The organism is Streptomyces sp. JLBG701 (assembly GCF_058544905.1).
This window is the reverse complement of the sequence record NZ_CM178588.1, coordinates 2,715,568-2,771,758: the sequence shown is the minus strand read 5'-3', so window position 1 is coordinate 2,771,758 and position 56,191 is coordinate 2,715,568. Positions and strand designations below refer to the sequence as shown.

Genomic DNA, 56,191 nt, shown 5'->3' with positions numbered 1-56,191 from the left:
CGGCACCGCGACGGGTGGTGCTGAACGGGCGGGTCGTCGGGTAGCCGGGTGCCGAACGGCCCTGTCCGTCGCGACCCTCCGGTTCGACACTGAGAGGTGTCACCCGTGGCGTAGGAGGCAGCGATGCTCGTGTCGGCGATGTTGCTCGTGGGTGCCCTTGTCCTCGGGCTCCTGGCTGTTCTGATCGTCGTCGTGCTCGGGCTGCGGGCGGGCTCCCCGCGGGTCCTGGACGGCATGCGCCGGTTCAACCGCGCCGTCTTCAACCCGATGCAGATGAAATCCGCGGGCACGTCGGGCGCGTACGCCTCCGTGGTCCGGCATCGCGGCCGGAAGTCGGGCAGGGCCTACGAGACCCCCGTCGTGGTCGTGGCGACCGACGACGGGTTCGTTATCGCCCTGCCCTATGACCTGCGCTCGGACTGGACGAAGAACGTGCTGGCCGCCGGGGGCGCCACCATCGTCCACGAAGGGCACAGCCATCAGGTCGACAGGCCCGAGATCATCTCCATGAAGGAGGGGCAACACCACTTCTCCGCCAAGGAGCAGCGGGCGCATGAACGATTCGGAGTGGGGAACTGCCTGAGAGTCCGGCGAGTTGACGCGGCGTAACCGGTCGCCGCTGCCGGGCGTTACACACGCCGTCTTCCGCGTCGGCGCGTCAACCTGAGCGTTCGCACTGAGCGAGGTGCTGGGGCTGGGGTGACTTCGGGGAACACCCGTGCCTGGTGAATCGAAAACGTTCACGGAAAACCCACGATGGGGTGAAGTGGCGGTGGATCGCCCCCCGTTCACTCTCCGTGCGTAATTCTTGGCGGGTCCCAGGCAAGTCTCCCTTTAGGGGTCCCCACCTTGAATGGCATCAACTTCCGTATGCCCGCACGCCGTTTGGCCACTGTCGTGGCGGCCACGGCTCTGGCCGCCGGTCCCGCGGCCCTGGCCGGCGCGGGCTCCGCGCACGCGACCACCGACGAGGGCCGGGCGAGCGCCGTCGTGCTGCGTACCGGGCTCAACGTGTCCCTGCTCAACAAGACCGTGAACGTCCCCCTCGCGGTCTCCCTCAACGAGGTCCAGGCGCCGCAGAGCGCCGAGAAGACCACGCTCACCGCCAAGTTGGACGGCGTCGACGGCGGACAGCCCTTCAGCGTCCTCGGCGCGGAAGTGGCGTCGGCGAAGGCGACCGTGACCGCCGACAAGGCCGAGGCGACCACGAACATCGCCCACGCCAAGCTCCACCTCCCGGGCCTGCCGCTCCTGTCGCTCATCGAGGTCGGCGCGGTCACCTCGAAGGCGAGCTGCGAGGCCGGTAAGACCCCGGCCGCCTCGTCGAACCTGGTGGGCCCCGTGACGGTGCTCGGCAAGAAGGTCACGGTGACCGCCGGCGGCACGACCGACGTCCAGGTGCCCGGCGTCGGCGAGGTGCGCCTCGACCTGTCGAAGACCGAGACCACGTCCCGTACGGCGGCCGCCACCGCCCTCGAACTCAAGGTCTCCGTCAACCCGTTGGAGCTGAACGTCGCCGAGGTGGAGGGCACCCTGACCCTGGCCAAGGCGACCTGCGAGGCACCGCAGGGGGCGGCGGCTTCGGATCCGTCCGCGGACCCCAGCGCAGACCCGACGGCGGACTCGACCGCGACCCCGGCGTCCGGCGTGCAGGCCCAAGGCGGCGCGGACGAGGCGGGGTTGGCCGAGACCGGCGGCAGCTCGACGACCCCGTACCTCGCCGCCGGAGCGGTCGCCCTGCTCGCGGCGGGCGCGGGAGCGGTGGCCCTGTCGCGCCGCCGCCGGAGCTGACCTGCCGGCAAGCGTTCTCACCGTTGACCCACGTTCGGCGCACGCCGCGGACGTGGGTCGACGTCATTTCCGGCCCCGAGATCCTCCTCCTGGATGGGCCGGATCACCCTCGCCCACAAGGGCGACGTCCTCGCCGACAAGGACGCCCACTCCACCTCGCCCCCACCCGCTACACCGACTGGCTCTCCTGACTGAACGGGTCGCGCTACTGCGACCCCGTCGCCCGCTCCAGCGCCACGAGGAAGGAGTTCGCCGTCGCCCGGTCCCGTACCGCCAGCCGCAGCCACTCCTCGCCCAGCCCCGGGAACGTGTCCCCGCGCCGCACAGCGAACCCGAGCTCGCGCAGCTCCCGGCGCACGGTGGCGGCCCGAGGCAGCCGTACGAGGACGAAGGAGGCCTCGGCGGGCTCGACGACCCGCAGCCCGCGCGAGGCCAACTCCTTGAGCCCGGCGACGAGATGGGCCCGGTCGGCGGCGATGCGGTGCGCGGCGTGCGCGGCCTCCGCGAGCGCCTGGGGCTCCACACAGGCCTCGGTCGCGGCGAGCGCGGGCGTGGACACCGGCCACAGCGGCTGGGCCCGCTCCAGTTCCGCGATCGTCTCGGGGGACGCGAGCACGTACCCGATCCGCAGCCCGGCCAGCCCCCACGTCTTCGTCAGGCTGCGCAGTACGACGAGCCCGGGCACGTCGGTCCGCCCGGCCAGCGCCTCCCGCTCACCCGGCACCGCGTCCATGAACGCCTCGTCGACCACCAACGTCCGCCCGGGACGGGCGAGTTGTGCGATGGTGTCGGCCGGGTGCAGCACCGACGTCGGATTCGTCGGATTGCCGATCACCACCAGGTCGGCGTCCTCGGGAACGGCCGCCGGATCCAGCCGGAAACCGTCCTCCTCCCGCAACAGCACCCGGTCGACCGTGTGCCCGGCGTCCCGCAGCGCGGCCTCCGGCTCGGTGAACTGCGGGTGCACGACGACCGGCTGACGGACCTTCAGGGCACGCGCGAGCAGCACGAAGGCCTCGGCGGCACCCGCGGTCAGCAGCACCCGCTCCACACCGAGCCCGTGCCGCGCCGCCACCGCAGCCCGCGCCACCCGCCCGTCCGGATAGGCGGCGAGGCCGGTCAGCGACCCGGCGATCCGCTCCCGCAGCCAGGCCGGGGGAGTGTCGGCGCGGACGTTCACGGCGAGGTCGACCAGCGTCGAGCCGTCGTCACGCACCTCGGAGTCCCCGTGGTGCCGCAGGTCGTGCGCCTCAGTGGGCATGGGTGTGAGCGCCATGGTGGTGGTGTCCGTGGTGGTGGCCGTCATCGTCAGGATGGAAGTGCGGCTGTTGCGGCAGCCCCACCTTGTCCTCGAAGCCGGGCAGTGCGATCCGGTACACGCACGAGTCGCAGTTCATCCGCAGATCGCCCTTCACGGCCTCCCGGTACCGCTCCATCACCAGGTCCAGCAGCTCAGGCTCCGGCCCGATGACATCCGCGCACCGCACCTCGACCTCCGGATGCGCGGCCGCCCACCCCTCCGTCTGCTGCCGCACCCGGTCCGGCAGGATGCCCGTGAAGAGGAAGTACGGGAGTACGACGATCCGCCGCGCCCCCAGCTTCACGCACCGGTCGAGCCCGCTCGGCACGTCCGGAGCCGCCAGCGACACGAACGCCGTCTCCACGCCCGCGTAACCGCGCCCCTCCCACAGCAGCCGCGCCGCCTTGAGCACCTCGGCGTTGGCGTCCGGATCGGTCGACCCCCGGCCCACAAGGAGCACGGTCACATCGGCCCGGTCGGCAGGCGTGCGCGCCCCACCGCCGAGTGCCTCGTCCAACCGCCGCTCAAGCACCGACAGCAGCGAGGGGTGCGGGCCCAGCGGACGCCCGTACGTGTACGAGATCCCGGGGTGCCGCTCCTTCTCCCTGGCCAGCGCCGCCGGGATGTCCCCCTTGGCGTGACCGGCGGACACCAGCATCAGCGGTACGGCGGCGAAACGCCGTACGCCCTGGTCCACCAGCTCGGTCACCGCGTCGCCGAGCGGCGGCGGGGACAGCTCGATGAAGCCGCCCGCGACGGGCAGTTCGGGGTGCCGGGCCCCCAACTCCCGGACGAAGTCACGGAACGCCTCGGCTCCGGCCTCGTCCCGGGTGCCGTGGCCGGCGATGAGCAGGGCGGGCGGCGGGGTGGTCAAGATTTCTCCTCAGTGGAAACGGGGTGGTACAGCAGGGCGTTGAGCGCGGCGGAGGCGACCGCCGAACCGCCCTTCTCGGACACGTTGCTCACGGCGGGCAGTCCGCTCTCGCGCAACGCGGCCTTGGACTCGACCGCGCCGACGAAGCCGACGGGCAGGCCGATGACGAGTACGGGGGAGGCGTCCAGGGTCAGCAACTCCTCCAGGGCGGTCGGAGCGTTGCCGATCACCCAGAGGGCGCCAGGACCGACCTGCTCGTAGGCGAGGCGTATCGCGTGTGCCGAACGGGTCAGCCCGGGACCGGACTTGGCGTTCCGGAGCCGGCAGACGGTCTCCCGCCGGGTGATACCGGCGGCGACCATCTCCACGTCCACGACAACGGGCGCACCGCCGTGCAGAGCAGCGTGCGCCTTCTCCAACTCGCCCTCGTCCATGACGAGATCGCTCGCGTAGTCGAGATCGGCGGCGGAGTGGACGACCCGCTCCACCACCGCCCGGGTCAGCGGCGGGAAGTGCGAGGTGTCCAGGCGGGCGCGCAGCCGCCGGTAGGACTCCACCTCGATCGGGTGGACCACACGGTTCACTTGGCGCCCTCCTCGGATGCCTGCCAGCGGTAGCCGCGCGGCGTCACCATGCGCCCCGCGATGTCCCGGGTCGCCGTGTTGCCCACGGTCACGACCGTCATCATGTCGACCGTCGCCGGGTCCAGGGAGGCCAGTGTCGTGAGCCGACTGGACTCGTCCGACCGCGACGCGTTCCGTACGACCCCGACCGGCGTCGTCGGCTCCCGGTGCTCCGCGAGGATCCCGAGCGCCTTCGGCAACTGCCAGTCGCGGCCCCGGCTGCGCGGGTTGTAGAAGGTCACGACGATGTCCGCCTCCGCCGCGGCCCGCACCCGCCGCTCGATGACCTCCCAGGGAGTGTGCAGGTCGGACAGGCTGATCGACACGTGGTCGTGCCCGAGCGGCGCACCGAGGATCGCGGCGGCGGCCAGGGCGGCGGTGACACCCGGCACCCCGACCACGTCGATGTCGTCGGACGCCTCGGCGAGCGCCGGCGAGGCCATCGCGTAGACCCCCGCGTCCCCGCTCCCGATCAGCGCGACGGCCTGCCCACGCATGGCCTCCGCGACGGCGGTCCGAGCCCGCTCCTCCTCCGCGCCGAGCCCCGACTCCAGGACCCGGGTACCCGGCCGCAGCAGATCGCGGATCTGATCGACGTACTGATCGAGCCCGACGAGCACGGAGGCACGCCGCAACTCCGCCTTCGCGCGCGGCGTCAGCAGGTCCCGGGCACCGGGCCCGAGCCCGACGACCGCGAGCCGCCCGCGCGCGGGACGTCGTACGACGGCACAGGTCGCCATGGCCGGCAGCCCGTCCGCCCGCTCCGACTTCCGCTTGGGGACGAGGAGTTCACCTCCGCCGACGAGCGCGGCGGCCTCCGCGACGGAGGGGGTGCCTACGGCGGCGAGGGGCGCGTCGGACGGGTTGGGCACCTCGACCGACGCCAACTCCTCGGCGGAGTAGGTGATCAGGGGCACGCCCAGGCGCCGAGCCGCCTCCACGATGCCGGGCTCCGCGGCCTTGGCGTCCACGGTGGCGAGTTCGGCGATGCTACGGCCGGACAGTCCCGCATCCCGCACCGCGTCCTCGATCAGCCCGAGCACCTCGTCGACGGGCGCGTCCTTCGAGGCGCCGACGCCCACGACGAGGGAGGGCGGGCGGAGGACGACCTCGTGCTCGGTCGGCTCGACCGCACGATCGGTGAGCCGGATGGTGTACGACCCCTGCGGCGCGACCGGCAACGGAGGCAGCGGCCACGCCAACTCGGCGTCGAGAGCGACGGGTTCGCCGTCCAGCAGCGCCCGCGACACCGCGGCGACGGCACCCTCCACGGGCAACCCGAGCGTGTCCAGCCCTGCCAGCCCGACGGAGTCCGTCGCGGTCGTCACGACTGGCTCGGCGTCGAGCAACTCACCCACTTCCCGGGCGAGTTCATTCGCCCCGCCGCCATGCCCGCCGACCAGCGAGACGGCGAACCGCCCGCCCTCGTCGACGCACACCACACCCGGGTCGGACGCCTTGTCGGCGAGCAGCGGGGCCACCAGCCGTACGACCGCCCCCGTCGCCAGGAAACACACGAGCTGCTCGCACTCCGCGAACGCGGCCCGTACGGCGTCCCCGACGGAACCCTCGTACACGCGCGTCCGTTCCGGCCACGCCGCGGCCAGCCGGTCCCGCGCAGCCGCGCCCGCCGAGGTGGCGGAAATGAGGCCGATCACTGAGCAACTCCCTTGATGTCGATGCTGATGTCGATGTCGGTAGGTGCCGCGGGACGCGTGCCCCACAGCAGAAAAACGGGATTGGTGGCCGCGAGCCGGGTCACGTCACCCGGCAGCGGTGCCAGCCGCGACGACTGCAACAGCACCCCGTCGCAGCCGAACCCGGCGGCGGTGAGCGCCTCGCGCACCGCCGGTACCCGGTCGAGGGCGGCCATGGCGACGACGACGTTCCGCCGGGCCCGCCGTGCGCACGCGGTGACGATGGCGGGCAGTTCGCGCCCGCCACCGCCGATGAACACGGAGTCGGGGTCGTCGAGGTCGGACAGCACGGTCGGCGCCGCCCCGTGCACGACGCGCACATCGACGCCGTGCGCGTCGGCGTTGGCGCGTATCCGTTCCACCCCGTCCCGGGTCTTCTCGATCGCGGTGACGGCGGCGCCGAGCCGCGCGCACTCGACGGCCACGGATCCGGAGCCCGCGCCGACATCCCAGACCAGGTCCCCGAGGCGCGGCCCGAGCCGGGCCAGGGCCAGGGCCCGCACCTCGAACTTGGTGATCATCGAGTCGCGGTGGGCGAACTCGCCCTCGTCCAGGGCCCATCCGGCGGGAACGGGCGACGCCCCGGCGACGGTACGGACCGGACCGAGCACCCGCGTCTCGTCGAGGCACAGCACCACGCTCACCCCACCGCCGTTCCAGTCCCGGGCCGCGGCCTCGGCCGGGGTGACCCGCTCGACGCGTTCGTGCTCGGGATCGCCGAGCGCGGAGGCGACGACGAGGACACGCTCGCGAGACTCGTAGGCGAGGGCGGCGCCCAGCTCGGCGGGCCCGGAGCCGGGCCCGGTCAGCACAGCGACCTTGGGATGCGCACGACAGACGTTGACGGCCGTACGAAGATCCCGCCCGTGTGCGCTGACGACGACGGCGTCGTCCCACGTCAGCCCGAGCCGCGCGAACGCGGTCGCGACGGAGGAGACGCCGGGCCGGACGTCCAGCAGCCCGGCCCCGAACCGCTCGGCCAACGCCCGCACGATCCCGAAGAACCCGGGGTCCCCGGAGGCCAGCACGACCACGGGGCTCTGCTTGTCGAGATGCCGTTCGATGACGTCCAACGCCAGTGCCAGCGGACCAAGGACGACCTGCTCCGCGTCCGCCGGCACAGCCGCGGCGGCCAGGTGCCGACGCCCGCCCACGACAAGCCGCGCGCCGGCCAGCACCTCGGCCGGAGTCGGCGCCCCCGTCCCCGTACCGACGACGGTGATCACGTACTCGCCCCTCGCGCACGCAGGGCCTTGCGGGCCTCCGGGTCGGCCTTGCGATAACCGTGGAAGTGACCGGGGTGGTAGAGGTGCGAACGCGTGCCGGACGCGTCGAGGGCCGGGCCGACGAGGAAGAGGGTGTGCTTCCAGAGCTTGTGCTCCTTGACCGTCTCCTCCAGCGTCTCGATCGTGCACCGCACGACCAGCTCCTCGGGCCAGGTGGCCTGATAGGCGACGACGACGGGCGTGGAGGTCGGATAGCCGCCCTCCAGCAGCTCCCGCACCAACTGCCCGCTGCGGGCGGCCGACAGGAAGATCGCCATGGTCGTACCGTGCTTGGCGAACTCCCGCACCTCCTCACCGGGCGGCATCGGCGTCTTGCCGCCGCCGAGCCGGGTGAGAACGACGGACTGCGCGACCTCGGGAATCGTCAACTCACGCTGGGCGAGGGCGGCGACGGCGGAGAAGGCGGAGACACCGGGCACGACCTCGGTCTCGACGCCGAGCGCGGCACACCGATCGAGCTGCTCCTGGGTCCCACCCCAGAGGGCAGGGTCGCCGGAATGAATACGAGCGACGCGCAACCCCTCCGCCACGGCCCGCTCATAGACGGCGACGACGTCTTCGAGAGACATGGTCGCCGAGTCGAGGATCTCCGCGCCCTCGCGCGCGTGGTCGAGGACCTCCGCCTGCACCAGGCTGGCCGCCCAGATCACGACATCGGCCTCGGCGATGGCACGCGCGGCACGGAACGTCAGCAAGTCGGCGGCGCCGGGGCCGGCACCGACGAAGGTCACCTTGCCGGTGGGGGCATCGGCCATGGGAGGGGTCCTCTCGTACGGAACTACGGGTATTACGGGTTACTGCGCGGGTCTATTGCTGATGGATCGCTGATCAGAACTGCTGTGCGCCGGGCGAGGACGCGGGGTCGCGAACGTGCGGAAACGGGCCTTGATCGGATAGCAAGGGCACATGGCGGTCTTCGTCGCGCTCGGCGCGTTCCTCATGACGCTCGCCGGCGGCTGGACGGCACTGCGCGTGACCGACCGCCGCCATCTGGTCCTGGGCCTGGCCGGCGGCCTGATGCTGGGCGTGGTCGGCCTGGACCTGCTGCCGGAGGCGCTGGACGCGGCGGGCAGGGAGATCTTCGGCGTGCCGGCCGCACTGCTGCTGTTCGTGACGGGCTTCCTGCTCGCCCATTTGGTGGAACGCCTGCTCGCCGCGCGCCAGGCGGCCCACGGCGCCGACGAGCACAACGGCAGAGCGCCCGAGGTGGGCCTCACAGCGGCCGCGGCGATGGTCGGTCACAGTGCCATGGACGGCGTGGCGATCGGCGCGGCGTTCCAGGTGGGCGGCGGCATGGGCACGGCGGTCGCGCTGGCGGTCGTCGCCCACGACTTCGCCGACGGCTTCAACACGTACACCATCACGAGCCTGTACGGGAACGCCCGCCGCAAGGCGATCGCGATGCTGCTGGCGGATGCGGCGGCCCCGGTGGTGGGCGCGGCCTCCACCCTCTTCTTCACCATCCCGGAGCAGCTGCTCGGCGGCTATCTCGGCCTCTTCGCCGGGGTGCTCCTCTACCTCGCCGCGGCCGAGATCCTCCCCGAGGCCCACCACCATCACCCCGCCCGCTCGACCCTTCTGTGCACGGCCGCGGGAGTGGGCTTCATCTGGCTGGTGGTGGGTATCGCAAGCTGAACCCCCAAGTGCCCCATGCGGCCGGCTCACAGTTTCCCGCCCCGCCCGCCGTCACGCCGAGCGGGCGCGATGAGAGTGGAGAGATAGGGCAGAGGCGCACCGTCGAGCTCGGCGGCAGACCGGATGGACTCGTCCGGCAGCCCCAGCGCGGACCCCCACACGGCGTCGTCGATCCGCCCGGTCTCCCGCAACGCCTCGGCGACCTCCCGGGCCTGCCGCCCGAACTTGTAGGCGACGACGGTCCCGGGCCCGTTCAGCGCATCCTTCAACACCTCGGCACCCGCGGTAACGGGCACGAGGGTGAGAGGCTCGGTCCCCTCCGTCAGCACGGCCCCGGACCGGGCGGCGAGATCCTGCATGGCGGTGATCCCGGGCACGGTCTCGACGACAACCCCAGGCACCAACTCACTGATGGTCAGGGCGAGATAGGTGAAGGTGGAGTACACATTGGGATCACCAATGGTGGCGAAGGCGACAACCCGATCCTGCCCACGCAGAAGCTCGGCCACCCGCTCCCCGGCGGCATCCCAGGCAGCCTCCCGCCGCGCACGATCGGTCCGCTCATTGAGCGCGAACACGACCCGCAGAACCTTCTCTTCGCCCACGTAATGCAGGACGGTGGCCTCGGCCCGCCCCCGCTCACCCACATCTGTTCCATCAGACGCAGCCATGACAGGTACGACGACGACATCGGCGGCGCGCAGAGCGTTGACGCCCTTGACGGTCACCAGCTCGGGGTCGCCGGGCCCCACCCCGACTCCGATCAACCTGCTGCTGCTCATGACGTCCGGCACCTCTCCACGAACCGACTGGCGACACCGGGCACCGACGCCCAGTGCGTGTGCAGATAACTCGCGTGCACACCTTGTTGTACGAAACCTTCGACCCGCCGGTGAGGGGCGCGCACCCCCCAAGCAGGAGCCGCCCCCGAGCCCGGCTCCACGACTGTCCGATGAAACTCGTGCCCGCGCATCCGCGTCCCCGCCCCGGCAAGCACACTGTCACTGACGGCCACGGCGTCCCGATACCCGAGCGTGAGCCGCGAGTCCATCCGCGCGGAGGCATCGAGCACCCCACACATGGGCTGCCCGTCGAGCTCCCGACAGAGATACAGCAGCCCTGCACACTCGGCGGCGACGGCCCCACCGCTGAGCGCGAACGCGGCGACGGCCTTACGCAAGGGTTCATTGGCGGACAGTTCGGACGCGTACACCTCGGGGAACCCGCCACCGATGACCAACCCGTCTGTTCCCTCGGGCAGTCGCTCATCGCGCAGAGGGTCAAAGACGACGACCTCGGCACCAGCGGCGGAGAGCAGTTCGGTGTGCTCGGCATAGGAGAACGTGAACGCAGCCCCTCCGGCCACGGCGACTCTCTTCAGCCCGTCCGGCGTTCGAGGACGACTCTGCCGTCCCGATCCCCCACCCACCCGCTGGGGGCGCACTTCTCGATGCCGGTCGGTGTCTTCAGCCCGTCCGGCGTTTGAGGACGCTCCCGCCGTCCCGATCCCGCACCCACCCGCTGGGGGCGCACTCCTCAGCGTCGGCCCCGCATCCTCCAGCCCGTCCGGCGTTTGAGGACGAGGCCCTTCGGGCCGACAGCGGGGGTCTGGGGGCGCAGCCCCCAGGGACGGGACGGGAAGGGGCGGCGGGGGCGAAGAAGCCAGGACCTCGGCCGCATCCCAAGCCGCACAGGACAACGCACCCGCCCCCCGGGCAAGCGCAACCAGCCCCTCCAGATCGCACCCGGAACTCACCTGCGCGGCCATCGCGGCAACGGCCTCGACAGCCGAATCCCGCCGCTCGGCAACAGGCACCAGCCCCAAATGCCGAGACGGTGTATCCACCTGCGGAACCCGCCGAAGCACCCCCAACACAGGCACCCCCACCGCTTCCAACGCCTCCCGCAACAACTCCTCATGCCGATCGGAAGCGACCTTGTTCAGAATCACGCCCCCGACCCACACCTCCGGATCCCACGAAACGAACCCGTGCACCAGAGCCGCCACAGACCGCGACTGCGAAGACGCGTCGACGACAAGCACCACGGGCGCCCGCAACAGCTTGGCCACATGGGCGGTGGACGCCAGTTCACCCTCCCCGGCGGCCCCGTCGTACAGCCCCATCACACCCTCGACGACGGCGATGTCACACCCACGGGCCCCGTGGGCGAACAGCGGCCCGATCAACTCCGCCCCGCACAGATACGCGTCGAGATTCCGCCCCACCCGCCCGCTGGCGAGCGCGTGATACCCGGGATCGATGTAGTCGGGCCCCACCTTGTGCGGAGACACGACAAGCCCTCGCGAGGCGAACGCGGCCATCAACCCGGTGGCAACGGTGGTCTTACCGCTACCGGAAGACGGCGCGGCGATGACCAGCCGAGGGACTGAGGAAGAGGAAGAGGAAGAGGAAGTCATCACGCGGTCACCACTCGATGCCCCTCTGCCCCTTCTGCCCGGCATCCATGGGGTGCTTCACCTTGGACATGTCGGTCACGAGGTCGGCGAAGTCGACGAGCTTCTCGGGCGCGTTCCGCCCGGTGATGACGACATGCTGGTTCCCAGGCCGATCCCGCAGCACGGAGACGACCTCATCGACATCGACCCACCCCCAGTGCATCGGGTAGGCGAACTCGTCGAGCACATACAGCTTGTACGTCTCGGCGGCGAGGTCCCGCTTGACCTGCTCCCAGCCCTCCCGGGCCTTGTCCTCGTTGTCGAGCTGCGCGTCGCGCTGCACCCAGGACCAGCCCTCACCCATCTTGTGCCAGTCGACGGACCCGCCCTCACCGGAAGCACCCAGCACCCGAAGGGCGTTCTCCTCACCGACCTTCCACTTCGCCGACTTGACGAACTGGAACACCCCGATGGGCCACCCCTGATTCCAGGCCCGCAGCGCGAGCCCGAAGGCGGCGGTCGACTTCCCCTTGCCAATCCCCGTATGCACCACGACAAGCGGTCGATTACGCCGCTGACGAGTAGTCAGCCCATCGTCCGGCACGACACTCGGCTGCCCCTGCGGCATTACGCGGCCCTCCTCGAACGACCCTGATTCCCCTGAACTTCCTTGACCAGCCCGGCGATCGAGTCGGCCCGCAACTCGTCCAGCGTCACGGCCGTACCCTCCAACTCACCCGCGAGCTGCCGGGCGAGCCCCAGCCGAACAGGCCCGGACTCACAGTCGACGACCACAGAGGCAACCCCCTCGGCCGCGAACAGCCGAGCCGCACGCCCGGCCAACACGACAGGCTCGGGCCCTCCGGTGGCCCGCCCATCCGTCACTACGACAACCAGCGCCCGCCGGGCAGGATCCCGCAGCCGCTCAACCCGCAGCACGTCATGAGCCTTGAGCAGCCCGGCGGCAAGCGGCGTACGCCCCCCGGTGGGCAACGACTCCAGCCGCACCGCAGCAGCGTCCACGGACGAAGTAGGAGGCAACGCGACATCGGCACTGGCTCCCCGGAAAGTAACCAGCCCCACCTTGTCCCGCCGCTGATAGGCGTCAAGGAGCAGAGACAGCACAGCCCCCTTCACCGCACTCATTCGCTGCCGGGCCGCCATCGACCCGGAGGCGTCGACCACGAACAGCACGAGGTTCCCCTCGCGCCCCTCCCTGGTCGCCTGCCGCAGATCGTCCCGACGCACGACGAGCCCACGCCCGGACCGCCCACGAGCCCGCTGATGCGGCGCCGCCGCCTGCACGGTGGCCGCCAGGTGCAGCTTGGTGAGCGCCCCTCGGGGCCGCCGCGCTCCGGTGGTCCGCCCGTGCTCGGTCCGCGCCCGCGAACGCCGCCCGGCGGCACCCTCGCCGATCCCCGGCACGCTCAACGCCTTGGTACGGAAGGGCTCGGAGGCCCGTACGGGCTGCTGTTCCCCCGAGCCGGAAGGCTGCGGCTCCCCGCCCTCCCCGGCCTCGGGCCGTGCGCCTGTGTCCCCGCCCTGTGGCCCGTCGGAATCCGACGCCGGCGGCTGCCCGCCGCCCCCGCCGGAACCATCGGGACCGTCCGGCCCCGGATCGTCGTCGTCCGGCTCCGCGAACTCCTCCAGCGTCTCGTCGAGCTTGTTCTCGTCAAGTCCGGGCGCGTCAAAGGGATTCCGCCGCCGCCGATGAGGCAGGGCCAGCAATGCGGCCTGCCGCACATCCTCCGCGAGTACGTCGATCCGCCCGGCCCAGGCGGCCAGCGCAACGGCCGTCCGCGCCATGACGATGTCGGCGCGCATACCGTCGACCTCGAAGGCGGCGCAGGTCGCCGCGATCTGCCGCAGCGCCCCGTCCCCCAGCCGCACGGAGGGCAACAGCTTCCGCGCCGCGATGATCCGCGAACGTACGTCGGTCTCCTCGTCCGCCCACCGCAGAGCGAAACCGTCCGGATCATCGTCGTAGGCGAGTCGCCGCCGTACGACCTCGACCCGCTGGTCCGGCTCCCGGGAGGCCGCGACCTCGACGGTCAGCCCGAACCGGTCGAGCAACTGGGGCCGCAGCTCGCCCTCTTCGGGGTTCATGGTGCCGACGAGCAGAAACTTTGAAGCGTGCCGGACGGAGACACCTTCGCGCTCCACGTACGACGCACCCATCGCCGCCGCGTCAAGGAGCAGGTCGACGAGGTGATCGTGGAGGAGGTTGACCTCATCGACGTAGAGGATGCCGCGGTGCGCGTCCGCGAGGAGCCCGGGCTCGAAAGCCTTCACGCCCTCCGCGAGCGCCCGCTCGATGTCGAGGGCGCCTACAAGGCGGTCCTCGGACGCGCCGACGGGCAACTCGACCATGTGGGCGGGCCGTTGGACCCCGGCCCCCAACTCGTGCGGCCCGTCGGGGCACGCGGGGTCGGGGGAGGCCGGGGCGCAGGAGAAACGGCACCCGGGAACGACGGAGACCTCCGGCAGCAGCGCCGAAAGCGCCCGCACGGCCGTCGACTTGGCGGTGCCCTTCTCGCCGCGCACCAGCACACCGCCGACCGCCGGCGACACGGCGTTCAGCAGCAGCGCGAGCCGCAGGTCGTCCTGGCCGACAACGGCCGTGAACGGAAAGGGAGTTGTCACTGGTCGTCACCCTCCAGGTCGCCTTCGAGTTCCAGATAGGTGGCGCGCAGCCGCTCCAGCGTGTCCGCGTCGGGCTCCGCCCACAGCCCGCGGTCGGCGGCTTCCAGGAGCCGTTCCGTGATGCCGCGCAGCGCCCAGGGGTTGGACTTCTTCATGAAGTCCCGGTTCTCCGGGTCGAAGACGTACTCGGCGCTGAGCTTCTCGTACATCCAGTCGTCCACGACCCCGGCCGTGGCGTCGTACCCGAAGAGGTAGTCGACGGTCGCCGCCATCTCGAAGGCGCCCTTGTAGCCGTGCCGCCGCATCGCCGCCATCCAGCGCGGGTTGACCACGCGGGCGCGGAACACTCGGTGGGTCTCCTCGCCGAGGGTGCGGGTCTTGACCTGGTCGGGGACGGCGGAGTCACCGACGTACGCCTCGGGGGAGGCCCCCGTCAGATGCCGCACCATGGCGACCATGCCACCGTGGTACTGGAAGTAGTCGTCGGCGTCGACGAGATCGTGCTCGCGGGTGTCGACGTTCTTGGCCGCTACGGCAATTCGCTTGAACGCCGTCTCCATGTCCCCGCGCGCCGCCCGCCCATCCAGCCCCCGCCCGTACGCGTAACCGCCCCACACCGCGTACACCTCGGCCAGATCCGCATCGCTGCGCCAGTTGCGGGCATCGATCAGCGGCAGCAGTCCGGCCCCGTACGCCCCCGGCTTGGAGCCGAAGATACGGGCTGTCGCGCGCCGTCGGTCGCCGTGTTCGGCGGTGTCCTCGTCGGCGTGGGCGCGGACGTAGTTCTGCTCGGCGGACTCGTCCAGCTCGGCCACGGCCCGTACGGCGTCGTCGATGAGGGCCACGACGTGCGGGAACGCGTCCCGGAAGAAGCCGGAGATACGGACCGTGACGTCGATGCGCGGCCGGCCCAGCTCGGCCGGCGGCACGATCTCGAAGCCGGTCACGCGGCGCGACGCGTCGTCCCAGACCGGTCGGCAGCCCAGCAGCGCCAGGATCTCGGCGATGTCATCGCCCTGCGTCCGCATGGCCGACGTACCCCAGACTGTCAGGCCGACGGACTTCGGGTACTCGCCGGTGTCCTGGAGGTACCGCTGCACGAGCGAGTCCGCGAGGGACTGCCCAACCTCCCAACTCAGCCTGGACGGAATGGCCTTGGGGTCGACGGAGTAGAAGTTGCGGCCGGTCGGCAGGACGTTGACGAGCCCGCGGGTCGGCGAGCCGGACGGTCCGGCGGGGACGTAACCGCCGTCGAGTGCCTTGAGGATGTGGTCGATCTCGTCGGTCGTCTTCGCGAGCCGCGGCACGACCTCGTCGCACGCGAACTTCAACACCGCGACGGCATCCGGGAGTTCGACGCCCACGACCTCACGCACCAGAGCGGGCACGGCCGCCGTGTCCCAGCCGCGCTCCTCCATGCCCTCGGCGAACCGGCGGCACAGCAGCTCAAGCAGGTCGATCGCGTCGGCTCCCGTGCGCGCGGGTCCCTCGACCAGCGAGGTCAGCCCGTCCGGCACCTTCACCGGCGCACCCGGCTCGCTCAGCAACTCCTTCTCGACCAGGCCGAAATGCTCGGCGAGGCAGGCGCGCAGGCCGGGCAGGGCGTTCGCCGTGCCGCCCCACACCTGCGAGGCGCGCAGCACGGCGAGCACGAGGTTCACGCGCGGTTCGGCCTCCGGCCCGCCGCCCAGGATGTGCAGACCGTCCCTGATCTGCACGTCCTTGATCTCGCACAGATAGCCGTCGATGTGCATGACGAACTCGTCGAACGCTTCGTCGTCCGGCTGGTCGTCCACGTGCAGGTCGTGATGCAGCTCGGCCGCCTTGACCAGCGTCCAGATCTGCGCCCGCACGGCCGGCGCCTTCGTCGGGTCGAGGTCGGAGACGAGCGCGTACTCGTCGAGGAGTTGCTCCAGCTTGGCCAGGTCGCCGTAGGTGTCGGCGCGCGCCATCGGCGGCACGAGGTGGTCGACGACGGTGGCGTGCCCGCGCCGCTTGGCCTGGGTGCCCTCGCCGGGGTCGTTGACGATGAAGGGGTAGATGAGGGGGAGTTCGCCGAGGACGGCGTCCGGCGCGCAGCCGCTGCTGAGACCGAGTCCCTTGCCCGGCAGCCACTCCATCGTCCCGTGCTTGCCCATGTGCACGATCGCGTCCGCGCCGAAGCCGCCTTGAGAAGATGCAGCCTCCAGCCACCGATAGGCCGCCATGTAGTGGTGGGACGGCGGCATGTCGGGGTCGTGGTAGATCGCGATCGGGTTCTCGCCGAAGCCACGCGGCGGCTGGATCATCACGACGACGTTCCCGAACTGCAGGGAGGCGAGCACGATGTCGTCCCCGTCGACGTACAGCGAGCCCGGCGGCTCGCCCCACGCCTCCAGCATCCCGTCGCGCAGCTCGGGGTCGAGCTTGTCGAACCACGCCTGATAGTCGGCGAGCGGCACGCGGGCCGGAGCGGCGGCGAGCTGCTCCTCCGTCAGCCACTCGACGTCGTGCCCACCGGCGTTGATGAGCCGGTGGATCAACTCGTCCCCGTTGTCGGGGTATTCGGTGAGCGAGTACCCGGCGTCCCGCAGCGCGTCCAGCACCCGGACCGCCGAGGCGGGCGTGTCCAGGCCGACCGCGTTGCCGACGCGCGAGTGCTTGGTCGGGTAGGCGGTGAAGACGAGCGCGAGCTTCTTGTCGGCGTTCGGCTTGTGCTTCAACCGGGCGTGCCGTACGGCGATTCCGGCGACCCGCGCGGCCCGCTCGGGGTCGGCGACGTACACGGGCACGTCGTCAGGACCCTGTTCCTTGAAGGAGAACGGGACCGTGATCAGCCGCCCGTCGAACTCCGGGATCGCGACCTGCATCGCCGCGTCCATGGGGGACAGGGCGGCGTCGGACTCGTCCCAGGCCGCCTTCGACGACGTAAGACAAAGCCCTTGCAGCACAGGCACGTCGAGGTCGGCGAGCGCCCCGATGTCCCAGGCCTCCTCGTCACCGCCGGCCGATGCCTGCGAGGCGTGCGTGCCGCCGGCGGCCAGGACGGTGGCGACGAGGGTGTCGGCCTTGCCGAGGATCTCGTACAGCTCCGTGTCGGCGCCCCGCAGCGAACCGCAGTACACGGGAAGGGCGTTGGCCCCGCGCGCCTCGATCGCGTCGCACAGGGTGTCCACGAAGGCGGTGTTGCCGCTGAGGTGATGGGCACGGTAGAAGAGCACGCCGACGCTCGGTCGGCCCTCGACGAAGGCACGCTCGCCGTGGACGCCGTACTCCGGCAGCTTCTGCGGCTCGTCGAAGCCCTCGCCCGTCAGCAGCACGGTGTCGGACAGGAACCGGGCCAGCTCGGTGAGGTTCGCGGGCCCGCCCTCGACGAGATAGCGCAGCGCCTCCGCGACGACACCGGCCGGCACGGACGACTCCGCCATCAACTCCGCGTCGGGGACGCTCTCCCCGCCGAGCAGCACGGTCGGAATCCCGGACGCCTTGAGCGCGGCGAGCCCGTCCTCCCAGGCCCGCTTGCCGCCCAGTAGCCGTACGACGGCGACGTCGGCGCCCGCGACGAGCGCGGGCAGTTCGCCCGCGACGTCGACGCGGTTCGGGTTGCCGATCCGGTACGAGGCACCGGAAGCGGCCCGGGCCGCCAGCAGATCGGTGTCGGCGGTCGACAACAACAACACTGTGCTCATGCGGGCGCTCCCGGTGGAATGAAAGGCAGTCCTTGCGGCGCGCCCGACTCGATGAGCCGCCACAGCGCGTCCGTGTCCGCGTGCTGTTCGATCAGGTCGCCGAGCCGGTCGAGCTGCTCCTCGCGCAGCCCGGCGAACGACGTGTCGGCGGCCGGCACGAAGCGACGGCCCGCGGCGGCCGCCACTTCGCGCAGGAACGCCCGCCGGAAACCGTCCGACTCCAGCGAGCCGTGCCAGTGCGTACCCCAGACGGCACCGACGCGGCAGCCGTCCAAGAAGGGGTCGCCGCCGGTGACTTCGGCAACGCCGTGATGGATCTCGTACCCTTCGACGGACTCGCCGAGGGCTTCCCCGACCGGCCGGGTGAGGGTCTTCTCGCGGGCGAACCGCACCCGGACGGGAAGGACCCCGAGCCCCTCGACATGGCCCTGGCGGCTCTCGACCTTGTCCTCGATGTGCTCGCCGAGGATCTGGAAACCACCGCAGATGCCGAGGACGGGCCGCTGCTCGGCGGCCCTGCGGACGAGGGCCTCCGCAAGCCCGCGCTCCCGCAGCCACTCCAGGGCGCGAACCGTCCCCCGGGTCCCGGGGATGACGACGAGATCGGCGTCGGCCAGCTCCTCGGGCCGGTCCACGAAGCGCACCACGACACCCGGTTCGGCGGCCAGGGCGTCCACGTCGGTGAAGTTGGACATGAGGGGAATGGCACAGACGGCGACGCGCAGGACGTCCTCGCCGACGGGCGGGGCGACGTTCGACTCCCGCACGGTTCCGCGCAGCGAGATGCGCAGCCCGTCCTCCTCGTCGATCCCGAGCCCGTGCCGATACGGCAGCACACCGTACGTCCGCCGCCCGGTGAGCCCGCGCAGCATGTCGAGCCCCGGCTCCAGCAGCGAGACGTCCCCCCGGAACTTGTTGACGAGGAACCCGGCGACGAGCGCCTGATCCTCGGGCGACAGCAGGGCGACGGTCCCGAAGAAGGAGGCGAAGACCCCGCCCCGGTCGATGTCCCCGACGACCAGCACGGGCAGCCGCGCATTCCGCGCGATGCCCATGTTCACGATGTCGGTCCGCCGCAGATTGATCTCGGCCGGACTGCCGGCCCCCTCACAGATCACCGCGTCATACGTGCCCCGCAACTCGGCGAGACAGTCGAGGACGGTCCCGAGCAGCCGCTCCTGGCGCCCCCCGTGATACCCGCGCGCACTGAGCTCACCCACGGGCTTCCCCATGAGCACGACCTGACTGCTCTGCTCACTCCCCGGCTTGAGCAGCACGGGGTTCATGAGCGCGGTCGGCTCGATGCGACAGGCCTGCGCCTGCATGGCCTGAGCCCGCCCGATCTCGGCACTCTCACGCGTCACGAACGAGTTGAGGGACATGTTCTGGGCCTTGAAGGGCGCGACCTTCACCCCCTGCCGCACCAGCCACCGACAGATCCCGGCGGTGACGACACTCTTGCCGGCATCGGAGGTCGTACCGGCGACGAGAAGACCACCACCGCTCATGAGACACGCCCCTTCGTGTTCGCGTTCGCGAGAAGCCGTCCGGCGACACAGACGCCGAGGGCGAGCCAGCCCACGCGCCGGGACAGCCGTACGGCCCGCTCGATGTCGGGTACGCCGACCGCGCGCCCCGCGCTGTTGAGCACAGGCCGATGCTCGACCCGCCCCCCGTACGACAGCGTCCCGCCCAGCCGCACCCCGAGCGCCCCCGCGAACGAGGCCTCCACGGGCCCGGCGTTGGGGCTCGGATGCTTGCCCGCGTCGTCCCGCCAGACACGCAGCGCCCCGCGCGGATCACCACCGGCGGCAGCGGCAATGACGGCGGTGAGCCGGGCCCCGGGCCACCCGACGAGATCGTCGAGCCGAGCGGAAGCCCACCCGAACCGCCGGTACTTGGACGACTTGCGCCCAACCATGGCATCAAGGGTGTTGACGGCACGAAACCCAACAAGCCCGGGCGCGCCACCGACCGCCCCCCACACCAGGGCCCCCACCACGGCGTCGGAGGTGTTCTCGGCGACGGACTCGACGACGGCCCGGGCGATCCCGTCGGCGTCGAGAGCCTGCGGATCCCGCCCACACAGATGGGGCAGCCGCGCCCGCGCCCCGTCGAGATCCCCGTCCTCCAGGAAGCGCCCGACGGCCCGCGCCTCCCGCCCGAGGGAGGTACCGCCGACAACGGCCCAGGTGGCGGCGGCAGTCAGGGCGACGGAGGCGGCACGGGACGGACGTACGGCGGAAGCGGCGACGGCGGCGAGAGAGACGGCACCCCCGACACACACGGCGGTGTGCAGGGCGCCCACCCCCCGGTGGTCCCGCCACAACACCCGCTCCACGACCCCGGCGGCCCGCCCGAACGCGGCGACCGGATGCCCGCGGCGCGGATCGCCCAGGAGCAGGTCACCGATGAGTCCGGCGGCGGCGCCGTACGCGAAGACGCGATCGGCACGCACGCGCTCAGCCGACCGCGGGGGCGGGCAGGGCTCTGGTACGGGACCTACTGGACCGCAATCGGCAGCCGAGCATGGCGATATGTCCTCACTCAGGGTGTCCACGCCCTGGTTCGACGAGACCGGCGGCGAGAGTTCCTGGCTCCCGGGGCTTACTACCCCGGTGACAGTGGCGGGACCGCGCCGGATTCGCACCGGCTTCCTCTCCTGCCGCCGTATATGGCTCCGGCAGTCCACCACGGGCCGAGAAGAGCCGTCAACTTGCCGTTGACCTGCGAGGGGGGAGTGTGCCGAGGCCCACATCGCTACCACGCCGACCGGACGGTCGGAGGTGGCTTGGGGTGAATTCCCCTCGGGCGGGCGGCAATCGATGACCCTGCTTGCGTTCACTGTGCGTCGGACAGTGCACTACATGTCGTAGCCGTGAGAGGGGAGCCGTTGTGACGTACGTGGCCGAGATGGCGCTCGACGACGGGCAGGTCGTCCTTCTGGAGGTGGCCGGGTCCGGTCCCGCCGGCGCACAGCGGGTGGGCCGCGCGGGCGCCGCCGTCGCGAGTGCGGCCGAGACCCTCCAGCAGGCACTGGCACGCGTACGTCCCGCCTTGGCCGCCGTGGTGGACAGCACCCGGGAACTGCCCAGACCGCCGGGCGAGATCACCGTGCAGTTCGGGATCACCCTCAGCGCCGACCTGGGTGTGGTCGTGGCCCGGGGGAGCGCCGAGGCCAACTTCACCGTCACGATGCAGTGGCCGGCCGCGCCGGCCAGGAGCCTTCCGGAGCAGCGGGATGCCGACGGGCCTTCCTGACGACGGACTCGAACGGGGCATCGCACGGATCTGGCGGAACGAGCGCGAGGTCACCGGCAGCGGGTTCCTCGTCGCCGCCGATGTCCTGTGCACCTGCGCCCACGTCGTGGCCAGGGCACTGGACATCCCCGACACCGGCACCGAACCGCCCCGCGAACCCCTGTGGCTGGACTTCCCGTTGCCGCACCCCACCGCGGCACGGCTACGGGCCCGGGTGATCCGCTGGGTCCCCGTACGGCCCGACGGCAGCGGCGACATGGCCCTGCTGAAACTGGAGGAGACGGTACCGGGCACCGCGCCCGTACGGCTCGCGGGCGGCGACGACTTCTGGGACCACCGCTTCCGCGTCCTGGGCTTCCCGCTGCGCACCGGCGACCACGGGGTGTGGGTGCAGGGCAGGCTGCGCGGCCGGGTGGGCCGGGGCTGGACCTCGATGGAGACCCGCGAGTCCTTCCACGGCCCGGCCATCGGGCAGGGCTTCAGCGGCGCGCCGGTGTGGGACGTCGAGCAGGGCGGGGTCATCGGCATGACGGTGGCAGCCGACCTCGGGGACGGTGCCACGACCGCGTACCTCATCCCGGCCGCCCATCTCCTGGGCCTCGACCCGGCCCTGCTGGAGAGCCCGTTCCGCGGCCTGGAGGCGTTCCGCGAGCAGGACGCGGCGATGTTCTTCGGCCGCCGCGCGGACAGCGAGCGCATCGTGCGGGCGGTACGTGACCAGGCGTTCGTCCCGGTCGCCGGCGCCTCCGGAGTCGGCAAGTCCTCCCTCGTGCGCGCGGGCGTGCTTCCGCTGTTGCGCGCCGCCGGCTACACGGTGACGGATTTGGTCGGCCAGCCGGGTGCCGCTCCGGTACGGGTGTTGCTGGCGGCGCTCCAGGACCAGTTCCCGCACGCGGTCGCCCTGCGTGAACTCGCTCGCGAGGCAGGGCGGCACGCCACCGAGGAGACCGCCGTACTCATCGGGGTGCGGCTCCTGGAACACTCCGGCGAGGCGGGCCACGTAGTCGTGCTCGACCAGTTCGAGGAAGCGGTAGGGGCGCAACCGGCCCGGGCGCGGGAACTCCTCGACACCCTCCTGGCCATGACCCGCGCCCGCAGTCCGCACGGCCGCCGGCTGCGCGTCCTCGCCACCCTCCGCTCGGCCTCCTTCGAGGAACTCGTCGCGGGCGGCGAGGCCGAACGCCTCAGCGTCACCGTCCAGATGATCGCGCCGATGAGCCCGAGCCAGCTGATGGAGATCGTCCACAGCCCCCTGGAGACCATCCCCGGCATCGACTTCGAACCCGGCCTCCCCGAGCGCATCGTGGCCGACGCCGGAACCGAGCCGGGCGCCCTGCCCCTCGTGGAGTTCGTCCTCTCCCGCCTCTGGGAGGACCGGGACCGAGGCCGCCTCACCCACGCCCGTTACCGCGAACTCGGCGGCGTCGAGGGAGCGTTGGCCTCCTACGCCGACGAGCAGCTGGACGAGGTGTGCAAGGGCACGCACGGCCTGCGTACGGCGACGCTCCGCCGCCTCTTCGCTCAACTGGCCCTCCCGGAGGGCGACCAAGGCTACGCCCGGGTGGCCCTCGCCTACGACGCCCTCCCCGCCGACCTGCGCACCGCGGCCCAGGCCCTGGCCTCGACCCGCCTGCTCGTCATCGCCCGCGACAGCGCCGGGCGCGAGACGGTCGCACTGGCCCACGAGTCCCTCGTACGGCAATGGCCCGCACTGCGTGGGTGGTTGGACGACGGTCGGGCGTTCCGGGTGTGGCAGGAGCGGCTTCGGGCGCGGATGCGGGAGTGGGAGGAGGGGGAGCGGGATCCCGATCTGCTGTTGCGGGGGCGGGAGTTGTCGGATGCGCGGACTCGGGTCGCGGCGCATGCGGAGGAACTCATGGAGGCGGAACGGGAGTTCATCCGCCTCAGTCGCCAGCAGGGGCGGCGGGCGCTGCGGCGGAGCCGGACGGTGTTGGCGGTGACGGGGGTGCTGGCCGTGCTTGCCCTGCTCCTTGGAGTCGGGGTGTGGCGGGGGATGGAGGCGGATGAACGGCATGAGCGGGAGGCGGCGGCGAGCAAGCTCGTCCAGCTGGCCGAGCGCAGCGCCGGGCGGGATCCGGTGCTTGCCGCCCGCCTCGCGCTGGCCGCTTGGGACACGGGCGGTACGCCTGAGGCGTACGAGGCGATGCTGGACCGCTATCTGCCGGTCTCCTCGCTGCGAGACGTGCGGCCCGGCTGGGTGGGTGGCCAGGCCAGGGACCTCGCCGCCTCTGCCGACGGGCGGCGGATCGCCGTGCTGAGGTCCCGGGCGGGTGGGCAGGTCCAGGCGCTGCTGTTGCCGCCGCCCGGACGGCCTCGTGCCCGCCCGACGCCACTGCCGGACACTCCGTCGCTGGCCGACAGCGTGGCGGTCAGCGACGACGGGGAGCGCGTCGCCGTGGCGAACCCCGAAGGGCGGGTGGTCGTGTGGTCGGCGCGCTCGCGCAAGGTGCTGGACCACTGGGACTGGCGGCCGGCCGAGGACGCGGAGCGGACCAGGCGGCTGGACTTCTCGGCGGACGGGCAGACCGTGGCGCACGTCATGGAGCGGCACGAGTGTGCGGATCCGGCGCGGTTCACCACCTCGCTCGCCCAGGTGCACCGGGTGGGCGGCGGAGTGATCACCATCCCGTCGACCGGCTCGCGCCGCTGTGTCTCCGACCTGGTGCTGCCCACACACGCGCAGGACACCGCGCTCGTGATGACCGACATCGAAGTCGTGACCGGCCACGACGATCTGCTCGGTGAGCAGAGCGTCCTCCGGCACCGGGCTCAGGCGCTGACCTTGACCACGGGCCTGGAACGCTGGTCCACGGACCAGGTCGCCGAGGTCACCCTGGGGACCGGCGGCCGGTCGCTGGCCGTACGACCGGAAGGGCGGCCGTGGAGCTTTCACGCGCCGGACTCCGGCCGACGCGTCAGCGCGGCCGGGTACGCCGAGTTGGCCCGGGAGAGTGATGCGACCGGCCGGTTCTTCGGCCAGACGGACAACCAGGCCGCGGTGATGGTTTGGCACGACAGCCGGACCCCCCGCCGCTATCTGACCTATCTGCCCGACGAGGAGTTCGCCCCCGATCAGTACGAGCGGATTCCCGCCGCCGTCGTGCCCGCTGCGAAGGCCGGGCAGCCGCCGGTGATCCACGCCGTCCTCGGCGCGGACATGGTGTCCCTGAGCACGGTCCGGACCGAGTTCCCGATGGCGGGAGCCTCCGTGGAGAGCAGTTCGGCAATCGCCCGGAGCACCTCGGGCGAGGTGCGGGCGACGGCCGGTTCCGGGAGCTCCGGCGACGGGAGCGACAGCCGCACCGTGCTGACCGTGGTGGGTCCACGAGGGCGGGTGATCCGGGAGAACGCGCAGCGCGACCTTCCCGACTCGGACCAGGGGGCGGAGGCCGCGGTCAGTGCCGACGGCCGATGGATCCTGTACTGGAACGCGAAGGGCTGGGCCCGGTACGACACCGCACTCGGTCTGAGTGGACAGGGGTCGCTGGACGGCGCCGACCAGGAAGGCCCACCTGTGTGGGCGCGGCCGTTGGGCGCGGGCGACTTCCTCCTCGTCGACTCGGCGGGTCTGCACCGGCTGCACTCCGCCACCGGGAAGGTCTCCACCGTACGGAAACCCGTCTGCGCGGACCCCCTTACCGAGGACGCCGGCCGGTGCCTGGACATCGTCGGCCGCCCCGGCCACGAGAACCAGATCCTGGTGGTGCGTCCCCACCAGGTGGAACTCTGGGACCTCCGCAGCGGGCGGCGACTTCATCGGCACGAGGTGGAGCCGGGCCGCTTCTCCCCGCGGCACGCGTTCCGGGACGACGGAGCCGTGGCGGCGGTGACCACGGACGAGGGCGTCATGATCTGGGACCCGGACCGGGACCAGGTGGTGCGCGAGCTGGACATGGGCGGCGGCGGAGGCGTACAGGCCTTCTCGCGCGACGGCCGGATGGTGGTGGACGTCTACATGCACCGCACACAGCTCTGGGACGCCGGTACCGGGCAGCGTGTGTCCACTCTGTACTTTCCCGAATCGGGTGGCTGGTCGCTCAGGAAGAACTCCGTGACCGCCCTCTACGGCACAGGCTCGGCCCGCCTTCCACTGGCACCGGAGGAGCTCGTCCAAGGCTTTTGCCGCGCTGTGGGAGACGCCTATCCCGACTCCGTACTCCGCCAACTCCCCCAGCACACAGACCAGACGCCCCCCTGCTGACCGACGATCAGCTGGGAGGCGTCAGGGGTGTCGTGCTCAGGCCACGATCAGATAGATCCCGTACCCCACAGCCGCCACGCAAGCCGCAAAGCACGCGTACGCCCCTGTGACCGCGAGGGCGGCGGAGTCGCCCTGCGCCGCAGCCCGCTCCTGGCGGGAGAGGCCGACGATGCCGGCGGTGAACAGGCCCACGACGGCCACCGTGATCACGAGGCTGACGCCGAAGACGGAGCCCAGAGACGCCCAGTCGATCTTCATGTTGCTTCCTTCTTGGGTAACCGGGTGCGTGGGGCTCAGACGGTGGCGGCCGGGGGAGCCACCGGGTCGGCGGCCGGGGCCGGGGCCGGGATCGTGGTCGTGAGGTCGGACGTCACGGTGCCCGCGGGCGGCGGCGTCACCGCGGCGATCGCTGTGGTGACCACGCCGGCCGGCTCCTCCGTCTCGTTGACGTTGGTCGCGTCGACGACCTCGCGACGGGAGATCTTCCAGATCGCGCCGCTGGAGGCGATCAGGAAGACGGCGACCAGGGCTGTGCCCCAGCTGCCGAACCCGGTCACCCACTCGGCGAGCGCGCCGACGAGGGCCGCGGCCGGCAGGGTCAGGCCCCAGGCCACGAACATCCGCGTGGCCGTGGACCAGCGGACGACCCCGCCCTTGCGGCCGAGCCCCGCGCCCATCACCGAGCCGGAGACGGAGTGCGTGGTGGAGAGGGAGAAGCCGAGGTGCGAGGAGGCCAGGATGACCGTGGCCGCGCTGGTCTGGGCGGCGAAGCCCTGCTGCGGCTGGAGGTCGGTCAGGCCCTTGCCCATCGTGCGGATGATGCGCCAGCCGCCGAGGTAGGTGCCGAGCGCGATGGCGAGGCCCGCGGAGAGGATGACCCAGGTGGGCGGGTCGGAGTCGGGGGCGACGACGCCGCCGGCGACCAGGGCGAGGGTGATGATGCCCATGGTCTTCTGCGCGTCGTTCGTGCCATGGGCCAGCGACACCAGCCCGGCGGACGCGATCTGGCCGGTGCGATAGCCCTTGGCGGCGGCCTTGCCGTCGGCCTTCTTGCCCAGCGTGTACGACAGGCGGGTGGCGAGCAGCGCGGCGATGCCGGCGACCAGTGGGGCGGCGATCGCGGGGATCAGCACCTTGGTGACGAGCACGTCGCCGTGGACGGCACCGGCGCCGGCGGAGGCGATGGTGGCGCCGATCAGGCCGCCCATCAGGGCGTGCGAGGAACTGGAGGGGAGGCCGACCAGCCAGGTCACCAGGTTCCAGAGGATCGCGCCGACCAGGGCGGCGAAGATGACCTCGGGGCGGATGCCGGTCTCGTCGACGAGACCTTTGGAGATCGTGTTGGCGACCTCCACGGAGAGGAAGGCGCCGACAAGGTTGAGTACGGCGGACATGGCCACCGCGACCTTGGGCTTGAGCGCACCGGTCGAGATGGTGGTGGCCATCGCGTTGGCGGTGTCGTGGAAACCGTTCGTGAAATCAAACGCGAGTGCGGTTATCACCACAATCGCGAGGATCAGCGAGAAGTTTTCCATTTACCCAGGCAATCGTTCGAGGTCATTGGCCGGACGAACGTAGGTAACCCAGGTGAACGAAAGGTGAACTAGAGGAGCCTGTGGGGTGTCGCAAGGAGGGGGCTGTCGTTCCGATCGGTTCCCGGTTCGGTCCCGTCGGCCACGGCAGCCCCTACGCCCCTTGGGCCCTACCCCCGGGCGAACTTCTTGAGCTGGGTCATGGACCCGTTGAAGAGATTCTGGTCACCCGGCAGGCTGCCGCTGTTGTCGTACTGCCAGAACGTCCAGAAGCCCCAGCCGGCCGGCAGCGACCCGGCGCTCGCCGAGTCGTAGCGGGCGACCCACAGCGCGTGGTTCGAGGCGAAGGCGCCGCTCCTGCCGGTGCACTTGTTCCACCAGTGGGCGGTCGTGTAGATCACCGGGCGGCGGCCGGTGAGCCGCTTGACCTCGTCGCTGAACGACTTGATCCAGTTGACCATCTTGGAATTGCTCATGTTGTAGCAGGGGCGCTTCTTGTTGTACGGGTTGTACTCGATGTCGAGCGCGGGCGGCAGAGTCCAGCCGTCCGCCTTCCAGGCGCCGCCGTTGCGCACGAAGTACGCGGCCTGCGTCCTGCCCGACGACTTGTTCGGCAGGGCGAAGTGGTACGCCCCGCGGACCAGGCCCGCGTTGCGCGAACCGTTGTACTGCTGGCCGAAGTACGGGTTGCGATAGGTGTGCGACTCGGTCGCCTTGACGTAGACGAACCTGGCGCCCTTGGCCTTCGCGCTCTGCCAGTTGACGTTCTTCTGGTGGGAAGAGACGTCGTGCCCCTTCGGCTGGGAGGCCGCCGACGCCGGAATCTCGACGAGTGCGGTTCCTCCGATGGCTAACGCCGTCACGGATGCCGCGATCAGGCGGCGGCGAGCGCGGGGCAGTGTGCGATCACGGGCCATATTCCCCCCCGGAATGGCGACGTGCACGACAAATCCCCCAGAGAGTACTGGAAGATCCTTTAACGCTCGTCGATCTCCGGCCAAGTGCTGTCGGGAGCGGATGTATACGTCTGCGCGCCCTTCCGGACGTGCCGCCTCCGCCCTAAAGTGCCCCGGCCGTACGGCGGTTCGGCGGGCCTCCTGGGAGGATCGCGGCATGGCTGAGCAGCGGCGGGACCAGCGAGACCCGGGGGATACGGGAGAGGGTGCACAGGGTGTGCCGGAGTCGCGGGGGAGCGGTGTGGGTGAGGAGGGGGCGCGCGCCTGGGCGGCACTCGTCGCGACAGCGCGCCGCACGGTGTCCGACGGACTGGTCGTCGGCACCTCCGGCAATGTCTCCGTACGCGTCGGCGACACCGTGCTGGTCACGCCGTCGGGCGTCCCGTACGACCGGCTGACGCCCGACGACGTGACCGGCGTCGACCTCGACGGCCGGCAGGTGCTGGGCACCCTGATCCCGACGAGCGAACTGCCCATGCACCTCGCCGTCTACCGCACCACCAGCGCCCGCGCGGTCGTCCACACCCACGCCGTGCACGCGACCGCCGTCTCCACGCTCGTATCCGAGCTCCCCCTGATCCACTACATGTCCGGCGCGCTCGGCGGCCCGGTCCGAATTGCCCCGTATGCGACGTACGGCACCCCGGAGTTGGCCGAGAACATGCTCCACGCCCTCACCGACCGCTCCGGCTGCCTCCTCCAGAACCACGGCACGCTCACCTACGGCGACACCCTCGACCAGGCCTACGACCGCACAGCCCAACTGGAGTGGATGTGCCGCGTATGGCTGACGGCATCCTCCGTCCCGGACCGCGCCCCCCACCTGCTCACGGAGGAACAGGTGGAGGAGGCGGGGGAACGACTGCGGGGGTACGGCCAGCGCCGTTGACTCACGACCGTGCGGCCCCTTCCGGCGGTGCCGAACCCTCCCGCACCACCAGCAACCGGCGTGCCCCGGGTCAACCGAGAAACGTCACCCCGACCCGCCGCCCCGCTGGCCGGTAGCGGGGTCCGCCAGGACACTGGACCCGTGCGCACTGTCAAAGCGGCGGCCGCCGCTGTCACCGCGGCCCTGGCGGCCGGCGCGGCCGGTATCGCCGTCGGCCGGTTCGCCAGCGGCGCCGCGCTCAAGGCTCCCGCGGGCAGGCCCCTGCCCACCGAACCCCGGCTCACCGTGCACGGCACGGCGGCCGGCCGGATCACCCTCACCCGGAACCTGGCCTCACTGCGCCCCGGCACCTACGGCCTCGCCGGCGACGCCTCGCACGCGGTCGTCGGCCCCGTCCTGGAGACCGCCCCGCACCCCGCCGACGCGGTCGTACGCCGCCTGGAACGCGTCTCCCACGGCACCCTCGAAGCCGGCGACAAGGTGTGGTTCACCCCGAACACCCACGTCGGCGACCCGACCACCGCCCTCGGCCTCGCCCACACCGACGTCGACATCCCCGGCGAACTCGGCTCCCTGCCCGCCTGGTTCGTGCCCGGCGTCCGCGACACCTGGGTGATCGCCGTGCACGGCCTCGGCACCACCCGCGAACACCCCCTGAACGTCATCGGATTCCTGCACCGCCACCGCCTCCCGGTACTGGCCCTCGCCTACCGCGGCGACGCCGGCGCACCCCGCTCCCCGGACGGCCTCAACCACCTCGGCGAGACCGAGTGGCGCGACCTGGACGCGGCGATCCGCCACGCCGTCCGCAACGGCGCCCGCCAGGTCGTCCTGCACGGCTGGTCCACCGGCGCCACCATGGCCCTGCGCGCCGCCGCGCACTCCGCCATGCGGGACCGCGTCGTCGGCCTGGTGCTCGACTCGCCGGTACTCAATTGGGAGAACACCCTGCGTGCCCTCGCCACGGCCCGCCGCACGCCCGGCGCCCTGCTGCCGCTGGCGGTCCGCGCCGCCCAGGGCCGCACCGGTCTGCACGGCGACCGCATCGACGAGGCCGCCGACCCCGCCCGGCTCCAGGTCCCGGCCCTCGTCTTCCACGGACCGGACGACACGGTGGCCCCCTGGACGTACTCCCGCCGCCTCGCCGAGCGCCGCCCGGACCTGGTCGCCCTCCACACCGTCCGGCACGCCCCGCACGGCGCCATGTGGAACGCCGACCCGACGGCCTACGAGGAAGCCCTGCGCCGCTTCCTCACCCCACTGATGTGACCGCCCCCGACCAGCGGCTACGGCGATCACGCGGACGTTCCGTTTAGGGCCAGTCCGGCGTGCGGGACCACGCGTCTGCGACAGGATCCGCCGGACGGGCCCTAAGGCCGTGCCACTGGCTTGTTAGCGCCTCCCGACCGCTCGTCGGACCTCGTGCGTTGGCCCACCCCGTCGCCCGCCGTGACATTCCGTTTGGGTTTTCGGACCGTCAACCGGAAGACTGCACCCGTGACGTCCCGTATCCCGCGCGACTCCAGGCTTCGACTCGTTCGCCCGCGACCCCTGGCCGCCGCCCCCCGAGCGATGAACCAGCGGCCCTCGCGCCGCCCCGCACCCCGCCCTCCGGAGGGCACACCGGCCCCCGCGGAGCTGGCCAGAATGGCACGCTCCGGCCTGGCCGGCGCCGCCCGAGTGGCCCGCTGGGCCGACACCGCCCTGCGCCCGGGCCGCGACGGCGCGAGCCCCGACGGCAAGGGCACCCTCTCCGACGCGACCGCCGAACGGGCCGCCACCGAACTCGGGCTGACCTCGGATCAGGTCCGCCACGACTGGGACACGGCACGCCTCGCCGGCCTCGTCGAGGTGCACGGCGACAGCGCCCGCCCCGGCTGGCGGCTGCGCGCCTGGGACCGCGACGACAGCGCCGTCCTGCGCGGCTGGGTCGCCCTCTTCGACGCCTGGTCGCTGGCCCACCCGGAACCCGACCACGAGCCCTCCGCCGTCGCCGAGGTCGTCTCGGCCATGCCCCAGGTGCTCTCCTTCCTCCAGCTCTCGGCCGGACCCGTCCCCGTGGAGCAGCTCCTCGACCTCCTCGAACAGAGAGTCACCGAGCTGCGCACCGAGCGCTGCGAAATCCCCTACGGGCCTCAGCCCGAACCCCCCGCTCCGGCGCAGCCCGAGCAGGTCGGCGACACTCCCCTCGCCCCCCTTCTCGCCTGGTCCCTCCACGCCCTCGCCTCCGTCGGCGCCCTCACCTGCGGCGACGGACAGGCCACGCTCACCCCGCTCGGCAGCTGGGCGGTGTGGGTCAAGCTGGAGCAGATCTGCGTCGCCGCGCAGAGCCCCGCCGGGAACATCGAGCAGGCCGCCGAGGACATGCTCCGCGGCTGCGCCCAGCTCCGCCCCAACGCGGCCCGCGCCGAATACCGCGCCTGGCTCGCCGCCCGCCCCGTCGGCAGCGCGGTCACCGAACTGCTTGACGCCGCCCGCGGCGAGGACGCCCTGCTGCGCGGCCTCGCCTTCGAGGCACTGCGCGTCGTCGGCGCCCCCGCCGAGCCCGACGTACGCGCCGTCGTCGAGGCGCCGCCGCTACGGCCGTACGCCCTGCTGTGGCTCGCCGAGCACGACGGAGTCGACCCGGAGGACGCCCACGAGGTCCTCACCCGGGAAGAGGCCACCTGGCTGTGGGTCGACACCGCCGCCGCGGTCGCCGACCACGGTGAGGCCCCGTGGCTCGTCCGGCACCTGGAGTCCGCGGTGCAGCCGACCGTGCCCATGCTCCTCGACGAGGTCCGCGCCGTCGGTCACCCCCGCACCGTGCAGGTCCTGGTCGCCCTCGCCGCCGCACACCCCGACCCGGCCCTCGCCAAGGCCGTACGCCGCGCCGCCTTCCAGGTGCACACCGGGGGGAGCTGACCGAAGGGCTGGCCCGGCGGGGGTGTCAGCCCTGTATCTCGGGGGCGTAGGTGCCGAAGCTCCAGATGTTGCCCTCGACGTCGCGGGCCATGTAGTCCCGCGAGCCGTACTCCTGGTCCGTCGGGGGCATCAGGATCTCCGCGCCGTGGTCCACGGCGCGCCGGTGGTGTGCGTCGACGTCGTCCACGACGACGTACACCCCCGTCGTGCCCGCTTCCTTCATCGCCGTGTCGAAGACACCGCCGCGGCCCTTCGAGCCGACCATCACCGCGCCGTTGCCCTGCACCAGCTCGGCGTGCATCACCGAACCGTCCTCGCCCTCGTACACCGACAGCTCGGTGAAACCGAAGGCCTCCGTGAGCTGCTTGATCGCCGCCTTGGCGTCCGTGTACAGCAGCGTGGGGTAGATGCTCGGACGCCCACCGCCCGTCCCTGCCATGCCGATCACTCCCTTGTGACTCGGTGCCGGAAATCCGCTGGAAAATCAGCCTGCGCCCAGTCTTGCACCGACCACTGACAACGCCCCGCCGAGCGGGAATCCGCCTGCTCAGCGGAACGTGTTGCACTGCGAGGAGCAGGGAGATCAGACCGGCGCCGCCGCCGACTGTCGCCTTGCGTACGGTGCTGCTCGGGGTCGCTCTGGCGCCATCCTCGCCCGGCCCCCGTCCGCCCGCCCGTCGCCCGCCGGGCGGAGGTCCGAACGGGGGACGCGCCCCGGCATGTCCGCCGTGTCGCGACGGCAGGCCGCGTCGCCCCTCGCGCGCGTGGCTACGCTCTGCGCCTGATCCGTGGGGGTTTCCGAAGGGGGAGTGGTGGTCGTTCCACCGGTCGTGGCCGAGCCGAGGGACGCCCCACCGGCCGTTCCGGGGTTCCCTCCGGCACCCGCCGCGGGCCGCCGCCTCCTCTCCGCGGCCCTCGCCCTCCTCCTCGCGGCCCCTGTCCTCGCGGCGGCCCACCAGGCGCGCCCCGCGCCCTACGGAGACCACCTCGTCGCGAGCACGCTCCACGCGCGCGTGGAGCACACCGCGCGGCTGCGCACCGGCACGGGGACCGTCGAGGCGTACGACCCGACCACCGGCGTCTTGCTTTGGCGCCACGCGCGTGAAGGCCGCCGTCCGCTCACCGTCGTGCCCGCGCGCGGGGACGCGATCGCGCTCTGGGACGACGGTCTCCTCACCGCCACCGACGGCCGCTCCGTGCGCTGGCACCGAGCCCTGCCCGCGGCCGCCGACTGGCTGCCCGCCCAGGGCGGCACCGGCGTCCTGCGCCCCCTGGGCCGGGGCATGCTCGCCGTCGTCACCCCGATGCGCGTCGCCGCGTACCGCACCGCCGACGGCGACCTGCGCTGGGTGCTGCCCGCGCGTGAGGGCTGCGCCTTCGAACCCGCGCGTGCTCTACATCACGGTGCGGCCCTGCTGCTCGCCCAGCCCTGCGCCGGCGTGGCCTGGACTGCCCAGCTCATCGCGGTGGACGACCTGGGACGGATCACCCCGCACCGCACACCTCTCGGCAACGACGTCCCCGGCAGGCGGCCCGAACACCCGAACGCACGAAAAGCGCTTGCACGGCCCCGTTAGACTTGGCCCATGGCCATTCTCCTCGCGCATTAGACGGCGGGAACGTCCTCAGCCGTCCACCCCGCCAACCACCCTGCCCTGGAGTCTGTCCGTGATCTCCGCCTCCGGTATCGAGCTGCGCGCCGGCGCCCGCGTCCTCATCGAGTCCGCCACCTTCCGTATCACGAAGGGCGACCGCATCGGTCTGGTCGGTCGCAACGGCGCCGGCAAGACGACCCTCACCAAGGTCCTCGCGGGTGAGGGCCAGCCCGCCGCGGGCCAGGTCGCCCGCTCCGGCGAGGTCGGCTACCTCCCCCAGGACCCCCGCACCGGCGACCTGGATGTGCTGGCCAGCGACCGCATCCTCTCCGCGCGCGGCCTGGACACCCTGATCCGCAAGATGCGGGAGAACGAGCAGCGCATCGCCAACGGCAGTGGCGCCACCCGCGAGAAGGCCCTGCGCCAGTACGAGCGCCAGGAGACGGAGTTCCTCACCAAGGGCGGTTACTCCGCCGAGGCCGAGGCCGCGACCATCGCCGCCGCGCTCAACCTGCCCGACCGGGTGCTCGGCCAGCCCCTGCACACGCTCTCCGGCGGTCAGCGCCGCCGTATCGAGCTGGCCCGGATCCTCTTCTCGGACGCGGACACGCTGCTCCTCGACGAGCCCACGAACCACCTCGACGCCGACTCGATCGTCTGGCTGCGGGACTACCTCAAGACCTACCGCGGCGGCTTCATCGTGATCTCCCACGACGTCGACCTGGTCGAGACGGTCGTCAACAAGGTGTTCTATCTGGACGCCAACCGCGCCCAGATCGACGTCTACAACATGGGCTGGAAGCTCTACCAGCAGCAGCGCGAGGCCGACGAGAAGCGCCGCAAGCGCGAGCGCCAGAACGCCGAGAAGAAGGCCGCGGCCCTCAACGCCCAGGCCGACAAGATGCGCGCCAAGGCCACCAAGACGGTCGCCGCGCAGAACATGGCCAAGCGGGCCGACCGACTGCTCGCCGGGCTCGACGCGGTGCGCGTCTCCGACAAGGTCGCCAAGCTCCGCTTCCCCGAGCCGGCCCCCTGCGGCAAAACCCCGCTGATGGCGGAGAGCCTGTCGAAGTCGTACGGCTCGCTGGAGATCTTCACCGACGTCGACCTGGCCATCGACAAGGGCTCCCGAGTCGTCATCCTCGGTCTCAACGGCGCCGGCAAGACGACCCTGCTGCGTCTGCTCGGCGGCGTCGAGACGCCCGACACCGGCGAGGTCGTCGAGGGCCACGGCCTCAAGCTCGGCTACTACGCCCAGGAGCACGAGACCCTCGACCCCGAGCGCACGGTCCTGGAGAACATGCGCTCCGCCAACCCCGACCTCGACCTGGTCGAGGTCCGCAAGACGCTCGGCTCGTTCCTGTTCTCCGGCGACGACGTCGACAAGCCCGCCGGCGTCCTCTCCGGCGGCGAGAAGACCCGTCTCGCCCTCGCGACCCTGGTCGTCTCCTCGGCGAACGTCCTGCTCCTCGACGAGCCCACGAACAACCTCGACCCGGCCAGCCGCGAGGAGATCCTCGGCGCGCTGCGCACCTACAAGGGAGCCGTCGTCCTCGTCACCCACGACGAGGGCGCCGTCGAGGCGCTCCAGCCGGAGCGGATCATTCTGCTGCCGGACGGCGTCGAGGACCTGTGGGGCGCGGACTACGCGGATCTCGTCGCCCTGGCTTGATCGAATGCGTGATCCACAGCGTATGGATCATTCGGCTTATCGGTGATCCATCATCTGTGTGAGATCTCCTCGTACCGAAGTGTGTCCTACATCCATTTCGCGGCCGAGCCCTTTATCGACAAGGGCTCGGCCGTCGTGCGTCTCTGACCAGGCACTTCGCCGGACAACCCGTTCGGCCGTACGGACAGCTCTGACAGGAATCACAGATTCCGCTTGTGGGGATGCGCTCCTGTCGTCAAAACCATGTCTCACGGACCTTGCCGAATGGGTGGCCATCGCGCCCCGGAGGGGTGATCATGAGGGGACCAGAGCGCACTTCCCATGAGGAGGCACGGGTGGCCGAGACTCTGAAGAAGGGCAGCCGGGTAACCGGCGCCGCGCGCGACAAGCTCGCGGCAGACCTGAAGAAGAAGTACGACTCCGGTGCGAGCATCCGAGCGTTGGCCGAGGAAACCGGTCGCTCGTATGGCTTCGTGCACCGGATGCTCAGCGAGTCGGGCGTCACGCTTCGTGGGCGTGGCGGGGCGACGCGGGGCAAGAAGGCCGCTTCGGCCTGACCCGGGCGGCCTGTCGTCTTCGATGGTGGCCACCCGGTCGGTCGGTTGACCGGCCGGGTGGTTACTGTGCAGTCACTTAGCATTGCTCTGCTGACCGCACTCATCGGAGGCGCCCCATGCCCGAAGCTCCCGTACTCGACAAGGACGGCGTACGGCTCACCGTCGACGACGCGATCGCCACGGTGACGCTGACCAATCCGGACAAGCGCAACGCGCAGAGCCCCGCTCTGTGGCGGGCGTTGACCGAGGCCGGTCGGCTGCTGCCGGGCTCCGTCCGCGTCGTCGCGCTGCGTGCCGAGGGCAAGTCGTTCTCGGCGGGACTCGACCGGCAGGCGTTCACGCCCGAGGGCTTCGACGGCGAGCCGTCGTTCATCGACCTCGCGCGTGGCGGCGACGCCGAGCTGGACGCGGCCATCGCCGAGTACCAGGAGGGTTTCACCTGGTGGCGGCGGAGCGACATCGTGTCCGTCGCGGCGGTGCAGGGCCATGCCATCGGCGCCGGGTTCCAGCTCGCCCTCGCCTGTGACCTGCGCGTCGTCGCGGACGACGTGCAGTTCGCCATGCGCGAGACCAGCCTCGGACTCGTACCGGACCTCACGGGCACCAACCCCCTCGTGAGCCTGGTCGGCTACGCCCGCGCGCTGGAGATCTGCGTGACGGGCCGCTTCGTCACGGCCGAGGAAGCCATCAGCACCGGCCTGGCGAACCTCGCCGTACCCGCAGAGCAACTCGACGAGGCGGTACGGGACCTGACGGCCGCGATCCTGGCCGCGCCCCGCGATGCCGTGATCGAGACCAAGGCCCTCCTGCGCGGAGCCCAGGACCGCGACTACGAGACCCAGCGCGCCGCCGAACGCCAGGCTCAGGCTCGCCGACTGCGCGACCTCGCGGGCGTCGGCGAGTAGTCCATCAGCCCACCACGACGGCGGTCACCAACACCGCCACCGTCGGAGAGTCGTCCAACGACTCCGACACCGCCGCGCGGACCTCCCGGGCCACGTCCAGGACCCGACGGTCCGCGCGCACGGCGATCTCCACCCTGACGTGACGCCGCGGCAGGACCGCCTCGCCCTGCCGCTCATCCATGTGTACGGCCCTCCCCAGCACGCCGGTCAGCCGAGCCACCCCCGCCACAGCGAGCGCCGCGGCCGCTGCCCGGGCCTCGTCGGGATCCGCGGATTCCCCGGCCTCCGCCGGCTGCGACGGTCGTACGGAATCAGCTTCCGTCTCTCCCTCCAGCAGCCCCGTCACCCGTAGGTCCACCTCGGTCACCACCAGCCCGAGCTGCTCCGTCGCCGCCGCTGCCAGGGCCCCGCGCAGCCGGGACGCCGAGGCGGGCAGCGGTTCGGCGGGCCACGCCGCGAAGTCCGCGGTGATCCGCAGGGCACCGGGCGGCAGCGCGCTCGGCGGCGCCGGTACGACAGGGGCCTGGGCGTCCTCCGGGTCGGCGAGGGCGATCCGCAGGACGTCCAGCCGTACGCCCGGCACGCCGGCCGCCGCGTGCCGCAGTACCGCCTCGGCCGCCCCCTCCGTGATCCATGCGCCGTCGGGCGCACGGCCCAGGGGCAGCAACCGCCCCAGCGCCAGTTGGTGCCGTACCGTCCGCGTCCACCGGTCAGCCGTCATTCCTCCAGCCTGCCGCATCCCCGGCGCGCCGGGGCGTCACCGCACTTACCGTGGTCACAGGAGGACAACCGAAAGGGATGTACGGCGATGACCGACATGACGGAACGGAACCGGACGCAAGCCTCCGAAGGGGAGAAGGAGCCGACGGTACAGACCCGCAAGGCCGTCAAACGCGGCGGCGGGGACCCGGGGGGCAGGGGGCGGACCACGATCGCCGACGGGGTCGTGGAGAAGATCGCCGGGCTGGCCGCGCGGGACGTCGTCGGCGTGCACGCGATGGGCAGCGGGCTGAGCCGCACCTTCGGCGCCGTACGGGACCGGGTGCCCGGCGGGGGCGGGTCCAAGTCGGTGACGCGGGGCGTCAAGGCCGAGGTCGGTGAGGTGCAGACCGCGCTCGACCTGGAGATCGTCGTCGACTACGGCGTGTCGATCGCCGATGTCGCGCGTGTCGTGCGCGAGAACGTGATCGCGGCCGTCGAGCGGATGACCGGGCTCGAAGTCGTCGAGGTCAACATCGCGGTGAGTGATGTGAAGCTGCCGGAGGAAGAAGACGAGGAGCCGGAGCCCCGGATCCAGTGAGCCCGAGGAGCGCAGCATGAGCAGGGCCCTGATCGGCATGATCGCCGGAATGGCGCTGGGATTCGCCGGATACTTCGGCGGGTTCGGCGCCTTCCTGCTGGTGGCTGCCCTGGGCGCCGTCGGCTTCGTCGTCGGCCGGTTCCTGGAGGGGGACCTGGACATCGGCGACTTCTTCCGCTCGCGTGACGACCGGAAACGGTGACGGCCATGGTCGAGGGGGCCGGTGAGCTTCGCAGACCCCCGACGGTCGTCGAGCCGGGCGAGCGCGGTGCGACCCGGATCGCCGACCGGGTCGTCGCGAAGATCGCCTCACAGGCCGCACACGAGGCCCTCGGCCCCCTGCCCCCGGACGCCGTCCCCCCGCACGCCACGGTCGTCGTCCACCACGAAACCGCCCGGATCCGCGTCAACGTCGAACTCGCCTACCCGACCGACATCGGTCACCAGTGCGGTGCCGTGCGTCGTCACGTCACTCAGCGGGTAGTCGCATTGGTGGCTATGGAGGTGCACGAGGTAACCGTCCAGGTGGAGCGCCTGCACCTGACACCGACACCCGGCGCGACGCACGGGAGGACGCAATGAGCGAGTCCCAGGGGTCCGAGAGCACACAACGGCTGCCCGTCATCGAGAAGGCGGTCGAGGGCGACCTCGACCAGTCCACGTCGGCGGCGGCCTACGAGCGCGTAGGCGACGAGAAGAAGCAGGGCGGCCGCTTCTGGTCAACACGCCGCGCCCCCGCGGCAGTTGTCGCCCTGCTGCTCCTCGCCACCGCGGGACTCTTTCTCTACGACATCGCCGCCGTGCGCGCCGACCGGCCGGCCATGCGATGGCGCCGCGAACTGGCCCGGCAACTGGCCGAACGCCCCCTCGACGACACCTGGGTCCTGGTCGGCGCGGGCATCGCCGCGGCCCTGGGCCTCTGGCTGATCGTGCTCGCCGTCACGCCCGGCCTGCGCGCCGTCCTGCCGATGCGCCCCGCACACGCCGATGTCCGGGCCGGCCTGTACCGGGCCGCCGCCGCGACGGTGCTGCGCGACCGGGCCATGGAGGTCTCCGGAGTCCAGTCGGTACGGGTAAGGATGAGCCGCACCCGCGCCGACGTCCGCGCGGTCTCCCACTTCCGCGAACTCGACGAGGTACGCGCCGACCTGGACACCACACTCGCCGAAGCGATCAGGGGCCTGGGCCTGACCCGCCCACCCGCGCTGTCGGTACGCGTGGGCCGCCCCGGACGGAAGGGCTGAGGACCATGCTGAGAATCGTGAACCGCGTGGCGCTCGGCTTTGTGGGCCTGCTGCTGCTCCTGCTGGGCGGCTCGGTACTCGCCGTGGGCCTGGGCGCTCCGGCCCCTTCTTGGTGGATCCACGACAGCCGCCACGACGTACTCCTCAACAACACCGAGCGCACCCGCTGGCACGACGACGGCTGGTGGTGGCCAACGGTCCTGGCCGTACTGGCGATGCTGGTCCTACTGTCCCTGTGGTGGCTCACGGCGAACCTTCGCCGACGCCGCCTGACCGAGGTACTGGTCGACACCGGCGACGGCGAGGGCGCCCTGCTACGAGGCCGAGCCCTGGAGGGCGTATTGGCGAGCGAGGCAGGAGCCCTGGACGGAGTGGCCCGAGCCCAGGTCCTGCTCACAGGACGCAGAAGCGCCCCCGAGACACAGGTACAGCTTTTGTTGGAGCCCCATGTGGATCCAGGGACGGCACTCGACCACCTGACGAGCCAGGCCCTGACACACGCCCGAGATTCAGCGGGCCTGTCAGCGCTCCCGGCGGAGGTAAGGATGAGGGGAGTCAAACACAGGGCAGAGAGGGTGACTTGAAACCCCCGGGTAGTGCAACTCCCTCAGGGGCGCGGGGAACTGCGCGACCAGCCCCCACCGCCCCGCAGCCGGCAATGGTGGGTCAGAACCCGTGCCGCATCCCGCCATCAACTGGCAGCATGACCCCCGTCAGATAAGACGCAGCCGGCGACAACAAGAACGCCGCCGCCCGCCCAAACTCCTCCGGCGCCCCATACCGCCGCAACGGAATCCGAGACTCGTTCGCGGCACGCGTAGCCTCAGGATCCGCAGACAACCCGTCCAGCTCGCGCACGCGATCCGTATCGATACGAGCCGGCAGCAACCCCACCACCCGAATCCCCCGCGGCCCCAACTCGTCGGACAGCGACTTGGCAAACCCGGCAAGCCCCGGCCGCAGCCCGTTGGAGATGGTCAGCCCAGGAATCGGTTCGTGCACCGACCCGGACAGCACGAACCCGATGACCCCGCCCGCCTCCAGCTCAACCGCAGCCGCCCGCGCAAGCCGAACCGCGCCAAGGAACACCGACTCGAACGCCGCCAGCCACTGCTCATCCGTGTTGTCGGCGACAAACCCGGGCGCCGGCCCCCCGACACTGACGAGAATCCCGTCAAATCCCCCGAAGTGCTCACGCGCCGCCGCGATCAACCGCGCCGCCGCCTCCGGATCGGCGTTGTCCACGGCCACCCCGACCGCGTTCGCCCCCAGCGCGGCCGCCGCGTCGGCGACGTGCTTCTCATCCCGCCCCGTGATGACCACCTTCGCCCCGTCACCCACGAGCTCGCGCGCGGCGGCGTTGCCCAGTCCCCGAGTCGCTCCGGTGACGACGTACACCCGGTCCTTCAGTCCAAGATCCATGGCCCCTATCCTGCCCCGTCGCCCCCGAACAGAGCGAGGGCGGTGTTCACCAGGCCGATGTGGCTGAACGCCTGCGGGAAGTTGCCGAGCTGGCGTCCGGCCACCGGGTCGTACTCCTCCGACAACAGTCCCACGTCGTTGGTGAGCCCCACCAGACGCTCGAACAACTCCCGGGCCGCCTTCGTACGACCCGTCAGATGCAGCGCGTCCACGAGCCAGAACGAGCACGCCAGGAAGGTGCCCTCGCCGCCGGGAAGCCCGTCGACGGGGGTGTCGGCGGCGTCGTAACGGCGTACGAAACCGTCGTGGCCGAGTTCCTCGCGGACCGCGTCGACCGTGCCGACGACACGCGGATCGTCGGGCGGCAGGAAGCCGACGCGGGGGATGAGCAGCAGGGCGGCGTCCAGTTCGCGCGAGCCGTAGTACTGCGTGAAGGTGTTCCGCACCGGGTCGTAGCCCTTCTCGCACACCTCCCGGTGCACCTCGTCACGCAGCTCGCGCCAGCCGTCGATGTCCCCGGGCAGGTCGGCGTACTCCTCAATCGCGCGTACGGCCCGGTCGGCGGCCACCCACACCATGACCTTCGAGTGCACGAAGTGCCGGCGGCCGCCGCGCACCTCCCACAGGCCCTCGTCCGGCTGCCGCCACTGCGCGCGCAGCCACTCAAGGAGCACGCCCTGGAGCGACCACATTTGGGGCTTGGGCGAAAGCCCCGCGCGCCGGGCCAGCCACAGCGAGTCCAGGACCTCGCCGTACACGTCCAGTTGGAGCTGGGTCACCGCGCCGTTGCCGATTCGGACGGGGGCCGAGCCGGCGAAGCCGGAAAGGTGCGGCAGTTCGAACTCGGGGAGCCGGCGCTCGCCCGCCACGCCGTACATGATCTGCAGATCCGCCGGATCGCCGGCGACCGCGCGCAGCAGCCAGTCGCGCCAGGCCTCGGCCTCCTCCTGGTAGCCGGCCGAGACGAGTGCGCCCAGGGTGAGGGTGGAGTCGCGCAGCCAGCAGTAGCGGTAGTCCCAGTTGCGGACGCCGCCCATCTTCTCGGGCAGCGAGGTGGTGGCCGCGGCGACGATGCCGCCGGTCGGGCGGTAGGTGAGGGCCTTGAGGGTGATCAGGGACCGTACGACCGCGTCCCGGTAGGGGCCGTCGTATCGGCAGCGGGCCGTCCAGCGCTTCCAGTCCGCGACGCTGGCGCTCAGCGAGAGGTACGGGTCGACGAGCTGAGGGCGTGGCTCGTGCGAGGGGTGCCAGGTGAGGACGAAGGCGACCTTCTCGCCTGCCGCGACGGTGAACTCCGAGAGTGTGCCGAAGTCCTCGCCCCAGGTGCGTACCTCGGGCTCACTGCGCAGCCACACCGAGTCGGGGCCCGCGACGGCCACCCGGTGTCCGTCGGCCCTGCGCATCCACGGCACGATCGAGCCGTAGTCGAAGCGGAGTCGGAGCGTGCTGCGGACGGTGACCTTGCCGCTGAGGCCTTCCACGATGCGTACGACATCGGGGGCGCGGTGGCGCTGGGGCATCAGGTCGGTGACGCGTACCGTGCCCTCGTCGGTGTCCCACTCGGTGTCCAGGACCAGGGTGTCGGGGCGGTAGGCGCGGCGGGTGCAGCGGTCCGCGCCCTTGGGGGCGATGCGCCAGTGGCCGTTGTCCTTGTCGCCGAGAAGTTTGGCGAAGCAGGCGGCGGAGTCGAAGCGGGGCAGGCACAGCCAGTCGACGGAGCCGTCCATGCCGACCAGGGCGGCGGTCTGTTCGTCGCCGATGAGGGCGTAGTCCTCGATACGCGGGTGCACGGGGTGCGGGTTCCCGGCGTGGGGTGGGGGCAATCAGGGTGGGGCCGGGCGGGTGAGTGCGCTGCGCCACCCTCGGCCCTGCCGCTACACCGCCGCCGGTTCCGCTTCCGCCGTCTGCTCCTGGGCCGCGGCCTCAGCCCGGTCGCGGAGCTCGCGCCGGACCAGGACCACCCAGCCCACCGGTACGGCCGCGGCGAACAGCCACCACTGGATCATGTACGCGTAGTTCAGCGGGGCGTCTTCCTTGCCCGGGTCGGAGATCTGCTGGGGGGTGTCGCCCTTGGGCTCCGGTGCCGTCTGCTGGATGTAGCCGCCGAGCACCTCGGTGCCGAGGCGCCGCGCCTGCTCCTCGCTGTTGATCAGCATGATCTGGCGGTCCGGCAGCCCCTTGATGTCCTTGATGCCGCTCGCCGCGGTCGTCTCGTCGGCCATCAGCCGCCCGGTGACGGTGGTCTTGCCGGCGGGCGGGGCGGGGACCTTCGGGAAGGCGGTCTGCGCGGCGGCCGCGGGGATCCAGCCGCGGTTGACCAGGAGCACCTTGCCGTCGTCGAGGACGAACGGGGTGAGGACATGGAAGCCGACCTCGTCGTCGGCGTTGACGCGGCGCCGGACGACGACTTCATGAGCGGTGTCGAAGGTGCCCGTCGCGGTGACCGTGCGGTACCGCTCGGTGCTGGTGACGCTGTGTCCGGGGGAGGTCAGCTGCTCCACGGGTACCGGCTTCGCGGACAGCGCGTCGGTGACCAGCTGGTTGCGGGCACTGCGCATCTCGTAGCGGCTCTGCTGCCAGAAGCCCAGTTCGATCATCGTCGGGATGAGCGCAATGGCCACGAGGGTGAGAATCACCCATTGGCGGGACAACAGGAAGCGGTACACCCCACGACCGTACAACTCGGTCGTGGGGCGTACGGAGCCGGGTGCCGCCTCGTGCCGCGCCTCACACCTTGTCGACGATCCCCACCCTTCCCTCCGCCCGGGCACAGTGGGCGCCGCAGTACCAGTGGCCCTCCACCTCGACGCCCTGGCCGATGATCTGGACCCGGCAGTGCTCGCAGATGGGTGCCATGCGGTGGATCGCGCAGGAGAAGCAGTCGAAGACGTGCACCGCGCCCTGCGCGTGCACCTCGAAGGTCATCCCGTAGTCATTGCCACAAACTTCGCATCTCGCCATGCGCCACAGGGTGGGCCGTCGGTGCCGCGCGGGCGAGCGGGCGGCGGGCGAGTCGCGTCGCAATCACCCGTCCGTACGGTCAGCCTTCCGACGCCGGTGCGACATTGCTCAGCAGTTGTCCGAACGCCGCCTCGTCGACCACCGGTGTGCCGTACTGGCGGGCCTTGACCACCTTGGACGTGCCCGAGTCCGGGTCGTTCGTGACGAGCAGGCTGGTCAGCCGGGACAGGCTCGTCGCGACATGCAGCCCGGCCTCCGCCGCGCGGTCCTCCAGCAGCTCGCGCTCGATCGAGGTGTCCCCGGAGAACGCGACCCGCATGCCCTGCTTGAGAGGTTTGCCGTCTTCGTAGCGGCCCGGGTTGGGATAGGGGCATGCAGGCCTTTTGCGGGAGGGGCGCCAAGTGCCGGGCCGGTAGCTGCCGTAGCCGCCCGACTGCTGTCCGATCCGGGCCGCGGGCGGCCGGTCGGACCACTCCGTCAGCGGCCGGCACTCGTGCAGCGGCAGCCGTACGCCGACCTCCGCCGCCGCTCGCAGACTGGGCCGGAACGCCTCCGCGAGCACGCGCGCGTCGTCCAGCGCGTGGTGCGCCCGCTGCTGTACGACGCCGAAGTGGGCGGCCAGCGACTCCAGCTTGTGGTTGGGCAGCGGAAGGCCCAGTTCCTTGGAGAGCGCGATGGTGCACAGCCGCTGCCGCACCGGCGCCTCGCGCTCCGCGCGCGCGTACTCCCGGGCGATCATCTGCCAGTCGAAGACGGCGTTGTGCGCGACGAGGACCCGGCCCTCCAGGCGGGTCGCGAACTCCTCCGCGATCTCCCCGAAGAGGGGCGCGCCCTCCAGCACGTCGCTCGTCAGACCGTGGATCCACACCGGGCCCGGATCGCGCTCCGGGTTGACCATCGTGTACCAGTGGTCCTCGACCTCGCCGCGCGCGTCCAGCCGGTAGACGGCCGCGGAGATTATCCGGTCGTCCCGGGCAAGGCCGGTGGTCTCCACGTCAACGACCGCGTATCCCTGGGGATACGCGGCCGGCCACACGGTGGGGGAGGACGCTGCGGTCCCGCGGTCTTCGAGCATGGTCCATGAGGATACGGGTCGACACTGACAGTGCCGCGCGCACCCGTTTTCGCTCACCTTTCCGCAGACGTGTGCGCGGGCGCTTCCGCGGATGTGCTCGCGGGTGCGAGCAGGGATGCCACCAACGCCCGTACGGACGTGACGAACAGCCGCTCCTCGTCCACCGGGCGGGCCAACGCCCGTGCAAGGCCCGGGTCCTGGCCCGCGGTGGAGGTCCGCCAGAAGGTCTCCTCGGCGGGGTGCTGGGCGGGCGCGCGCTGCCGGTTGCGTTCTACGAGTACGAAGCCGACGACCTGGAACTGCACGGCCCGTACGGCCTCCGCCGCGCGTGCGCCGCTCAGTCCCGCCGCCCGCACCTCCCGCACCAGCGCCCTCTGCGCCGGCAGGAACATGCGCTCGGTCAGGCCGCGCTCGTGGACCATCGCGACCAGATGCGGATGCTCGCGCAGTTGCCGCCGCAGGGCGCGGGCCACGGAGACGACGCGCTGCTCGGGGGTGCGTCCGGCGGGGCGGATCTCGCCGAGGTCGGCGATGGTCCGCTCGACGAGCGCGTCCAGCAGGGACTCGCGGTTGCCGATGTGCCAGTAGATCGAGGTGACCGCGGTGCCCAGCTCGGCCGCGAGCTTGCGCATCGTCAGGGCCTGCGGACCATGCTGCTTCACCAGGTTCGCGGCCGCGTCCAGAACCTGGTCCCGGGTGAGTGCGGGTCTCGCCATCGGGCCCCCAAGTCCACTTCGTGCACGCGTATTTACCCAGCACGAGGTCTCCTGTAACTGTGTTACAGGTGACGGCCCGTCAAAATGAAGGGCGGTACGACATGGCACGCGTACGTTACGGCGCACGGACCGAGGCGGAGATCGCCGCCGCGCGCACCGCGAACTCCCGGCTCCCCGACATCTGGTCCACCGGCGTGGTGGCCCTGTGGGAGACCGACCCGGACGCGGTCGCGGCGGTCCTGCCCCCACCCCTCAAACCCACCGGACGGCCGCTGGTGCGGGTGAACATCAGCAAGGTCGACCTGCCCGGATATCCGCTGGGCGCGGGCTCGTTCGCGGTCGCCGCCGCCCATGACGGCGTCGACGGCTGGTACCCGCTGGTCATGCCGATGACCCACGAACGCGCGCTGACCGGCGGCCGTGAGGTCTTCGGCGAGCCCAAGAAACTCGGCGAGGTGACCGTCGAACGCGACGGCCTCGTCGTCCGCGCCCTGCTCGCCCGGCACGGCATCGCCTTCGTGGAAGTGCGCGGCGCGGTGAGCGGAGACCTGCCGCTGCCCGAGCCGGTGCAGAAGACCGACTTCTACTTCAAGTTCCTGCCCGCGGTGGACGGTTCGGGCTTCGACGCCGACCCGGTGCTCGTGCACTGTCTGCGCAACGAGAAGGTGCGCAGACTGGAGCGGATCACCGGCGACGTCGTCCTGCGCGAGTCGATGTACGACCCGGTCGCCGACCTCCCCGTCCGCAGCCTCGTCGGGATCACGATCGGCGAGAAGACCACCGACCAGCGCGGCAAGGTCGTCGAACGGGTCAGCGGGCGGGCCCTGTTGCCGTACATCCACCAGCGCTACGACGATCCCCGGCAGATCCTCGACGGGCCGCCCGAGGGGAGCGTCTGATGGAGTTGCGGGAAGGCCAGGTCGCCGTCGTCACCGGAGCGGCGAGCGGCATCGGGCTCGCGATGGCACGCCGGTTCGCCGCCGAGGGACTGAAGGTGGTCCTCGCCGACGTCGAGGAGGCCGCGCTGGAGAAGGCCGCCGCGGCCCTGCGCGCGGACGGCGCCGACGTGCACGCGCGCGTGGTCGACGTCGGCGAACGCGAACAGGTCCTGGAACTCGCCGAGTCGGCGTACCGGACGTACGGAACCGTCCACGTCCTGTGCAACAACGCCGGCGTCGGCTCGGGCGCCGAGGGCCGCATGTGGGAGCACGAACCGAACGACTGGAAGTGGGCCTTCGCCGTCAACGTGTGGGGCGTCTTCCACGGAATCCAGGCGTTCGTACCGCGGATGCTCGCGTCGGGCGAGCCCGGTCACGTGGTCAACACCTCGTCCGGCGACGGCGGCATCGCGCCCCTGCCCACCGCCTCCGTGTACGCCGTCACCAAGGCGGCCGTCGTCACGATGACCGAGTCCCTGTACGCGCACCTGAAGGCGGAGCACGCGCGCGTGGGCGCCTCGGTGCTCTTCCCGGGGCCGCACATGCTGCGCACGGGCCTGTGGGAGTCGTACCGCAACAGGCCGGACCGGTACGCCAAACAGAGGCCCCGCAAGACCCCGTACCGCAGCCTCGACCAGTGGGAGCAGGCGATGAAGGAGGCCGGCCGGGAGGTCGCCTTCACGCCTGTCGAGGAGGTCGCCGACCTCGTGGTGGACGGCATCCGCGCGGACCGCTTCTGGCTGCTTCCGGATAGCGAGCGCAGCGACGCCCAGATCCGGGCGCGGTCACAGTCGATGCTCGACCGCACGAACCCGGCGTACTTGGAGAACTTCATCCTCGACTGAGGAGCCGTCATGACGGAGCCCTATCTGATCATCTCCTCCGACTGCCACGCCGGGCTGCCCACCGAGGAGTACCGGCCCTATCTGGACGCCCGTTTCCACCGGGACTTCGACGAGTTCCTCGCGGGGCGCGACCGGCGCCGCGAGGAGATGACGCGGCTCGGCATCCGCAACGAGGCGTTCGCGACCAAGTGGTTCCAGGACAACGAGGAGGGCCTGCGCGGGGGTTGGGACACCGCGCAGCGACTCAAGGAGCTGGACGGGGACGGGGTGGCCGCCGAGGTGGTCTTCCCGGACGCCGACGCCGTGGACAGCCAGACCGCCGCGCCCTTCGGCGTGGGCCTCGGCCTCTCCGGCGACCAGGACCCGGAGTTGGGCATGGCGGGCGCGCAGGCGCACAACCGCTGGCTGGCCGACTTCGTCTCCGAGAACCCCGAACGGCACTGCGGGGTCGCCCTGTTGCCGGTGACGGCCCCCACGGAGAAGGTCGTCCACGAGGTGTACCGCGCCAAGGAGTCCGGTCTCGGCGCGCTGATGATCCCCTCCATGTGGGTCGACAAGGAGCCCTACCACGACCGCCGTTACGACCCCGTGTGGGCGGCGGCAGCGGAGTGCGGGATGCCGGTCCTCACCCACTCCGGAGCGGCCCCGCGTCACGAGTACGGCCACCACCTCGGGATCTTCGTCTCCGAGGTCACCTGGTGGCCGGCCAGGCCGTTGTGGTTCCTCCTGTGGTCCGGTGTCTTCGAGCGCCACCCCGGCCTCAAGTTCGGCGTCGCGGAGTCGGGTTGCTGGTGGCTGCCGAACCTCCTGTGGTTCATGGACCGCCTCTACCTGGGCGCGCACGGAGGCAAGAAGCTGTCCCCGTTCCAGGAGGTGAAGCGGCCCCCGCACGAGTACCTCGACCGCCAGGTCTTCATCTGCGCGACCAACACCAAGCGCCGCGAACTCGCCCAGCGCTACGAGATCGGCGTCGACAACATCCTCTGGGGCAGCGACTTCCCGCACCCCGAGGGCACCTGGCCGGACACGCGCGCGTGGCTGCGACGAACCTTCCACGACATCCCGGTGACGGAGACCCGCCGCATGCTCGGCCTGGCGGCGGCGGAGGTCTTCGGCTTCGACACCGCGAAGCTGGCCCCACTGGCCCGCCGCATCGGCCCCACCCCCGCCGACCTCGGCCAGTCCGACGACCAGACGGCCGTGGAGGCGTCCTGGGCGCGCTCGCGCGAGGTGGGTCGGCACTGGCTGACCGACCACGACTTCCCGGTGCTGGGGGTGACGCCATGAGCGAGGACCGGTACACGGTCATCTCGGCGGACTGCCACGCGGGCGCCGATCTCCTGGACTACAGGCCGTACTTGGAGAAGCGCTACCACGACGAGTTCGACGCGTGGGCGGCGACGTACGTCAATCCGTACGAGGACCTGGTCGCCGACACGGCCGACAAGAACTGGAACTCCGAGCGCCGACTGGCGGAGTTGGAGGAGGACGGGATCGTCGCGGAGGTCGTGTTCCCGAACACGATTCCGCCGTTCTTCCCGTCGGGCTCGCTGATGGCGCCGGCGCCCGCGCCCGAGGAGTTCGAGCGGCGCTGGGCGGGCCTGCGCGCCCACAACCGCTGGCTGGCGGACTTCTGCGCGGCCGCCCCGGGCCGCCGCGCGGGCGTCTTCCAGATCCTCCTGAACGACGTCGAGGAGGCCGTCAAGGAGATCCGCCGGTCGGCACAGGCGGGCCTGCGGGGCGGCCTGCTGCTGCCCGGCACTCCGCCGGGCTCGGGACTGCCCGAGCTGTACTCGTCGACGTACGACCCCATCTGGGGCGTCTGCGAGGAACTGAACATCCCCGTGAACCATCACGCGGGCTCGGCGTCCCCGCCCCTGGGCGACGAACCGGCGGCGCGCGCGGTCTTCATGGTCGAGACGACCTGGTTCTCCCACCGCGCGCTGTGGCACCTGATCTTCGGCGGCGCCTTCCGCCGCCACCCGGGCCTCAAGCTGGTGCTGACCGAGCAGGGTTCGGGCTGGATCCCCGGCGTGCTCGACATGCTGGACTACTACCACGGGCGGCTGGTCGCGGCGGCGACGAAAGCGTCTTCCACGTCTGCTTCTGCGTCTGCTTCCACGGCGGAGTCGAAGTTCGGAGCGGGGCTGGCGGCACGCATGGGCAAGGGCCCCTCGGCGGTGTGGCGGGACAACTGCTTCGTCGGCGCGAGCTTCATGCGCCCGCACGAGGTGCCGCTACGGGACCGGATCGGCGTCGAGAAGATCATGTGGGGGAGCGACTACCCGCACGACGAGGGAACGTACCCCTACTCCCGGGAGGGCCTGCGATACGCCTACGCGCGCGTGCCGAGGGACGAGGTCGCGGCGATGGTCGGCGGCAACGCCGCGCGCGTGTACGGCTTCGACCTGGAGACGCTGGACGCCGTGGCGGCCAAGGTGGGCCCCACCGTGGCGGAGATCGCCGAACCGCTGACCGACCCTCCGGCCGACGCGACGAGCCCGGTGTTCGCCCGAGGAGCGTCGGTACGGGTCTGGTGACGCCCGGGGTGCCATCCTCCGTCCTGTGACGGAACCAACGCATGAGGGCGAGGCCCACGGCGGCACACTCAGCTCCCGCCTGAACTGGCTGCGGGCTGCGGTCCTCGGCGCCAACGACGGCATCATCTCCACCGCCGGCCTCGTCGTCGGCGTGGCCGGCGCGACGAGTGACCGGTCGGCTCTGCTCACGGCGGGCCTGGCCGGGCTGCTCGCCGGGTCCATGTCCATGGCCGCGGGCGAGTACGTGTCCGTGTCCACGCAGAGGGACTCGGAGATGGCCGCGCTGGCCCAGGAGAGACGAGAGCTACGGGACCAACCGGAAGCCGAGTTGGAGGAACTGACCGAGCTGCTGGAGGACCGCGGGCTGTCCAGGAAGGTCGCGCTGGAAGCGGCCCTCCAGCTGACGGAACGGGACGCGCTGAAGGCCCACGCACGCGTGGAGCTCGGCATCGACCCCGACGACCTGACCAACCCCTGGCACGCGGCCTGGGCGAGCTTCCTGTCGTTCACGGTGGGCGCGCTGCTCCCCCTGCTGGCCATCGTGCTGCCGCCTTCCGACTGGCGGCTCCTGGTGACGGTGGTGTCGGTGCTGGGCGCGCTGGTGCTCACCGGGTGGAGCAGCGCGCGGTTGGGGGCGGCGGATGTGGGGCGGGCGGTGCGGAGGAATGTGGTGGGCGGGGCGTTGGCTATGGGGGTTACTTATGGGGTGGGGGTTCTGTTGGGGGCGGCGGGGGCGTGAGGGGGCTTCCGGTTACTCGATGTACAGGCGGTTCGGTGGGAAGAGGTCGGTGCCTTGTACCTGTGGGCAGTCGAAAAGCTCGACCCTGAGGTGCTCCAAGCGGGCCAGTGGCGTCAGGTCGACCGGGCCGCAGCGAGAGAGCCCAATGAGTTCCAGATCGGGTAGCTCGGCGAGTGCCGCGAGATTCTCCACCTGGGCGATCGCGCTCAAGTAGATCTCCTTCAGCCCCTGGTGGGGCAACAGGTCGGCGAGATCGACGCGGTGCACATCCAGGACCTGGAACGTGAGTAGGGGTGAGAACACACCAGCAGCGAGGAAGTGGCGCCACTGTTGGTTTTCGTTGATCGCGAGCCAGCGGAGTGAGGTCAGGGCTTCAAGCCCCGACAGATTCATGGCTCCGGCCCCCTGGAGGAAGCCGAGGCCGGTGAGTTCTGGGCCGAAGGGCAGCTCGCGCAGGCTCGTCTCCACGGGCGGGAAGTCGAGGACCAGGAATCGCAAGGTGGGCAGGCCACCGAGGGGTGCCAGTGAGAGCTGCCTGGCAGGCCGGTACAGATAGACCTGTTCCAAGGGAAGGTCGGAGAGTAGGCCGAGATCAGTGACCAACCGGCAACGTGCGAGGAGGAGGCTGCGAAGGCGTGGCAGCCGACGCAGAGGTGAGAGGTCACTGAGTGAGTCATTTTTTCTGAAGCCCAAGTATGCCATCGCGGTGTGTTCGAGAAGGACGTCGGGAATGCGGTGATCGCCCTCCAGGACCAGATCTGTGAGCTGCGGCAGACGGGGGAGCAACGCGAACTGCTCGGCGCTGTGCATGGTCAGAAGTTGGTTGGCCGTCACGGTCCCGTCGAGGACCGCTTCGAAGTACTCGTCGATGCCGAACGACTGCCATGCGTCGGCGAGCGCGTCTCGCACTCCGCTGCGCTGATCCGCACGGAACCGCGAGATCACCCCCAGCGCCGCGTCACCTCCGATCAGCCCCGCTGTCCGCACTACTGCCGCGGCCTCACGTTCCGTTAGCTCCCCGGGCTCCGGCAACAACTCCAGTACCAGTTCACCCACTTTGGCCAGGGAATTCGCCTGCTTGCTGTTACGCGGCGGCATAAGCACCCCCACCCGCTCCTCAACCTCCCCCCGCACCCCAGGATCCAACTCCGGCGCATGCTCCAAACAGGCAGCCGCCAACAGCACCAGCCGCTCCCGATACCGCTGCACCTTTTCCGCCCGCCGCAGCAACTGCCGTAACAGCCGCCCCCGTTCCTCCACGCGCGCGTGCCCCACAGCCATCGGACCACGTCGTCCCACTGGTCGTCATGGGCGTTGCGCACCAGAACACCGAAGTCCCGCGCCTCGACGGCGGCCTTCGCGCCGAGGTAGTCCTGAAAGGTGCGGTGCACGAAGTCGACGTAACCCGGCACGGGTTCACGCAAGAGCCCGCTACGGATGAGGAGGTGGGCGAAGATCTGCTCGGCGTCGCCCTGTTCGCGTACCTGTGGCATGGAGGCCAGCCACTCGTCCAGCATGCCGACGACCTCGTCGCGGGAGGCTTCGACCTGGCCGTTGCGGATGAGCCAGTAGGCCAACCGCTGGAGCAGGACCGTCTGTTCGTCACGGGAGAGTACGACCCCCTCGACGGACGAGATCTCCCGTTCCGTGTCCCGCCGCACCAGCAACATGTCCAGTGCCGCGTCGTACAACTCCTTCCGCGCACGCGGCAGTTGCATCCGCCGATCCCGGTTCAACGCGCACAGCAGCGCACACATCAGCGGGTTGGTGGCCAGCCGCCCCAGATCGCGCCGCATGGTCACGGCCTGGTTCAGCCCCTCCTCGTACCGGTCGAGCAGCTCCCGCTCGCTCTCCGGCCCGCACTCCAGTCGGGCCGCGTCATGCCAGTGCCGTACGAACGCCCTGATGTCGTCCCGCTCCATCGGCAGCAGCGTGTGCGCCGTGAACCCCTGTGCCGTGAGCCACTCCTCCGGCACCGCCGCGGGCCGGGTCGTCACCACGTACCGCGCCTTCGGGAACGCGGTGATCAGCGACCGCAGCCAGTTCTCCGTACGGCCCCGCAACCGCACCGGCACCTCGTCGACCCCGTCCACCAGTACCAACGCCCGCCCACTGCCGAGGAGTTCCTCGACCCACCCCTCGGGCGCCCGCAGCGGTATGCCCGACGCCGGCAGGAACTCCTCCGGCATGGGCAGCCCGTCCGGCGTGTTGAAGGACCTCAGCCGCAGTACGAACGGAACGTACCGGTTCCAGTCCGCCAGCTCCGAACCGAAGCTCTGCCGCGCCGAGTTCAGTGCCAGCCACTGCAACAGTGTCGACTTCCCGGACCCCGCCGGTCCCCGCAGGACCAGCCGGTCGCAGTCCGCCAGCGCCTGCTCCACCTTCAGGGCGGTCGGTGTCGCACCCACCCCGCCGAGTCCCTCCCGATGCGGCTCATGGAGGCGCTCCCCGCTCACGGCGAGACTGATGTACGCGGTGTCCAACGGCCACTCGGCCCGCCGACGCCCGCCCATGGTCACCCCGAACAGCTCCAGCCGGGAGTACGCCCGCGAGACGAAGTCCGCGTACCGCTGCTCGAATCCGAGAGCGCCCCCCGCCGAAGAACCCGACGCCCCCGGAGCGCCCCGCAGCAGCACACCCGTCCGCCGCGTCTGCTCCACCGCTGCCCGCGCCGCGAACGACGGCTGTGCCGTGAGCTGTTCGACGACATGGGCACAGCACAGCTCCAGCAGCTCCCCGTACAGTTCCCGCGCCCGCTCGGCCAAGTCCGCCACGGGCCGCCGTAGTTCACCCGCAAGGCGCCCCGGATCCAGGTCCACCGCGAACAACCGCTCCGCGTCGACCGCCCCCGCCCCCGCCGCCGCGAACGTGTCCTGGACGGCCGCCACCGCCGCCAGCCGCTCGTGCTCCGGCACCGCCGCATACGCCGAGACGATACGGCCCCCCAGCACCCGCGCCAGTTTCTCCGGCCCCGCCGGCTTGGGCAGCGGTCGTACCGGATCGCTCACCAGACCCGCCCCGGGCTTCGGTGCGAGCATCGACCTCGCGACCGTAGAGGCCACCGTCGACGCCAGCCGGACGAGCACCACTTCGAGCCCCTGCATGCCGGAATCGTAGGTCGGGCAGGGTCGGCCATTGGCGGAGATCGCCAACAAGCAAGCGCATACCACCGGTAATACTTGTGGGTAACAACCCCTAGCCCCCGCCGACCAGCGGTTCTACGGTGCACCCATGCCGAACCTGCCCGATGTCGTGCTCTGGTCGATACCCGCCTTCGTACTGCTCACCGTGATCGAGATGATCAGCGTCCGCATCCATCCCGACGAGGACGCCGCGGGGTACGAGACCAGGGACGCCGCGACCAGCGTCGGCATGGGGCTCGGGAGTCTTGTCTTCGACTTCCTCTGGAAGATCCCGATCCTCGGCGTCTACACGGCGATCTACGAACTCACGCCCCTGCTCGTTCCCGTGCTGTGGTGGACGATCCCGCTCATGCTGCTCGGGCAGGACTTCTTCTACTACTGGTCCCACCGCGGCCACCACGTCATCCGCATCCTGTGGGCCTGCCACGTCGTCCACCACTCCAGCCGGAAGTTCAACCTCACCACCGCACTGCGCCAGCCCTGGACGACCCTCACCGTCTGGCCCTTCTACGTCCCCCTCGTCGCCCTCGGTGTGCACCCGGCCGCGCTCGCCTTCTGCTCCTCCGCGAACCTCGTCTACCAGTTCTGGATCCACACGGAGCGGATCGACAAGATGCCCCGGTGGTTCGAGTTCGCCTTCAACACGCCGTCCCACCACCGGGTGCATCACGCCTCCCAAGGCAGCTATCTGGACCGCAACTTCGGGGGGATCCTCATCGTCTGGGACCGGCTGTTCGGGTCGTTCGTCGCCGAGACCCAGCGGCCCGTCTACGGGCTGACCAAGAACATCGAGACGTACAACCCGCTGAAGGTCGCCACGCACGAGTACGTCGCCATCGCCAAGGACCTGAGGGCGGCGGGCAGTTGGCGTGAGCGGGCGGGGAGGGTGTTCCGGGGGCCGGGCTGGCAGCCGGCGTCCACGGGGCAGCAGGCCGCCGAAGACACCGTCGCCGTATGAAGCCGTCCCGCGTCCTCCTCGCCACCTTCGGCCTCACCGCGGCCGTCGATCTCGTCTCCCTCGCCGCCGGCTCCGACCTCGGGCACGCCGTCGCCAAGCCCCTCCTGATGCCGCTGCTCGCCGCACACGCGCGTGCGTGCGGCGGGCCCCGACTGCTAGTGGCCGCCCTGCTCTTCGGATGGGGCGGTGACGTGCTCCTCCTGTCCGACGCCGAACCGGCCTTCCTCGCCGGGATGGCCTCCTTCGCGGCGGGACACGTGTGCTACCTGCTGCTCTTCAGAAGGCTGCTCCTCACCACGCGCACGCCACGCGCGCGTGGCCGATGGCTCATCGGTGCGTACGGCGTCGCCCTGGCCGCCACCGTGGCCGCGCTCTGGCCCGGTCTGCCCGCCGACCTGCGTGTCCCCGTCGCCGTTTACAGCCTCCTGCTGACGGCCATGGCGTACGGCGCGATGCGGCTCGGCCCCGTCGCGGGGCTCGGCGGTCTCCTCTTCCTGTTCTCCGACACGCTCATCGCGACCGGCGTCGCCGAGTGGCCGCAGCTTCCCAGGCCCGACCTCTGGATCATGCTCACCTATATTGCCGCGCAGTTTCTGCTGGTCAGGGGCATACTCGGGGCCCTCGATGCGCGCCAGGTGCCGACAGCGACGTACGGTGAGACGCGCTCGACCACCCCCTGAGCGCCACCGCACCACGCACCTCGCACCGCCTCGCACGAGAAGGATCCTCGACATGCGCGCCACCACCATCCACGCCCCGTTCGACATGCGCGTGGAGGACGTGCCCGATCCCGTGGTCCGGCAGCCCACCGACGCCGTCGTGCGGGTGCTACGGGCCTGTATCTGCGGCAGTGACCTGTGGGCGTACCGCGGTGAGTCGGTGCGGGAGCCCGGGCAGCGGATCGGGCACGAGTTCCTCGGGATCGTCGAGGAGACCGGCTCCGAGGTGACAGGCGTCCGGCGCGGTGACCTCGTCGTCGCGCCGTTCATGTGGTCCGACGGGGTGTGCGACTACTGCCGCGAGGGCCTCACCACGTCCTGCGAGCACGGCGGCTTCTGGGGCTCCGTCGGCCACGACGGCGGCCAGGGCGAGGCGGTGCGGGTACCCCACGCCGACGGCACCCTCGTACAACTGCCCAAGGACGCGGCCTCCGACGACCACCTGCTGTCCGCGCTGCTGTCGCTGTCCGACGTCATGGGCACCGGCCACCACGCGGCCCTCGGCGCCGGAGTCCGCCTGGGCGCCACGGTCGCCGTCGTCGGAGACGGGGCCGTCGGACTGTGCGCCGTGCTCGCCGCGAAACGGCTGGGCGCCGGGCGGATCATCGCGCTGGGCCGCCACCAGGCCCGTACGGACATCGCGCGCCTCTTCGGCGCCACCGACGTCGTCGCCGAGCGCGGGGACGAGGCCGTCGCGGCGGTGCGTGAACTCACCCGCGGCCAGGGCGCGCACGCCGTCGTCGAGGCCGTCGGCACCGAGCAGTCGATGCGTACGGCCGTCAGTGTCACGCGTGACGGTGGCGCCATCGGGTTCGTCGGTGTGCCGCACGGCAGCGGTACCGGTCTCGACCTCGGCATCCTGTTCGACCGGAACATCGCGCTGCGCGGCGGGGTCGCGCCGGTGCGCGCGTACATCCCGGAGCTGCTGCCCGACGTCCTCGACGGCACCATCGACCCGTCGCCCGTCTTCGACCTGACCGTCGGCCTGGAAGGCGTGCCCGGCGGCTACCGGGCGATGGACGAGCGGACCGCGCTCAAGGTTCTCGTCACCAACGGCTGAACCGCCGCCTCTTACGACCAGCGGATCGGCACCGGCAGCGCCGTCAGCAGCCCCGTCACCACGACCACCACCCCCAGCGCGACGACCTCCGCACGCGCGGGGGAGCAGGCGGTCAGCGGGTCG

Annotated in this window: 53 protein-coding genes and 1 riboswitch (2 of these 54 running past the window's edge); of the genes, 26 read left to right on the top strand and 27 right to left on the bottom strand. The window is 71.3% G+C overall.

The window, feature by feature from the left end; translation table 11 throughout:
- From AC5DRG_RS12665 to AC5DRG_RS12655, 3 genes are all read left to right on the top strand, one after another.
- A protein-coding gene (locus AC5DRG_RS12665; RefSeq protein ID WP_491810252.1) for an amidohydrolase family protein crosses the window boundary here: on the top strand, positions 1 to 44 show its final stretch. The gene continues 1,048 nt to the left of window position 1, outside the view; only the last 44 of its 1,092 coding nucleotides appear in the window; the start codon falls outside the window, past its left edge; it ends in the stop codon at positions 42 to 44.
- Between the two features lie 79 nt (positions 45 to 123).
- Entirely contained in the window at positions 124 to 609 is a 486-nt protein-coding gene (locus tag AC5DRG_RS12660; RefSeq protein ID WP_491810251.1) for a PNPOx family protein, read from the top strand.
- Positions 610 to 849: 240 nt separating this feature from the next.
- Positions 850 to 1,791, top strand: a complete 942-nt coding sequence (locus tag AC5DRG_RS12655) for an SCO1860 family LAETG-anchored protein (protein ID WP_491810250.1) — start codon at positions 850 to 852, stop codon at positions 1,789 to 1,791.
- 205 nt (positions 1,792 to 1,996) lie between these two features.
- Here the strand turns inward: AC5DRG_RS12655 and cobC are convergent, their stop codons facing one another.
- The 6 genes from cobC to cobM are packed head-to-tail and all read right to left on the bottom strand — an operon-like array spanning position 1,997 to position 8,326.
- Positions 1,997 to 3,052 (bottom strand): Rv2231c family histidinol phosphate aminotransferase CobC, encoded by a 1,056-nt coding sequence (gene cobC, locus AC5DRG_RS12650; RefSeq protein WP_491813025.1) that lies wholly within the window; start codon positions 3,050 to 3,052, stop codon positions 1,997 to 1,999.
- Positions 3,042 to 3,965: a sirohydrochlorin chelatase gene (locus AC5DRG_RS12645; protein ID WP_491810249.1), complete on the bottom strand. Its 924-nt coding sequence runs from the start codon at positions 3,963 to 3,965 to the stop codon at positions 3,042 to 3,044. Before AC5DRG_RS12645 ends, cobC begins: the two co-directional genes overlap by 11 nt.
- Positions 3,962 to 4,549, bottom strand: a complete 588-nt coding sequence (locus AC5DRG_RS12640; RefSeq protein WP_491810247.1) for a precorrin-8X methylmutase — start codon at positions 4,547 to 4,549, stop codon at positions 3,962 to 3,964. Before AC5DRG_RS12640 ends, AC5DRG_RS12645 begins: the two co-directional genes overlap by 4 nt.
- Entirely contained in the window at positions 4,546 to 6,246 is a 1,701-nt protein-coding gene (cobJ, locus tag AC5DRG_RS12635) for a precorrin-3B C(17)-methyltransferase (RefSeq protein ID WP_491810245.1), read from the bottom strand. Before cobJ ends, AC5DRG_RS12640 begins: the two co-directional genes overlap by 4 nt.
- A complete protein-coding gene (gene cbiE, locus AC5DRG_RS12630; protein WP_491810243.1) occupies positions 6,243 to 7,511 on the bottom strand; it encodes a precorrin-6y C5,15-methyltransferase (decarboxylating) subunit CbiE in 1,269 nt (422 codons plus the stop codon). The genes cobJ and cbiE overlap by 4 nt, the downstream gene beginning before the upstream one ends.
- On the bottom strand, positions 7,508 to 8,326 hold the full coding sequence (gene cobM, locus AC5DRG_RS12625; protein ID WP_491810241.1) for a precorrin-4 C(11)-methyltransferase: 819 nt from the start codon (positions 8,324 to 8,326) through the stop codon (positions 7,508 to 7,510). Before cobM ends, cbiE begins: the two co-directional genes overlap by 4 nt.
- A gap of 151 nt (positions 8,327 to 8,477) precedes the next feature.
- Here cobM and AC5DRG_RS12620 point away from each other — a divergent pair, with 151 nt between their 5' ends.
- Complete coding sequence (locus AC5DRG_RS12620; protein WP_491810239.1) at positions 8,478 to 9,206, top strand: ZIP family metal transporter; 729 nt, start codon at positions 8,478 to 8,480, stop codon at positions 9,204 to 9,206.
- A 26-nt stretch (positions 9,207 to 9,232) separates the two neighbouring features.
- On the opposite strand, the gene cobI is transcribed toward AC5DRG_RS12620, so the two are convergent.
- Genes cobI through AC5DRG_RS12585 form a run of 7 tightly spaced genes read right to left on the bottom strand, consistent with a single transcriptional unit; the run spans position 9,233 to position 20,373 of the window.
- Positions 9,233 to 9,988, bottom strand: coding sequence for a precorrin-2 C(20)-methyltransferase (cobI, locus tag AC5DRG_RS12615; protein WP_491810238.1), 756 nt, complete (start codon positions 9,986 to 9,988; stop codon positions 9,233 to 9,235).
- Positions 9,985 to 11,625: a cobyrinic acid a,c-diamide synthase CobB gene (locus AC5DRG_RS12610; RefSeq protein WP_491810236.1), complete on the bottom strand. Its 1,641-nt coding sequence runs from the start codon at positions 11,623 to 11,625 to the stop codon at positions 9,985 to 9,987. The genes cobI and AC5DRG_RS12610 overlap by 4 nt, the downstream gene beginning before the upstream one ends.
- Before the next feature lie 7 nt (positions 11,626 to 11,632).
- Positions 11,633 to 12,232: a cob(I)yrinic acid a,c-diamide adenosyltransferase gene (gene cobO / locus AC5DRG_RS12605; RefSeq protein WP_491810235.1), complete on the bottom strand. Its 600-nt coding sequence runs from the start codon at positions 12,230 to 12,232 to the stop codon at positions 11,633 to 11,635.
- Complete coding sequence (locus AC5DRG_RS12600) at positions 12,232 to 14,247, bottom strand: putative cobaltochelatase (protein WP_491810234.1); 2,016 nt, start codon at positions 14,245 to 14,247, stop codon at positions 12,232 to 12,234. The genes cobO and AC5DRG_RS12600 overlap by 1 nt, the downstream gene beginning before the upstream one ends.
- Positions 14,244 to 17,915 carry a cobaltochelatase subunit CobN gene (gene cobN / locus AC5DRG_RS12595; RefSeq protein ID WP_491810232.1) on the bottom strand — a complete coding sequence of 1,224 codons (3,672 nt, stop codon included), beginning with the start codon at positions 17,913 to 17,915 and terminating at the stop codon, positions 14,244 to 14,246. Before cobN ends, AC5DRG_RS12600 begins: the two co-directional genes overlap by 4 nt.
- Complete coding sequence (locus AC5DRG_RS12590; RefSeq protein WP_491810230.1) at positions 17,912 to 19,423, bottom strand: cobyric acid synthase; 1,512 nt, start codon at positions 19,421 to 19,423, stop codon at positions 17,912 to 17,914. Before AC5DRG_RS12590 ends, cobN begins: the two co-directional genes overlap by 4 nt.
- A complete protein-coding gene (locus AC5DRG_RS12585; RefSeq protein ID WP_491810228.1) occupies positions 19,420 to 20,373 on the bottom strand; it encodes a cobalamin biosynthesis protein in 954 nt (317 codons plus the stop codon). Before AC5DRG_RS12585 ends, AC5DRG_RS12590 begins: the two co-directional genes overlap by 4 nt.
- Before the next feature lie 110 nt (positions 20,374 to 20,483).
- A riboswitch (cobalamin riboswitch) is annotated at positions 20,484 to 20,623 on the bottom strand.
- A gap of 187 nt (positions 20,624 to 20,810) precedes the next feature.
- Here AC5DRG_RS12585 and AC5DRG_RS12580 point away from each other — a divergent pair.
- Both AC5DRG_RS12580 and AC5DRG_RS12575 read left to right on the top strand, forming a co-directional pair.
- Complete coding sequence (locus tag AC5DRG_RS12580; RefSeq protein WP_491810226.1) at positions 20,811 to 21,176, top strand: CU044_2847 family protein; 366 nt, start codon at positions 20,811 to 20,813, stop codon at positions 21,174 to 21,176.
- The gene (locus AC5DRG_RS12575) at positions 21,157 to 25,398 is read left to right on the top strand and encodes an nSTAND1 domain-containing NTPase (RefSeq protein ID WP_491810224.1); all 4,242 of its coding nucleotides are present in this window, start codon (positions 21,157 to 21,159) and stop codon (positions 25,396 to 25,398) included. Before AC5DRG_RS12580 ends, AC5DRG_RS12575 begins: the two co-directional genes overlap by 20 nt.
- Positions 25,399 to 25,434: 36 nt before the next feature.
- Here the strand turns inward: AC5DRG_RS12575 and AC5DRG_RS12570 are convergent, their stop codons facing one another.
- The 3 genes from AC5DRG_RS12570 to AC5DRG_RS12560 all read right to left on the bottom strand — a co-directional run bounded on the left by AC5DRG_RS12570 (position 25,435) and on the right by AC5DRG_RS12560 (position 27,847).
- Positions 25,435 to 25,656, bottom strand: a complete 222-nt coding sequence (locus AC5DRG_RS12570; RefSeq protein WP_491810222.1) for a hypothetical protein — start codon at positions 25,654 to 25,656, stop codon at positions 25,435 to 25,437.
- A gap of 35 nt (positions 25,657 to 25,691) precedes the next feature.
- Complete coding sequence (locus AC5DRG_RS12565; protein WP_491810221.1) at positions 25,692 to 26,933, bottom strand: inorganic phosphate transporter; 1,242 nt, start codon at positions 26,931 to 26,933, stop codon at positions 25,692 to 25,694.
- Positions 26,934 to 27,100: 167 nt separating this feature from the next.
- The gene (locus AC5DRG_RS12560; RefSeq protein WP_491810219.1) at positions 27,101 to 27,847 is read right to left on the bottom strand and encodes a lysozyme; all 747 of its coding nucleotides are present in this window, start codon (positions 27,845 to 27,847) and stop codon (positions 27,101 to 27,103) included.
- Between the two features lie 196 nt (positions 27,848 to 28,043).
- Here AC5DRG_RS12560 and AC5DRG_RS12555 point away from each other — a divergent pair, with 196 nt between their 5' ends.
- The 3 genes from AC5DRG_RS12555 to AC5DRG_RS12545 all read left to right on the top strand — a co-directional run bounded on the left by AC5DRG_RS12555 (position 28,044) and on the right by AC5DRG_RS12545 (position 31,679).
- Positions 28,044 to 28,775: a class II aldolase/adducin family protein gene (locus AC5DRG_RS12555; protein WP_491810217.1), complete on the top strand. Its 732-nt coding sequence runs from the start codon at positions 28,044 to 28,046 to the stop codon at positions 28,773 to 28,775.
- A gap of 141 nt (positions 28,776 to 28,916) precedes the next feature.
- A complete protein-coding gene (locus tag AC5DRG_RS12550; RefSeq protein WP_491810216.1) occupies positions 28,917 to 30,044 on the top strand; it encodes an alpha/beta hydrolase in 1,128 nt (375 codons plus the stop codon).
- Between the two features lie 228 nt (positions 30,045 to 30,272).
- Entirely contained in the window at positions 30,273 to 31,679 is a 1,407-nt protein-coding gene (locus tag AC5DRG_RS12545) for a hypothetical protein (protein WP_491810215.1), read from the top strand.
- Between the two features lie 25 nt (positions 31,680 to 31,704).
- Here AC5DRG_RS12545 and AC5DRG_RS12540 read toward each other — a convergent pair whose 3' ends face one another.
- Positions 31,705 to 32,118, bottom strand: coding sequence for a VOC family protein (locus AC5DRG_RS12540; protein ID WP_491810213.1), 414 nt, complete (start codon positions 32,116 to 32,118; stop codon positions 31,705 to 31,707).
- Between the two features lie 373 nt (positions 32,119 to 32,491).
- Here AC5DRG_RS12540 and AC5DRG_RS12535 point away from each other — a divergent pair, with 373 nt between their 5' ends.
- The 4 genes from AC5DRG_RS12535 to AC5DRG_RS12520 all read left to right on the top strand — a co-directional run bounded on the left by AC5DRG_RS12535 (position 32,492) and on the right by AC5DRG_RS12520 (position 36,408).
- The gene (locus tag AC5DRG_RS12535; RefSeq protein WP_491810211.1) at positions 32,492 to 33,256 is read left to right on the top strand and encodes a hypothetical protein; all 765 of its coding nucleotides are present in this window, start codon (positions 32,492 to 32,494) and stop codon (positions 33,254 to 33,256) included.
- 91 nt (positions 33,257 to 33,347) lie between these two features.
- A complete protein-coding gene (locus AC5DRG_RS12530) occupies positions 33,348 to 34,946 on the top strand; it encodes an ABC-F family ATP-binding cassette domain-containing protein (protein WP_491810209.1) in 1,599 nt (532 codons plus the stop codon).
- Positions 34,947 to 35,281: 335 nt separating this feature from the next.
- Complete coding sequence (locus AC5DRG_RS12525) at positions 35,282 to 35,503, top strand: helix-turn-helix domain-containing protein (protein WP_006123601.1); 222 nt, start codon at positions 35,282 to 35,284, stop codon at positions 35,501 to 35,503.
- Positions 35,504 to 35,619: 116 nt separating this feature from the next.
- Entirely contained in the window at positions 35,620 to 36,408 is a 789-nt protein-coding gene (locus AC5DRG_RS12520; RefSeq protein WP_491810198.1) for an enoyl-CoA hydratase/isomerase family protein, read from the top strand.
- A gap of 4 nt (positions 36,409 to 36,412) precedes the next feature.
- Here AC5DRG_RS12520 and AC5DRG_RS12515 read toward each other — a convergent pair whose 3' ends face one another.
- Positions 36,413 to 37,129, bottom strand: a complete 717-nt coding sequence (locus tag AC5DRG_RS12515; RefSeq protein ID WP_491810196.1) for a nucleopolyhedrovirus P10 family protein — start codon at positions 37,127 to 37,129, stop codon at positions 36,413 to 36,415.
- 87 nt (positions 37,130 to 37,216) lie between these two features.
- On the opposite strand from AC5DRG_RS12515, the gene AC5DRG_RS12510 reads away from it, so the two are divergent.
- From AC5DRG_RS12510 to amaP, 5 genes are read left to right on the top strand one after another with little or no spacing between them, the layout of a single operon-like run.
- Complete coding sequence (locus AC5DRG_RS12510; RefSeq protein ID WP_491810195.1) at positions 37,217 to 37,708, top strand: Asp23/Gls24 family envelope stress response protein; 492 nt, start codon at positions 37,217 to 37,219, stop codon at positions 37,706 to 37,708.
- 16 nt (positions 37,709 to 37,724) lie between these two features.
- Positions 37,725 to 37,910, top strand: coding sequence for a hypothetical protein (locus AC5DRG_RS12505; protein ID WP_491810194.1), 186 nt, complete (start codon positions 37,725 to 37,727; stop codon positions 37,908 to 37,910).
- A gap of 5 nt (positions 37,911 to 37,915) precedes the next feature.
- Complete coding sequence (locus AC5DRG_RS12500) at positions 37,916 to 38,290, top strand: Asp23/Gls24 family envelope stress response protein (RefSeq protein WP_491810192.1); 375 nt, start codon at positions 37,916 to 37,918, stop codon at positions 38,288 to 38,290.
- Positions 38,287 to 38,952, top strand: coding sequence for a DUF6286 domain-containing protein (locus AC5DRG_RS12495; protein WP_491810190.1), 666 nt, complete (start codon positions 38,287 to 38,289; stop codon positions 38,950 to 38,952). The genes AC5DRG_RS12500 and AC5DRG_RS12495 overlap by 4 nt, the downstream gene beginning before the upstream one ends.
- A gap of 5 nt (positions 38,953 to 38,957) precedes the next feature.
- Positions 38,958 to 39,536, top strand: a complete 579-nt coding sequence (amaP, locus tag AC5DRG_RS12490) for an alkaline shock response membrane anchor protein AmaP (protein WP_491810188.1) — start codon at positions 38,958 to 38,960, stop codon at positions 39,534 to 39,536.
- A gap of 82 nt (positions 39,537 to 39,618) precedes the next feature.
- On the opposite strand, the gene AC5DRG_RS12485 is transcribed toward amaP, so the two are convergent.
- The 6 genes from AC5DRG_RS12485 to AC5DRG_RS12460 form a co-directional block, all read right to left on the bottom strand.
- Positions 39,619 to 40,374: an SDR family oxidoreductase gene (locus AC5DRG_RS12485; protein WP_491810186.1), complete on the bottom strand. Its 756-nt coding sequence runs from the start codon at positions 40,372 to 40,374 to the stop codon at positions 39,619 to 39,621.
- A gap of 5 nt (positions 40,375 to 40,379) precedes the next feature.
- On the bottom strand, positions 40,380 to 42,164 hold the full coding sequence (locus tag AC5DRG_RS12480; protein ID WP_491810184.1) for a glycoside hydrolase family 15 protein: 1,785 nt from the start codon (positions 42,162 to 42,164) through the stop codon (positions 40,380 to 40,382).
- A gap of 84 nt (positions 42,165 to 42,248) precedes the next feature.
- Positions 42,249 to 43,040, bottom strand: a complete 792-nt coding sequence (locus AC5DRG_RS12475; RefSeq protein WP_491810182.1) for an SURF1 family cytochrome oxidase biogenesis protein — start codon at positions 43,038 to 43,040, stop codon at positions 42,249 to 42,251.
- A gap of 61 nt (positions 43,041 to 43,101) precedes the next feature.
- Entirely contained in the window at positions 43,102 to 43,335 is a 234-nt protein-coding gene (locus tag AC5DRG_RS12470; RefSeq protein ID WP_079041440.1) for a hypothetical protein, read from the bottom strand.
- Between the two features lie 79 nt (positions 43,336 to 43,414).
- Complete coding sequence (locus AC5DRG_RS12465) at positions 43,415 to 44,410, bottom strand: DEDDh family exonuclease (protein ID WP_491810180.1); 996 nt, start codon at positions 44,408 to 44,410, stop codon at positions 43,415 to 43,417.
- A 53-nt stretch (positions 44,411 to 44,463) separates the two neighbouring features.
- Entirely contained in the window at positions 44,464 to 45,126 is a 663-nt protein-coding gene (locus tag AC5DRG_RS12460; RefSeq protein ID WP_491810178.1) for a TetR/AcrR family transcriptional regulator, read from the bottom strand.
- A 101-nt stretch (positions 45,127 to 45,227) separates the two neighbouring features.
- Between AC5DRG_RS12460 and AC5DRG_RS12455 the strand changes: the two genes are divergently transcribed.
- The 5 genes from AC5DRG_RS12455 to AC5DRG_RS12435 are packed head-to-tail and all read left to right on the top strand — an operon-like array spanning position 45,228 to position 50,188.
- Positions 45,228 to 46,025, top strand: coding sequence for an acetoacetate decarboxylase family protein (locus AC5DRG_RS12455; RefSeq protein ID WP_491810176.1), 798 nt, complete (start codon positions 45,228 to 45,230; stop codon positions 46,023 to 46,025).
- Positions 46,025 to 46,909 carry an SDR family NAD(P)-dependent oxidoreductase gene (locus AC5DRG_RS12450; RefSeq protein WP_491810174.1) on the top strand — a complete coding sequence of 295 codons (885 nt, stop codon included), beginning with the start codon at positions 46,025 to 46,027 and terminating at the stop codon, positions 46,907 to 46,909. Before AC5DRG_RS12455 ends, AC5DRG_RS12450 begins: the two co-directional genes overlap by 1 nt.
- Positions 46,910 to 46,918: 9 nt before the next feature.
- Positions 46,919 to 48,196: an amidohydrolase family protein gene (locus AC5DRG_RS12445; protein WP_491810172.1), complete on the top strand. Its 1,278-nt coding sequence runs from the start codon at positions 46,919 to 46,921 to the stop codon at positions 48,194 to 48,196.
- A complete protein-coding gene (locus AC5DRG_RS12440) occupies positions 48,193 to 49,449 on the top strand; it encodes an amidohydrolase family protein (protein ID WP_491810170.1) in 1,257 nt (418 codons plus the stop codon). The genes AC5DRG_RS12445 and AC5DRG_RS12440 overlap by 4 nt, the downstream gene beginning before the upstream one ends.
- A gap of 25 nt (positions 49,450 to 49,474) precedes the next feature.
- On the top strand, positions 49,475 to 50,188 hold the full coding sequence (locus AC5DRG_RS12435) for a VIT1/CCC1 transporter family protein (protein WP_491810168.1): 714 nt from the start codon (positions 49,475 to 49,477) through the stop codon (positions 50,186 to 50,188).
- A 12-nt stretch (positions 50,189 to 50,200) separates the two neighbouring features.
- Here AC5DRG_RS12435 and AC5DRG_RS12430 read toward each other — a convergent pair whose 3' ends face one another.
- A complete protein-coding gene (locus AC5DRG_RS12430; protein WP_491810166.1) occupies positions 50,201 to 51,244 on the bottom strand; it encodes a hypothetical protein in 1,044 nt (347 codons plus the stop codon).
- Complete coding sequence (locus AC5DRG_RS12425; protein ID WP_491810164.1) at positions 51,199 to 53,292, bottom strand: NACHT domain-containing protein; 2,094 nt, start codon at positions 53,290 to 53,292, stop codon at positions 51,199 to 51,201. The genes AC5DRG_RS12430 and AC5DRG_RS12425 overlap by 46 nt, the downstream gene beginning before the upstream one ends.
- Positions 53,293 to 53,419: 127 nt before the next feature.
- On the opposite strand from AC5DRG_RS12425, the gene AC5DRG_RS12420 reads away from it, so the two are divergent.
- Genes AC5DRG_RS12420 through AC5DRG_RS12410 form a run of 3 tightly spaced genes read left to right on the top strand, consistent with a single transcriptional unit; the run spans position 53,420 to position 56,068 of the window.
- Positions 53,420 to 54,289, top strand: coding sequence for a sterol desaturase family protein (locus tag AC5DRG_RS12420; RefSeq protein WP_491810163.1), 870 nt, complete (start codon positions 53,420 to 53,422; stop codon positions 54,287 to 54,289).
- Positions 54,286 to 54,969 (top strand): lysoplasmalogenase, encoded by a 684-nt coding sequence (locus AC5DRG_RS12415; protein ID WP_491810161.1) that lies wholly within the window; start codon positions 54,286 to 54,288, stop codon positions 54,967 to 54,969. The genes AC5DRG_RS12420 and AC5DRG_RS12415 overlap by 4 nt, the downstream gene beginning before the upstream one ends.
- Before the next feature lie 52 nt (positions 54,970 to 55,021).
- Positions 55,022 to 56,068: a zinc-dependent alcohol dehydrogenase family protein gene (locus AC5DRG_RS12410; RefSeq protein ID WP_491810160.1), complete on the top strand. Its 1,047-nt coding sequence runs from the start codon at positions 55,022 to 55,024 to the stop codon at positions 56,066 to 56,068.
- An 11-nt stretch (positions 56,069 to 56,079) separates the two neighbouring features.
- Here AC5DRG_RS12410 and AC5DRG_RS12405 read toward each other — a convergent pair whose 3' ends face one another.
- Positions 56,080 to 56,191, bottom strand: partial view of a CopD family protein gene (locus tag AC5DRG_RS12405; protein WP_491810158.1) — the end only. It continues 899 nt past the right edge of the window; the window shows 112 of its 1,011 coding nt (coding positions 900–1,011); its start codon lies beyond the right edge, outside the window; the stop codon is at positions 56,080 to 56,082.

Excerpts from the sequence above, each read along its gene's own strand:
- AC5DRG_RS12660 (WP_491810251.1), top strand. The coding sequence starts at position 124 with ATGCTCGTGTCGGCGATGTTGCTCGTGGGTGCCCTTGTCCTCGGGCTC.
- cobC (WP_491813025.1), bottom strand. The coding sequence starts at position 3,052 with ATGCCCACTGAGGCGCACGACCTGCGGCACCACGGGGACTCCGAGGTG.
- cobM (WP_491810241.1), bottom strand. The coding sequence starts at position 8,326 with ATGGCCGATGCCCCCACCGGCAAGGTGACCTTCGTCGGTGCCGGCCCC.
- AC5DRG_RS12620 (WP_491810239.1), top strand. The coding sequence starts at position 8,478 with ATGGCGGTCTTCGTCGCGCTCGGCGCGTTCCTCATGACGCTCGCCGGC.
- cobI (WP_491810238.1), bottom strand. The coding sequence starts at position 9,988 with ATGAGCAGCAGCAGGTTGATCGGAGTCGGGGTGGGGCCCGGCGACCCC.
- AC5DRG_RS12610 (WP_491810236.1), bottom strand. The coding sequence starts at position 11,625 with ATGACTTCCTCTTCCTCTTCCTCTTCCTCAGTCCCTCGGCTGGTCATC.
- cobO (WP_491810235.1), bottom strand. The coding sequence starts at position 12,232 with ATGCCGCAGGGGCAGCCGAGTGTCGTGCCGGACGATGGGCTGACTACT.
- cobN (WP_491810232.1), bottom strand. The coding sequence starts at position 17,915 with ATGAGCACAGTGTTGTTGTTGTCGACCGCCGACACCGATCTGCTGGCG.
- AC5DRG_RS12590 (WP_491810230.1), bottom strand. The coding sequence starts at position 19,423 with ATGAGCGGTGGTGGTCTTCTCGTCGCCGGTACGACCTCCGATGCCGGC.
- AC5DRG_RS12575 (WP_491810224.1), top strand. The coding sequence starts at position 21,157 with ATGCCGACGGGCCTTCCTGACGACGGACTCGAACGGGGCATCGCACGG.
- AC5DRG_RS12570 (WP_491810222.1), bottom strand. The coding sequence starts at position 25,656 with ATGAAGATCGACTGGGCGTCTCTGGGCTCCGTCTTCGGCGTCAGCCTC.
- AC5DRG_RS12565 (WP_491810221.1), bottom strand. The coding sequence starts at position 26,933 with ATGGAAAACTTCTCGCTGATCCTCGCGATTGTGGTGATAACCGCACTC.
- AC5DRG_RS12560 (WP_491810219.1), bottom strand. The coding sequence starts at position 27,847 with ATGGCCCGTGATCGCACACTGCCCCGCGCTCGCCGCCGCCTGATCGCG.
- AC5DRG_RS12555 (WP_491810217.1), top strand. The coding sequence starts at position 28,044 with ATGGCTGAGCAGCGGCGGGACCAGCGAGACCCGGGGGATACGGGAGAG.
- AC5DRG_RS12540 (WP_491810213.1), bottom strand. The coding sequence starts at position 32,118 with ATGGCAGGGACGGGCGGTGGGCGTCCGAGCATCTACCCCACGCTGCTG.
- AC5DRG_RS12520 (WP_491810198.1), top strand. The coding sequence starts at position 35,620 with ATGCCCGAAGCTCCCGTACTCGACAAGGACGGCGTACGGCTCACCGTC.
- AC5DRG_RS12515 (WP_491810196.1), bottom strand. The coding sequence starts at position 37,129 with ATGACGGCTGACCGGTGGACGCGGACGGTACGGCACCAACTGGCGCTG.
- AC5DRG_RS12510 (WP_491810195.1), top strand. The coding sequence starts at position 37,217 with ATGACCGACATGACGGAACGGAACCGGACGCAAGCCTCCGAAGGGGAG.
- AC5DRG_RS12505 (WP_491810194.1), top strand. The coding sequence starts at position 37,725 with ATGAGCAGGGCCCTGATCGGCATGATCGCCGGAATGGCGCTGGGATTC.
- AC5DRG_RS12500 (WP_491810192.1), top strand. The coding sequence starts at position 37,916 with ATGGTCGAGGGGGCCGGTGAGCTTCGCAGACCCCCGACGGTCGTCGAG.
- AC5DRG_RS12495 (WP_491810190.1), top strand. The coding sequence starts at position 38,287 with ATGAGCGAGTCCCAGGGGTCCGAGAGCACACAACGGCTGCCCGTCATC.
- amaP (WP_491810188.1), top strand. The coding sequence starts at position 38,958 with ATGCTGAGAATCGTGAACCGCGTGGCGCTCGGCTTTGTGGGCCTGCTG.
- AC5DRG_RS12485 (WP_491810186.1), bottom strand. The coding sequence starts at position 40,374 with ATGGATCTTGGACTGAAGGACCGGGTGTACGTCGTCACCGGAGCGACT.
- AC5DRG_RS12470 (WP_079041440.1), bottom strand. The coding sequence starts at position 43,335 with ATGGCGAGATGCGAAGTTTGTGGCAATGACTACGGGATGACCTTCGAG.
- AC5DRG_RS12465 (WP_491810180.1), bottom strand. The coding sequence starts at position 44,410 with ATGCTCGAAGACCGCGGGACCGCAGCGTCCTCCCCCACCGTGTGGCCG.
- AC5DRG_RS12460 (WP_491810178.1), bottom strand. The coding sequence starts at position 45,126 with ATGGCGAGACCCGCACTCACCCGGGACCAGGTTCTGGACGCGGCCGCG.
- AC5DRG_RS12455 (WP_491810176.1), top strand. The coding sequence starts at position 45,228 with ATGGCACGCGTACGTTACGGCGCACGGACCGAGGCGGAGATCGCCGCC.
- AC5DRG_RS12450 (WP_491810174.1), top strand. The coding sequence starts at position 46,025 with ATGGAGTTGCGGGAAGGCCAGGTCGCCGTCGTCACCGGAGCGGCGAGC.
- AC5DRG_RS12445 (WP_491810172.1), top strand. The coding sequence starts at position 46,919 with ATGACGGAGCCCTATCTGATCATCTCCTCCGACTGCCACGCCGGGCTG.
- AC5DRG_RS12440 (WP_491810170.1), top strand. The coding sequence starts at position 48,193 with ATGAGCGAGGACCGGTACACGGTCATCTCGGCGGACTGCCACGCGGGC.
- AC5DRG_RS12425 (WP_491810164.1), bottom strand. The coding sequence starts at position 53,292 with ATGCAGGGGCTCGAAGTGGTGCTCGTCCGGCTGGCGTCGACGGTGGCC.
- AC5DRG_RS12420 (WP_491810163.1), top strand. The coding sequence starts at position 53,420 with ATGCCGAACCTGCCCGATGTCGTGCTCTGGTCGATACCCGCCTTCGTA.
- AC5DRG_RS12415 (WP_491810161.1), top strand. The coding sequence starts at position 54,286 with ATGAAGCCGTCCCGCGTCCTCCTCGCCACCTTCGGCCTCACCGCGGCC.
- AC5DRG_RS12410 (WP_491810160.1), top strand. The coding sequence starts at position 55,022 with ATGCGCGCCACCACCATCCACGCCCCGTTCGACATGCGCGTGGAGGAC.